This window comes from Allocellulophaga tsushimaensis (assembly GCF_055383085.1).
The window spans coordinates 865,073-922,743 of the sequence record NZ_AP039451.1 but is presented as its reverse complement, the minus strand read 5'-3'; the positions used below and the strand labels follow the sequence as shown (position 1 = coordinate 922,743).

The window sequence follows — 57,671 nt, the reverse complement described above, 5'->3', positions numbered from 1 at the left end:
TGCAACAAATAGTTTTATGTGTGCAATTGCATCGCCATATCAAATATGCTGTGTATTTTTTCTATGGGAATATCTTTTTCTGGGTCTATCATTAATAATTTCATATAAGTTCTATTGCCTTGTATTAAATCTGGATGTTCTATTTTAACACCCTTTGCAATGCCTATGTAGGGAAATTGCGTTTTTTTATCAATCCATAAATAACAGAAGATCTTCTGCTTGTACATAAAACACGGTAATCTATATTTCCATTCTGGAGTAATTTCTGAATTGTAATTACAAATAATACTTTTGAGTGCCAACAGACAAGCTTTAATAGGTTCTGGTTTGTCTGCATAAAAATTGTCTATTGGTCTCATCTGTATCTATTTTACGGCTATGTATATATCTGCTTCACCATTCTTAGGGTCTGCAGCTTTCTCACCGTACACTTCAAAATCTGTGGTGTAACTTCTGTCCAGATCAGTATTCCAAATTTTCATCCACTGATCAATAACAGCATTATTGGTTAAATCTCCTTTTGCAATAAATTTATGATAGCTGGTTTTCTCTATTTTTTTACCCATCATTCCTTCTGGAATTTCTTCTAAAGAGGCTACTTTATATCCTAAAATAGTGGTGTAGGGTTTAGTATGGTCGCTCTCATAATCAGTATACAAGGCATAAATAGTTTCATCTAATACATTCGGTATTTTTTCAATAATTTGCTCAGACATAAATTGTTGCCATAGCATTCCAATATCTTCTTTCGCTTGTCCGTTTTCGTTTGTTGTTCGTACGCCTATTCCAATAACGTAAAAGGCATCTAGTTGTATTTTATCCATTTTTTTATTTGTTTTTAAAAGTTTCTACAAAAATAAAATGGAGTTATGACAGCCTTGTGTCAGGGGTGTTTACATATTTTTGTTTACAGATTTCAAAATACTGTTCTAAAGTCATTTGATGCGCTTCAAAAAATTCATTTTTCACCTGTAAAGCTTGAATTTTATCAATTCTAAAAGCTCTAAACTCTTTACGCAATCTACAATATGCAATTAAAAGCCAATTCTCTTGCGTACTATATAAAGCAAAAGGTTCTATAATTCTTTTTGTCGTCTGGTTTTGTATGGACTTGTATGTTATTTCCAAGAGGTTAAATTTTGTAATAGTAGTCTGTATCGTCATTAAATAACTACTTGTAACCTGATTTTCGGTATTGGTTCTAAAAATAATGCGTTCAGCTAATAATGCCGTATTTTCTTTCTGAGAATATTTTAAAACTGACTTTATTTTTGCAATCGCATTTTTATAATTTTCAACTAGCGATTGGTCTTTATTTTTAAGCATAAGCTGCTCTGCAGTGATTAATGCATTGGCCTCATCTTCTGTAAACATTACTGGTGGTAGTTGGTAGCCTTCCATTAAAGAATATCCTTTTCCTTCTTCTGTTACTATTGGGATTCCAGATTGTTCTAAGGTTCTAATATCTCGGTAAATAGTACGTATACTAACCTTATGTTTTTCTGCAAGCTGAGGCGCAGTTACTAATCTTTTAGATTGTAGTTGAGTTAAGATGGCTGTTAATCTGGCAAGTCTTGGTTTATTTTTATCCATCTTTTATTAATTTCTTCAGTAATTTTATTTAATTAGCCGTACAGCTTCTTTTTTACTCAAATTACTTAATTTAGTTTTAGCTACAAAAGCAATGACCCAATCTGGGTTTGTTCTGCTGTATTCTCTAAGCACCCAACCAATAGCTTTATTAATGAAAAATTCTTTAGAACCTACTAGTTTATTAATGGCATAACTTAATAGTTCTGGGTCTAAGTCTTCTTTGTATTTTAATTGAAATAGTAAGGCAGCTCTTTGTAGCCAAAGATGATCCGAAGCAAGCCATTTGTCTATAGCTGCTTTTCTTTTTTCTGGGAACTTTTTAAAATAGGCTCCCATTAATTTAGTAGCAATAAAATCTACCGTATCCCACCAAGATTGATGTGTCACCATATATTCAAAAAGTTGAATATCTTTTTCTTCTAGCTGTTTTACATATTTAAAAGCAAGCTCTTGCCCAAAATAATGATACTCTCTTTCTGGTTTTTCCCAAAGTGCTTTTACAATAGGTACGAGTTGTTCTTTTTTTGGCAAAAATGTTTTTACAAAAAATGGATTTTGTAATACTCTCCTATCTGTGGTTTTGATGCCATAGCACGCAAACCGGTTTTTTAAATAAGCTTCTTGTTGCGCTGCAATTTCTGTATTTGCATTTCTTTTAAATTCATTTTCTAAAGCGGCTATATAATCTTGCATTATACTGTATTAACGATAGGCTTAAAATAATCATTAAATTCTATTGCTAATAATTTTTCTAAATTCTCCTTGTTTTCTTTTAAGGAGTAGATTCCAAAAACCAATTGATTTTTATAATCAAAAATAGCACTATGAAGTACTTCTGTGAATTTACTTTTTAATAAAGATAGATCGGGTTCCATTCTAGTTTTATCTATTCCAGTTCCATTATATGCAATAAAGAATGCAAATATGGTATCACCGTTTTTACTCCAAATACGTTCCCAATCTGGTCCTTTTCCATTTAAAAAGCAATGATATGGGTCTATCCCTAAGCTATGATATAACATATTACCTAAACCCATCCCTCCATAGCGCATGGCATTTATTTCTATAGGAAATAGTATGTCATCATATTTAAACTCGCTATGTAATGTAAAATTCTTGAGCTTTAAAATAGTATTTAATTTTTTAAAAAAAGCTATCGCTTCCTCATAAATAAGATCAAATACTTCTTTACTGCTGTAATAGATCATATGCAAATAAGAAGCTATTTTAGGCATAGGATGATGGTATATGTTTACAATATGTGGTATTCCGTCAGCATCATAAAACATATCTACAGCATATTCTTCTCCTGTAATATAATCTTCTAAGAGAAAATCGTTTTGAGACAATACACTTTCAGAAAGCACTCCACTATTTTTATCTAATTCTTCTTGTACTTCCTTTGCAATGCGTTTTAAATTAGTGTTTGGGTCTACTATTTTAACAGCAGTACCAAAACAACCTTTTAAAGGTTTTAGAACAGTTTTTTTTGTAATCTTTAAATTAGGAATATCAGCAAAGTCTACCTTTTTAAATTCATAGTTAGGATATATGGTACTGCAAATTTCTCTGAATTTAAATTTATCTTTTAAAACCTCTACTGCATTCTTTTTAGATTCATCTTGTAGTTTACTTGTAGCTATTTCTAACGAAGCTTCTGAGGCAACACAGACTTTATCATTTGGTTTAAATTGAATGTCTGAATTTAATAATTCATCATTTTTTATAATTTTTATTGCTGCGTTATGGGGTAGTGTTTCTAAAGTGCCAGACTCCGCATTGTTAGGTGCTACGAGGTATAAGGTATTTTGCATAGAAATAACAGTTTTAATATACTAGTACATGGTATTTGGGTTGGCAGATTTTTTTGGAATTTGTTGTATGGCATCCCAATGCTCGCAGATTTTTCCATTTTCATCAAACCGTAAAAAATCCATGGTTACATATTCATCATTTTCTGGCCATGTTTGGTGAGTGTGTAAGGCTACCAAATCACCTTCGGCAATACAACGTACAAATGCAATGGTCTTATTTGGATATTCCTTTTGCATTCGTTCAAAATAAGTTATAAAACCTTTAGTACCATCAGCCACATCTGGGTTATGCTGAATGTATTCTTTACCGATATATAATTCTACTGCTTTTTTTGGATTGCCTTCATAGGCCATTTTATAAAAGGCTATGGCATTTTTTTTGTTCTCTTCTAGGCTCATTCTTCTTCATTTATATTAGAAATCCTTAAATTAATGGTTTCTAAAGCAATATTTAAATACAATTCTTTTCCTTTTTGAAATTTTTTTCTTGAATTGAAAAGTACTTTCTTATTCGTATCATAAACTCCTTCGTTTAAGTAATATGCCCCTTTAAAATAACTCGTTTCTACAGTTACTTTAAGACCATTTTCTTTAGAGGTAAAAAATTCATGAGGATATATTAAAATTTCGGTGTCTATAGGGGCATAACTTTTTAATGCTTTTATTGGAATGCAATTTACCTCACCAAATAAAGAGGCGATATATTGGTTTTTAGGTTTTTTATATAGTGTTTGGGGAATGCCTTGCGCAAAAATTTCTTTGTCTTTTAATACAATAATTTCATCAGCAAAAGAAAGCATATCATTTGTATCATGAGAAACTACAATACAGGTAATTTCTTTTTCTTTTAGGTATTTGAAAAGCGTACGTCTTAGTTTATTTTTCTTAGCATTATCAATATTACTAAATGGTTCATCTAAAAGTAATACTTCTGGTTCTTGTGCTAAAACTCGTGCTAAGGCCACACGTTGCTGTTGCCCACCACTTAAATACTTCACTTTTACTTTAGCAAAATCTACCATTTCTATCATTTCTAATAGTTCTAAAGTACGTTCCGCCAGTGCCTCTGGATAAAAAACGGATAAAAACTGACTTATATTTTCTTCAACCGTAATAAAAGGCATTAGGTCAAAATCTTGGGCAAGGTATTTCATGTACGGCTCGCCTGGTACTAGGTTATAATCAGGCCCTAAAATTTGATTATCTTTCCAAAAAATAGTGCCATAATTTGCTTGTAAACTTCCATAAATTAGCTTTAATAAAGTGCTTTTTCCACAGCCACTTGTGCCTACAATAGAAACATGCGCTCCTTTATCTGCTTTAAAGCTGATATTTTTTAGAATTTCTTGGTCAGCATATGAAAAAGAAAGCTTGTTGATTTGGAGCATGTTATAAATAATATAATTAAATACCCGTCAGGTTTTTAAAACCTAACGGGTATTTTAACAACTAAAGTTACTTTTTAAATTCTTTTAAAACAGCTTGGTTAGGTAATTCGGTAAAGCCCATATTAAATAGCGTAAAACCATAAATATCTGCAAACTGTTCTATGGTTTTACTTACGGGTGTTCCTGCGCCATGCCCAGCATTGGTTTCAATTCTAATTAAAGTGGGGTTATCTCCTGCTTGCCCTTCTTGTAATGCAGCAGCAAATTTAAAACTATGGGCAGGTACTACACGGTCATCATGATCTCCTGTTGTAACTAATGTAGCAGGATATGCTGTTCCAGATTTTATATTGTGTACGGGCGAATATCCTTTTAAATAGTCGAACATTTCTTTGCTATCTTCAGCTGTACCATAATCATATGCCCAACCAGCACCTGCTGTAAAAGTATGGTAGCGTAACATATCTAAAACACCAACAGCTGGTAATGCTACTTTCATTAAATCTGGACGTTGCGTCATTGTAGCGCCAACCAAAAGACCACCATTACTACCACCTCTTATGGCAAGATAATCTGACGAGGTATAGTTCTTTTCAATAAGGTATTCTCCAGCGGCAATAAAATCATCAAATACATTTTGCTTTTGCATTTTAGTACCCGCATCATGCCATTTTTTACCATATTCGCCACCACCTCTTAAGTTAGGAACAGCATAGATGCCACCTTGTTCCATCCAAATAGCATTTGCGATACTAAATGATGGGGTTAGACTTATATTAAAACCGCCATAGCCGTATAAAATAGTTGGGTTTTTCCCATTTAATTCTAATCCTTTTTTATGGGTGATGATCATTGGTACTTTTGTACCATCTTTTGAGGTATAAAATACCTGAGTAGACTCATATGCAGCAGGGTTAAAATCTATTTCTGGTTTCCAATATTGCTTGTATTCTCCTGTTTCTACATTGTATTTATAAGAAGAACCTGGTGTATTGTAATTGGTGAATGAAAAGTAAAAGTCTTTATCTTCTTTTTTTCCTCCAAAACCGCCTGCACTACCAACACCTGGTAGTTTTACTTCGCGTACCATTTTACCATCATAATCGTATTGGTATACTTTAGAGATAGCATCTACCATATATTCTGCAAAAAAATAACCCCCACCAGTACTTGGTGATAATACATTTTCTGTTTCAGGAATAAAATCTACCCAATTTTCTGGTGTTGGGTTAGCTGCATCTACTGTGACTATTTTTTGATTAGGAGCATCCATATTCGTCATAATATATAACTTGGAACCTACTGTTTCTACAATACGACTATCCGTATTGGTATGGTCTAAAATAGTAACTAATTTACTATCTGGTTTTATTAAATCTTTAATGAATAATTTATTTCCACTGGTTGAATTTGCTGCAGTAATAATTAGATACCGATCATCTTCTGTAACGCTTGCGCCTATATAACGATGTTTTTCTTGAGGTGTACCACCATAAATGAGTTTGTCTTCTTTCTGTGGGGTACCTAATTTATGATAATATACTTTGTGCTGATCTGTTTTTGCAGAAAGCTCACTCCCTTTTGGTTTATCATAGCTAGAATAGTAGAATCCATCGTTCCCTTTCCAAGAAAGTCCACTAAATTTAATGTCTACTAAAGTGTCTTCTATAATCTCTTTGGTTTTCGCATTCATAATAATTGCTTTTCGCCAATCAGAGCCTCCTTCAGAAATTAAATAAGCGGCTATACTGCCATCTTTGGTAAAGTTAAGCCCTGCTAAAGAGGTGGTGCCATCTTCTGAAAACGTATTGGGATTTAAAAAGACTTCTTCTTCTCCATCTCCTTTTTTACGATATACAATATACTGATCTTGTAACCCATCATTCTTATAGAAATAGGTATAGTTTCCTTCTTTAAAAGGAGCGCTTATTTTTTCATAGTTCCATAATTTTTCTAAGCGATTTTTTAAATCTTCTCTAAAGGGTATGTTGTCTAAATATCCAAAAGTAGTGCTGTTTTGTGTTTTTACCCATTCTTCAGTTTCTGGACTTTTATCATCTTCTAACCAACGGTATGGATCTTTTACGGTTGTACCAAAATACGTATTGACAGTATCAACTTTTGCAGTAGTGGGGTAGTTCACAGTAATTACTTCTTTTTTAGGTTCTGTTTTACAGGCAACAAAAGCGAGTGTTGCACATGCAAGCAATGTTATTTTTTTCATTATTATGTATAATTAGTCGCTCTAAAAATACCATAAAAAAACCTTTAAATACGAGAGTACTTAAAGGTTTTAACACTATTTAAGATTTTAAACTAATCTAATAACTTTCAGGGTCTTACACTAATTCGTTTTCCACTAGATATTCACCTATTTGCACAGCATTTGTAGCGGCTCCTTTTCTAAGATTATCCGCAACAATCCACATGTTTAAGGTGTTTCTTTGTGTTTCATCTCTACGAAGACGACCTACAAAAACCTCATCTTTACCATTTGCATAAATAGGCATTGGATAGGTATTAGTATCCGTATTATCTTGTACTACTACGCCTGGCGTTTCACTTAAAATTTTGCGAACCTCAGCTAAATCAAAATCATTTTCAAATTCTACATTTACGGCTTCTGAGTGTCCGCCTGCGGTTGGAATACGAACAGCAGTTGCGGTTACTGAAAAAGTTCTGTCGTTAAATATTTTTTGTGGCTCACGTGCTAATTTCATTTCCTCTTTGGTGTATCCATTTTCCATAAAAACATCACAATGTGGTAATGCATTTCTACCGATAGGATAAGGGTACGCCATTTCGCCTTCTACACCTGCAATTTCATTTTCTAATTGTTGTACTGCTTTTACGCCAGTACCAGAAACAGATTGATAGGTAGAAACAACGACTCTCTTCATTTTATATTTGTCATGCAAAGGAGCCAATGCCAATACCATTTGTATGGTAGAGCAATTAGGGTTTGCTATAATTTTATCTGTAGCAGTCAATTCCGTTGCATTAATTTCTGGAACTACTAATTTTTTAGTAGGGTCCATACGCCATGCAGAAGAATTGTCAATAACCGTTGTACCCACTTCAGCAAATTTAGGAGCCCATTCTAATGAAGTATCTCCACCTGCAGAAAATATAGCAATATCTGGTTGTGCCGTAACTGCATCAGCTAAGCCAATAATAGTATAATCTGTTCCTTTATAGGCTAGTTTTTTACCTACTGAACGTTCTGAGGCGACTAATAATAATTCTGTTATCGGAAAATTACGTTCTGCTAATACTTTTAGCATTACTTCTCCTACCATTCCTGTTGCACCAACAACTGCTACTTTCATTTTTTGTTATTTTAAGAATACAAAAGTAGTTTAATGTGTATGATATGGCAAGAGAAAAAAAAGATATTAATATAAATATAACAATTTGTTATATTTATAACTTTATGTTTTTTAAACCTCAATTATTAGGGTCAAAAAAAAGAACCGTCAATCTCACAGCGATATGAAATTGACGGTTTTAAATTAAACTGCAGTGCAGCGGCATCTCAAAATATGTATTGAGATTGTATTTTAAATTACTTCTTTAAAGCATCTCTAATTTCCATAAGTAACTCTTCTTGAGTTGGTCCTTTTGGTGCTTCTGGAGCTGGCTCTTCTTTCTTTTTCATTTTATTAACGCCCTTAACTACTAAGAACATCACAAATGCTACAATAATAAAATCAAGAACATTTGTAATAAATTGGCCATGCTCTAAGTACACATCGCCTACTACTTTTCCTGTTTCATCAGCTACGCCATCTTTTAATTTCATTCTTAAATCTTTAAAGTCTGTATCGAATAGTAAGCCTATCAGTGGAGAAACAATTCCTCCTGTAAAGGAAGTGACAACTTCTTTAAAAGCAGCACCCATAACAAAACCTACGGCAATATCTACGAGATTGCCTTTCATTGCAAATTCTTTAAATTCTTTTAACATGATAATGGTGTTTTAGTTGATTAATTAAATTAATTTTTAGAAAGGTAATAAAAAAATAATGATGTAAAAATAACAGCTTATCTTTTTTTAATTATCGATGAAATACCTTTTTATCCGTTGAGATACACTAGTTATCAATTCATACGATATGGTTCCTGCTGTATTCGCAAATTCTTCGGCACTTAAGTCTTCACCAAAAATAATAACCTCATCACCTTCTTTACAGTCAATATCAGTTACATCAACCATAATCATATCCATACAAACATTACCTACAATAAACGCTTTTTTACCATTAACTAAAACATATGTTTTACCATTGCCATATATTCTGCCAATACCATCTGCATGACCTAAAGGTAATGTTGCCGTAATACATTTTTGAGTAGCGACAAATGCTCTATTGTAACCAACACTTTCGTTTGGTTCTAATTTGTGTAACTGAGAAATAGCTGTTTTTAAAGTAGCTATTGGTTTTAGCTTTTTATCTTCTTCAGCTTCGTTTCCAAAACCATACAAACCTATACCACTCCGTACCATCTGAAACTGTGCTTGTGGATAGTTAATAAGCCCAGAAGTATTGAGTAAGTGTTTCGCTGTTTTATATCCTAAAAGTAAGTCTATAGCATTCGCTATTCTAGAAAAAGTTTTAATTTGATTTTCTGTGAATTTTAATTCATTTTTATCTTCTGATGCTGCTAAATGAGATAAAATATAGCTTATTTTGATAGCATCTTGTTTCAAGACTTTTGACCTGATTTCTGTAATATCTTCTTCCTTAAAACCTAATCTATTTAAACCTGTATTAAATTTTAAATGAATAGGGTATGCTGTTTTATGGTTTGTTTTTACCACTTCTATAAACGCCTTTAAAATTCGAAAAGAATAAATTGCGGGTTCTAAATTATGTTCAATAAGTTCATGAAAATGTATGGGTTGCGGGTGTAATACAAGAATAGGAATTGTAATACCAGCCTTACGTAAGGTAACCCCTTCATTTGTATAAGCCACCGCTAAATAATCAATCCCAAGCGTTTCTAATTTTTTAGAAATTTTAATCGAGTCGCTCCCATAAGCAAAAGCTTTAACAACCCCCATAAATTTAGTTTTGGCTTGTAATTTTCCTCTTAAATAATGGTAATTGTGTTCTAAATTTTTTAGGTTGATTTCTAGAACAGTTTCTTGTGCTCTAGGCATTTTTTTTAGGTTTAATTTCTTCTGGGTTTACTTCTATATCTTTTACTCTTTCCTTTAACATAGCTTTATAATAGGCGGCCCTACTTAATGGCTCATACTCTTCTGTTTCTCCTAAAAGCACTAGATTTTCGCTATTTGCTTTTCTAAAACTATAATTGGCTAAATTTCCAGTACGGGTGCAAACTGCATGTACTTTAGTTACATATTCTGCGGTGGCCATTAGTGCTGGCATAGGGCCAAAGGGGTTTCCTTTAAAATCCATATCTAAACCTGCTACCACAACTCTAATCCCCTTATTTGCCAAATCATTACAAACGGTAACAATTTCATCATCAAAAAATTGTGCTTCATCAATACCCACAACCTCACAACCATCTGCTAAAAGCATAATGTTGGCTGCGGCGGGAACAGGTGTAGAACGAATTTCGTTTGCATCATGAGATACCACCATTTCTTCATTATATCGGGTATCTACTTGGGGTTTAAAAATCTCAACTTTTTGCTTTGCAAACTGGGCACGTTTTAATCTTCTAATCAGTTCCTCCGTTTTACCAGAAAACATAGAACCGCAGATAACTTCTATCCAGCCAAATTGTTCTTTAGGGTTAACGGTATTTTCGAGAAACATTTTGTAATTTTAGACGAAAATAATACGTTTTTAGTTTTAATCCCACATTGTTGGTGTATTTATACAAAGCTTTACCTTTAAAAATACATTTTAGGAATGTGCAAATTCTAAAACATAATGAATAGGTATAAAAAGAAATTACTTCTGTTTATAGCTTGAAAATAGTTGAGGTGAGATGAAAAAGAAATTAAAAGAAGAACTTAAAAAATTATCTACAGACATTCTTGTTTCTAGTGATTTAGAAAATATTTCGGAATTATACGAAGTTTCTAAAGCTTTGTACGAAAAATTAGCCATTTTAAAATTCATTGATGAGAAATTAGGCGATGTAGAAATTGATGTCTCTAATAATACCATTGCTGCTAAATTTGAGCAATTAGCGAATGCTGTAATGAGAGAGAATAAAGCAATACCAGAGAGTAATCCGCATCAAGAAGATATTATTACGCCAGGAATGGATACCATTAAAGGGATGGTTTCTGAAATGCCGGTATCTGATGAAGCAACAGATGCCTTTGCAGATTTTATGAATACGCCAAATCTTATGAAGAACGATCAAGAGATTTTTATGCCTGCAGAGACTACAGCAATCCATACCGAAAAAAAATCCTTGAATGACACCTATCAGAAAGAGATTAAAGTAGGATTAAATGATCGGTTAGCTTTTGTAAAACATCTTTTTAATGATAAAATGGAAGATTACAATAGGGTATTATCTCAACTAACCACTATTGATACAGAAGAGCGCTCTGTTTCTTTTATTACCAATATGGTAAAACCAGATTATAACAATTGGGAAGGAAAAGAGGAATATGAAGAACGTTTTATGAAGCTGATTACACAAAGGTTTCTTTAAAATATATAAGAATAACAAGAAAGCCTGAAAACAATATTCGTTTTCAGGCTTTTTTTTGAACTAGTCACAGTTTTTAACTACTCAACTTATAACTAATACACAATATCTATAGCTGGGTTTTGCCCTAATAACCTATTAAAATTTTTTTCTGTAAGATCATCAAATTTGCGTCGTAATATTTTAAAATTTCACGTCAGTATTAGGGTGCATTTCCATAAATTTTAAAATGTCTTCATCCGGTATTTTTTGATTGTCCTGTCTAAAAGAGAGTTTTTTTAAGCCTTTAACTTTGTAGAGCCAATCGGGCAATCTGTTAACGACACCATCTTCGTAATAAAACATATAATTGATTACTTCAATTGTTTCCAGATTTGGAAGGTCAAAAAAACTGTCTGGCACTTCCATTTCAAAAAAAGAAAACGCTAGTGTTTTTAGACTTTTAAGTTGTCCAAAGGACTCTGGTAAGCGTTTTAGTTTTTCACAAAATTTAATATCAAGAAATTCTAAGTTTTGTAATTGCCCAATGCTATCTGGAAGATGTTCTATAGGTAATTTAGTAAGATACAAGGTCTTTAAATTAACAAGATTGCCAATTTCTTCGGGTATAACTTCAAACTTATTACCTCTTAAAAGCAGCATTTCTAGATGTGTGTTTTTAAATACATTAGCTGGTATTTTTTTTAACTTTTTATCAGATAGGTCTAAACATGTAATGATTTCATCACTTTCAGGTTCTTTTTCTAGTGCTTCTGCGAGCAATTCACTCTTGGTTTTTCCATCGTTTTTAATAGGGTTTTTACCAGCTTTTACCAAATCAATAAAAACCTCTTGATCAAAATCCCCATCCACTAAAGCCTCAGCAACTAAAACATGCTCTAAATCTTCACTGTAGTAATGGTATTGAAAAAAATCATTCGTGTTATTATAATAATTGATTAGGATAGCTGATGCATCTGGGTTGATGTTTGAGCTATGATCAGAATTAAGCACGTAGGGCACATGGGTAGTGCCTTCTATGGTAATTTGGCCGTGGTTGTAATTTCCATCAAAAGCATATGTAATATGTGCGTTGCCTGTAACATGAATCAAATCATCAGAACTCCGCAATACATCACAATGTACATCTCCTAAAACCAATAGGCTGGGAAATTCATCATCACCAAGGTCAATTTCTCCTTTTACAGTTAAATTACCATTTACGATAATCAATTCTTCATAGGTTTCTCGGTTTCCATTAAAAATAATGTCATCTACAGTATCTGTTGTTAAATCTCTATCTAAAATAATATCGCCTTCTAGAACTAGAATGGTACCATAGCGTATAGATCCGAGAGGATCGTATTTTCTAATATCAAGTAGTGCTACAGCCTCTTCTTTGGTGATAAATTTGTGTGGATGTTTCAATTGTATCGTACTTTTAGTTTTCCCTTATAAATTTTTTAGGGTCTATACCTTCTTTGAAAGGTGATTTCCCCGATTCCACTATCTGCATGAATATGATGCGGTCAAATTCTAAATCTTCTTTGTCTTCTTCATATATTTCGTCAAATTCTTCTTGGTCTACATCAAAGCACTCTGGGATGCATACTTCTGGTAGATCATCTAGATAAAGATCGTATTTTAGACCATCATCTTCATAGCCATAATAGTTGATCACCACGGCAGATTCAGAAGGAGTAATATCACTCTGATGATCAGAATTTAGGATGTAAGGAGCATTGGTGATCCCTTCTATACGAATGGCACCGTGATTGTAATTACCATCAAAACAATAGGTAATATGTGCATCGCCTGTGATATGTATATAATCATCTACACTATTTAGCTCATCACAATATAAATCTCCTAAAACCAACAATGCTGGTAGAGGTGAACCTTCGCTGGTACCATAACCCATAGGTAATCCTGTGGCATTTAAATTACCATTAACAATAAATAGTACTTTTAAGTTCTGGCGTTGCTCTTCATTAAAAAGTAATTTTAACACTTCTTCATCATTAAAAGTTTTGTCAAAAACGGTATCACCTTCAAAAAGGATAATAACATCATGCGTTACATAATTTATAAGTTCGTATTGTTTTATGTTAAAAAGACTATTAGCCTCTTCATTGGTTATTATTTTGTAAGATTGTTGCATAAGGTTTGTTTTAATGAATAAGAACAAAATTATTATTTAAAAGAATGATTAATAATACGGAAAACAGTGAAAAATATAAACTTAAATCTTTTAAGTTTATATTTTTTCTTTTTTGAATAAAAATATAGCCATACTCATTTATTCTTATATTGTTTTCAAATGTTCTGAGCAATTTACTATCATCTTTTAAAGTTTCTTTGAGTACTATATATTCATGCTCTAATATCCTTTCCTCTTCTTCCTTATTGTTATTAATAAAGAGTATTAGTTATTATTAGTAGATTCTGTTATTCTAATTGATATTCTATATTGCTTATTATTTTTTTGCAAATAGTACTAATATGGATCTGCATGGTACTTTTGCTATTTTCATAAGGCTTTAGATTATCTTCTTTCATCATCCATTGCCAGTTAGATTGATTAAAATTAATGAGTGCTACCTCTCCAGTTTTAGGATTAAGGGTGTTATAATCAAAACAAATAAACCAGGTACCTTGTCTGGATTCTCCTCCATTAGAAAAATAAATTATATTGTCTGTGATTTCTTGTTGTCTAGGCGTAAAGTCATCCCAGTCTACTCTAAAATCTTTGGCTAAGGCATCAGATAGTCGCCCTATTTTTGCAGGGTGCAACAATCTGTAGGCAGCTTGGTTTTTAGAGCCAATTTTAAATAATCCATGTTCAAGTACAAAATCACAGTAACTTTTGGGGAGTATAATTCCAAGTCGTTTTTCTGCAATTTTTATGTCTTCTTTATCAATACGTTGTATAAAAACGGGTTTGCAAGTATCTTTTAGATTGGTATAGTTTTCACTTGTCTGTTTCACTACAGTATCAACAACTTTTTGTAGTTTTTCTAATGCTTGCATGGGGGGTAACAGATCATAACTATTGGTCATTTCTTCGGTTAATTTAAATCCGTTTATTTGTTTCCCATTTTGATCAAAAGTATCAAAAGAAACTGGAATACCTGATTTCTTAGAAGCTTTCCAAACAGCAGCATCATGTACAGGAAACAATTCTGAAGTTTCTGCAGTACTCCTTATATAAACATGCTCTACAATTTTCCCAGTATCATCTGCACTTCCATATTGAGAAATTTCTCCATTAGGATGATATCTTTTAAAAGATATTATTTTACCATCATTACTAAAAAAAGTATGACAAACTAAATGACCTTTAGGTGCAAGCCACCATTTCCATTCTCCAATATGCTTGCCTTTTGTATCTTTTTCTCCTAGTTCCCATTCTTTTTCTTGGCTATTCCATTGCGCTGCTACAGGAATATTTTCTGGTCTAATTGGTTCTAAATTGTTCATAATGATAATTTAAATAAAAGGAGGTAAAAAATTTAATGACTCTACAATGTATTGGTATTCAGTTGCAATCATATAATGAAAAAGCTGTTCAAAACCATCTCTTTCAGAGGGTGTATTTTCAACTCCATCATTAAAAGTCTTCCATTTTTCAGGTATAAAAAGCCAGGCTCCAGCAAATCCGTTAGTTTCATTGTAATCATTATAATTTAAGGCACAATAGCTATCTAATTCTTCGTTTCCACTAAAAATGAAACACATTTTTGATGAAAATTCTCGATCAAAATCTCCATTTTCACGGGTATTCCAATCCACAAAAAAATCATGCTCCAATATTTCACTTAAAGGCCTTATCTTATTAGGGTGTATTAATTTGCTTTTATATCCAGAAGTGCCCCCTAATTTTAAAAGCCCATTAGTTAGTACAAATTCTTTATAGCTTTCTGGTAAGCTAAAACCAAGTCTTTTCTCTGCGGCATCAATCTCTTTTTCTGAGGTTTGGCTGTAAAATGTGGGTCTAGAATTATTTTCTAATTCCTCTTTTTTTTCGGGTACAATTGCTATTACTGCATCAATTAGCGTATTTAATTTTTGTATTTGTGCTAAAAGAGATAGCTTACCAAACCTATAGTGTTTTTCAATAAAGGCTTCATCTAGTGCATTAAATTGCTCTTTTGATTCAACGATATTTCCATCTAAATCAAAATATTTTTGCACGAGTTTGGGTGGGTTACCTTCTTTGTTTTCTTCAATTCTAGAAACCCAAAGATTAGAAACGCTAAAGGGTTCTTCTGTATAAGTAGTAGCACGTGTACTATTAAAATATACCTGACTCCAAATACTAGAATTTTTTCTTTGGTATACTATTTCAGTCCCTAACTCACCATTATTATGATATCTTTTTACCTCTTTTATTTCTTTTTCTGGATAGGAGATAGAATGAAATTTTAAAGTTCCATTTTTATACCAATGTTTAGCAATTTCTTCTCCTAATTCATTAGTTTCTGTAAAGCGCCATATTTTCTTATTTCTGCGCCATTCTGCATCTTTATGAACTGTTGTTGGTTTTTTCATGTAAGTTGATGTTATGGATTTCTATTTTTTTACAAATAGAAAGATGATCTAAAACAAATATAGAACTCAAAAAAGAAGATAATAGTACGGAAAACAGTGAAATTTAAAAACCAAATTTTAGGGAGTTCTTTTCTAAAAGATAAAATTAGTTTAATGTCGGTTTTCTTGCTTTAAAACGACAAGTATATTACATTAACATTAAAATAGTGATATGGCTTTAAAAATCTTATACTGGGTAGGCACTTTATTACTAAGCATTGTAATGATTTTTTCGGCGCAAATGTATTTTAGGAATCCAGAAATGGTTGCTGGTTTTTTTGATGCTTTAGGCTATCCTAATTACTTGGTTTATCCGCTTGCAACAGCAAAAATATTAGGCTTAATTGCTATTTGGGGTAATTTCTCTAGGTCATTAAAAGAATGGGCTTATGCAGGTTTCTTTTTTGATGTAGTTTTGGCATTTACAGCGCATATGGTAGCTAAAGATGGTGGGGAACTATATTCGATACTGGCTTTTATTGGTTTAGTCATCTCTTATACAACAGGAAAAAAAGTAAGACCTTAATACTATTTTATATCCTTACATATTTATAATTTGGTATAACTTTGTATTATGGGGAAATTATACATTGTTCCAACACCTATTGGTAATTTAGAAGATATAACACTACGCGCTATTAGAGTGTTAAAAGAAGCTGACCTTATTTTGGCTGAAGATACCAGAACAAGTGGCAAACTTTTACAGCATTATGAGATTGGTACGCCTATGCAAAGTCATCATATGCATAATGAGCATAAAACGATTGACAGTTTGGTACAACGCATAAAAGGTGGTGCTACTATCGCTTTAATTTCTGATGCCGGTACTCCGGCCATTTCTGATCCTGGCTTTTTATTAACCCGTGCTTGTGTAGAACACGATATTGAAGTAGATTGCCTGCCTGGTGCTACTGCTTTTGTACCTGCTTTAGTGAATAGCGGACTCCCTAATGATAAATTTGTTTTTGAAGGTTTTCTTCCTGTAAAAAAAGGAAGGCAAACCAGATTAAAATTATTAGCTGAAGAAACGAGAACCATCATTTTTTATGAATCGCCTCATAAACTAGTAAAGACCTTAACACATTTTACTGAGTATTTTGGAGCAGACAGACCTGTTGCTGTTTCTCGTGAACTTACCAAGTTATACGAAGAAACCATAAGAGGTACAGCAAAAGAAGTCTTAGCACATTATACAGATAAACCTCCAAAAGGGGAAATTGTAATTGTAGTTGCAGGAAAAAAATAACTTATAATAGACACTTATTTTTTATCATATTAAAAGAGTACATCAAATGACATTAGAAGATTTTAAAAATAAATTAAAAAAGACACCTAAAGCTATAGATTTTGCAGATACGATGGCGGCAATAGAAGCTAACTATACATTTAACCCTACTGCTTTTACAAATGGCACCTTAAAAAATGAAGCAGGGCAAAATTCGGGTTCTTGTAAATTATTTGCTTTCGCACAAAAACAAGGTTTTAGTAAAGAAGAAACCTTAGCTTGTTTTGGGCAGTATTATTTTGATGAAGTTCTAAATGATATGGAGGGTACAGGGCACCAAAATATTCGAAATTTTATGAAAACTGGTTTTGAAGGTCTTTCTTTTGAAAGAGATGTTTTAAAGGAAAAGTAGTTTATTCATCAGATAGAATATTGGTTTCAAAGCCGTCAATACTTTTTGTGTTGCAGTCTGCCTAGCATCAAAAATGGTAGCTATTGATTTAATTTATTTCGCTGCACTTTATATTTAATTATAATAACCCATTGTATTTAAGAAATTTAATAGTGTGAAAACCGTAAATTCTATTTTTCACCTTAAAAATCATTTAAATTGATAGAATTTTGCTACAAATTCACAATGGGTTATAATATTATTTTTTAATTCTTAAGATGTCATTTAACATTTTTCTTGTTATTTTATTATACTCCTCTAAGCTTATTGCTTTATTGATATCAGGAAAAATTATTTCCTTCTTTGTAGTTCCTATGTTTATTTCTTCTGCTATATAACTAAAATCAGTATGGCCACCTTTTTTTTCAACTTCCAAAACAAGTCCAGGTAAGTTAAATTGACGAAATGGTCCAAAAGGGACTGAAATTTCTGGTGTATACCAAACTGTATAAATTACTATAAAACTATTTTTCCCAGAAAAACTAGTAATATTAACTTTTTGAGTAGCTTTTTTGCAAGAATACCCTAAGATCATCTTTTTTTCTTCTGTAATATCCCACTTTATGGTATCTATGTCTTCTATAATTAGAAAATTTTCTTTAGAGAGTATTTTATCGCTCAAATATGTATTGGTTTTTAGGTCAACATAACTGGTTCCTGAAATCTCTAGAGAGGCATCTTTATATTCTGCCCATTGATGGTCATCTTCACCATACCCTTTCATCTTGTAAGATATAGAGGTATTTTCATTAAATTCGAGAATTATTTTTCTATCAAAAAAATCATCATCCGTACCATATAATTTAGGTTCATCAATAATACTAGGTGGTTCAATTTCTTTACTGTAGTTTTTAGAACTAACGCCATAGATTACCTCACCAGAAATTTTTTCTTGCGAATTCATTCCATTGTATGAAAAAAAGAATGCTATTACAAATAAAACTCTACTCCGATATACATATCGGAACAGAGTTTGAGAATAAAACTTATCCATTACAACATATATATGAGTGTTAAATTAATTTATTATTTGCTAATTAGAAATACTACTATGATTTAAACTAGCAATATTTTTATTGCAATTTACTACAACCAACATAATCAATGTTAGTAAATACTCTTCTTGTTAGATTTTTTTAATCAGATAGAATATTGGTTTCAAAGCCGTCAATACTTTTTGTGTTATTATCTGCCCAGTATTGCTCTATTTTTTCAGGTCCTTTATTAATAGACCAACTATCTAGCGTAGTGCGTTCTTCTTTAAAATCCATAAAGGGAACTGCAAATCCGCATGAAGTTTGTACTAAATCAACATTCATTTCTATAATTTGCCTAGAACCGTTAACTTTAGGAAATAGTTTTAAATAATCATGAAAGGCGTCGTCCCTTGGATGATAGATATTGGCAGCACCGTAGAGTCTTAATATAAGAGGTTTTCCCTCAAAAGCGCAAAATAATATCGTCATCCGATTATTTTTAAGCAAATGCGCTGCTGTTTCGTTTCCACTACCCGTTAAGTTAAGCCAAACAATTTTATTTTCTCCTACTACTCTAAACGTATCTATTCCTTTGGGAGAGATATTAACACGCCCTTCATCGGCCGCTGTACCTACAAAAAATATTTTTTGCTTTTGGATAAAATCTTGTAACGCAGGAGTTATTTTATCTAATTTTTTACCCATTTATATTTTATAAAGTTCTTAGATACTCGGCAAGTGCTTTTATATCAGCGTCAGCAAGGTTTTGGTTAATCATAATAGCATTATCATATTCTACTAAAAGTGCTTTTGCTATAGGATCTTCTTTTAGCATTCCGTCTGGGTTTGCCATCATATTTAAAACCCAAGTTGCGTTTCTTCTTTCGTATACTCCAGCAAGTGGAGGACCAATAAGTCTTTTATTGGCAGCATGGCAAGAGTTGCATATTTTTGTAGCAAATAATATTTTTCCTTTATCTGCTAACGCTGTGTCGATTTCTTTGGTGAACGCAAAGTCTTTATAGGACCCAACACCTTGGTTATCCATATCTACAGGAACCGAAGAAGTAGTCTCTTTTTTCTCTTCCGTTTTGGTTCTGCTCATTTCAAAACCATCTTTTTTTTCTTCTTTTTTTTCGCCACAACTCGCTATTAAAAAACCAAATGCTAATGCGTAAACTATTTTTTTCATGTATGCTTAATGTATTTAGAGACCAATAGATTTTTAATTGAAGCCACTAAGATAATCAAACCCAATAGGTATTTAAACTTCATTGCAAAAATTTATTGCTCTTTTTTCGGTATAGGTACTGTCGTTTTTTCCATAAAACCCAACATGTCCACCATACTTAGGTAGCTCTAAAAACAGTTTGTTGTTCTTTTTAGCTGCAGTTATGGGGTAACATTCATCCCCTAAAAAAGAATCGTTTTTAGCATTAATTACTAATGTTGGGATGCTAATATGAGGAAGAAACTGTAGGCAGCTACATTTCTTATAATAGTCTAAAGCATCTGTAAAACCATGGGCTTTACTGGTATACACATCATCAAAGTCTTTTAATGTTCTGATGCTTTTTATAGCCGTATTTGAAATTTGATCAGGGAATCGTTTTTGCTTCACTTGTACTTTTGCAATTAAATGTTTTTTAAATCGCTTAGCATACACCAAATTTTTGGCTTGTAATAATTGTTGTAACGAACTATATAAATCACAAGGTACCGAAATAGCAACAGCCGATTTAATTTCTTTGGGAATAGGATTCCCTTCGCCTAAATATTTTAGGATTAAATTTCCGCCAAGACTAAAACCTTTAAGGTGAATAGTCTTATACTTTTTAGAATTTAAAATATGATCTATAACCGCAATGAGATCTTCTGTAGCACCAGAATGATACGAACGAAATAGCAAGTTGCTTTCTCCACTACAGCCTCTTAAGTTAATGGCACAAACATCATAGGCATTTGTATTAAATAGTTTGGCACTACCCGTTATATAAGGTCTTTGCGCATCACCTTCTAATCCATGAATTAGAATAACAAGTTTAGTAGTAGTTTGCGTTGAAAAACTCCAATCTAAATCTAAAAAATCCCCATCTGATAAATAGATACGTTCTCGCTCTTGTACAACACCAGTAACTTTACGAATAAGCCCTGCATAAATGGTAGCAAAATATCCGTTTTTAAATAAAATAGGCGGATTGTAGTGTGAGGGTATTATTGGCATTAATACAAAATATGGTCTTGTGCTTTACTTTTTTCAGGGAGGTTTTTTTCGTCTAACATATCACGTAAATCAATCTCAATAGTTCTACAAAGTGCTGTCATAGGTACATCGTTAATTCTACCTTCAAAAGGGTCTTCACTATTACTTCCTATTTTTTCCATGGTGGTAAAAATCCAAGAGATTAAAACAGAGAAGAAAATCAATAAAGGCAAAAACCACCACTGTGTAGTTTCTGTTATCTGTGCAAGTTCACTTTTAAAAACGCTTAATAAACCAAAAGGCAATAGCAATACAAAAATCCATGTAAATAGGGTGCTAAAATAAGCATATTGCCTTGGGAAAGGAGTATTTTTAATACGCTCACATTTCCCCTGTAAATTGTAAAGTTCTTCTAAATTATTATGAAACGTTTGCTTATCAAATTCAGTTATTTTATCGTTTGCTAGTAATTCTTTTAAGTGTTGCCCTTGGTTTTTAATGATATGTGTTGCAATATTTTTTCTATTTTGTAAATCAGCATCTTCTTCGGGGCTCAAAAAAGCATCTAGCCCAGCACAAACAGGATTGCGCTCACCATGGCGGTCAAACATTTTTTCTACAGCCCTATTTTCTTTAATAGAAAAACTAGAAGGTTGCCGTAATTGAATTCGTAAGGCATTTATCCAAGCAAGGTGTCTGTAGATTAAAATTCTTTTGGTCTCATGGTCGTCCTGTACAAAACTAAGCACATTATTTGCCCAGGTACGAGAATAGTTAACGATACCACCCCATATTTTTCTGCCTTCCCAAAAACGATCATAACTCTGGCTGTTTTTAAAACCAATATAGAAGGCTACGGCAATACCGATAACACTTAAAGGCTGAAAAGGAATACTAATATGCTTCCATTCTAAAAAATAATAAGCAGAAAAAATAGCGGTAGCCCACAAAGTGAAGAAAACAATATTTTTCCAGGCATACCTTAGAATAATCCCCCAACTAATATTTCTTTTTATATACATTTTACTTCAATTTTACTCGATAATCAAGAATTTAAAATGTTCCGGCGCTTGCGTCGAAATCAATGTGAATTTTTCCTTTTAATGCCTCGTAGGCTTGCCCCGAGGTATTTACTGATACTATTTAGGAAAAATGTCTAATACTTTTATTTGCTCTTCAATAGCTTGTTTAAACTCCGCTTTTAAATTACTAGTCAATTCTGTTACAGAAACGGTATTATCTATGGAAGCAACTCCTTGGCCAGCAGACCAAATGGTTTTCCAAGCTTTTGCTTCAGTGTCCATTTCTTTGCCAAAATCTATCTTAGTGTCTTTCTTTAAATCTTCTTCTGTAATTCCTGCCGCTTTTAAACTAGCTCCTAAAAAATTAGCATGTACTCCAGAAATGGATGCCGTATATACGACATCACTAGCCCCAGCATCAATAATCATTTTACGGTATTCTTCCGTAGCCTTACTTTCTTTAGTATTGATGAAGCGTGTTCCCATATAGGCCAAGTCGGCTCCCATTTGCAAGGCAGAAGCAATATCTCTACCAGTACTAATACAGCCAGATAAAATGATGGTTTTCTTATAGAATTTTTTAATTTCTGCAATTAAGGTCATTGGGTTAATTGTTCCTGCATGCCCACCAGCGCCAGCAGCAACTAAGATTAAACCATCTACACCAGCCTCAGCTGCTTTCTCTGCATGGCGTTTTTTAATAATATCATGAAACACCAATCCGCCATAACTATGTATGGCATCTACTACTTGAGAAACGGCACCTAAAGAAGTAATGATTAATGGCACTTTATGTTTAATGCATAGTTTGATATCTGCTTGTAACCTAGGGTTGGTTTGGTGTACAATTAAGTTTACACCAAACGGAGCAGCTTTTTTACCCGTTTCTTTTTCAAACTCTGCTAAAGCTGTTTTTATTTCGATGAGCCATTCTTCAAAACCTTCACTGGTACGTTGGTTTAATGCAGGGAAAGTACCAACAATTCCGTTTTTACAGCATTCTATAACTAGTTTAGGTCCAGAAATAAGAAACATAGGTGCTGCAATTGCAGGTAAGGAAAGATCATTGATAAACGAGGCTTTTTGACGCATAAGATTTTATTTTTTATGGATTTAAAGCTACTGTGTATTTTCTTAAAAAACAATATTTTATCCTAAAGGACTCATAAAGTGTATTACAAGCATAGATAATAAAGGTATATTTAACTCATATTATGTAATAGAAAATCTATTCCGCCTTGAAACTGCTGCAAAATATATCGCTACACTATTTACCCAGTCAAGCTGAGTACAAGTTTTAAGTTTTAGCATAGCATAGCTATGCTAAAACTTATAAAACATCATATTTTATTGCTGTTTCAACCCTCATTACGAAGTTCTATTGCATAATCCGAGTTGAATGTTTTTTTAAATAAAATAGATCAATAAAACAGACCATTATGCAAAAAAGAAGAACCTTCCTTAAAAAATCTGGATTATTAGTTGGCGGATTAGTCATTGCACCACACTATGCTTTGACATCACCTTCACAAAAAGATACCCTTGGTGTTTGCTTAGTAGGTTTAGGAAATTATAGTGAGAATTTGTTAGCGCCAGCATTACAATTAACCAAACATTGTAAACTTACTGGAATTGTAACAGGTACGCCATCAAAAATTACCAAGTGGCAAAAAAAGTATGGTATTCCTGATAAGAATGTATATGATTATGAAAATATGGATGGTATAGCCAACAATCCAGATATTGATGTTATTTATATTGTTTTACCCACAGGCTTACATGCAGAATATGCAATTAAGGCAGCTAATACAGGAAAGCATGTTTGGTGCGAAAAACCCATGGCAAAAACAGTAGCGGAATGCCAAGCTATTATAAAGGCATGTGCAAAAAATAAAGTGCAACTTACTATTGGGTATAGAATGCAGCATGAGCCTAATACGCAAAAAGTAATAGAATGGGCTAAGCAAAGACCTTTTGGAGCAATACAAAAGGTAAATGCAGAAGTTAGTTTTAATATCAACTCTCCACAAGGATGGCGTACAAGTAAAAAATTAGGAGGTGGGCTTATTTATGATTTAGGGGTCTATGCTATTAATGCCATACGCTACACTACAGGAGAAGAGCCTATTGCTGTAGTAGCCACACATAAAAATACACGCCCAGAGTTTTTTGTAGAAGTACCAGAAACGACTTCTTTTTCTTTTGAATTTGCCTCAGGGTTAAAAGCTACTGGAGAAACATCAGCTGCTAAATATATAAATGTATTGCGTGCAGATTGCAAAAAAGGCTGGTATGAGCTATCTCCTTTTCAGGCATATAGTGGTGTTAAAGGAAAAGCCAGTAATGGTATTTTATTAGACACCTATATAGAAAACCAACAAGCACGCCAAATGGATGATGATGCTTTAGCCATTATGAATCGTACTACGGTTTTAGTTTCAGGAGAAGAAGGAATGAAAGATATACGACTAGTAGAAGCAATTAATAAAGCTGCAGAAACAAAAGAAAGAATTAGGTTATAATTAACCAAAGCATTTTTAAGTCAGAATTTATCCTGCTGAAAAGCAAGGTCTTGCTTCAATACCTCTAGCCTTGAGTCTATTCCATTTATCGTCTTCAGGCTAGCCTTAGGGTTTTTGCTATTTATTAGAATTCACACTTTAAATAATTCCCTTTTAATGCTAAAATTTCCTCTTCAACCTATTTTATAGTTGAAAAACTTCATGTTGCGCATAACTTTGTGGTGTTGTTTGTTATGAACGTATAAAAAAAGAATTTGTGTTAAATCTGAATATTAATTTTTGTGGCTTTTTTTCTAAAATACTTCTGCTACTAAAAATAGATAGTATTACAGCTTTATTTGGAGAACAAAACACAACTAAATATAATTTTTTATCGCAAAATACAAATGTAGTCTCTAAATATAATAGCGTTAAAAGTATAGATGAGATTAAGGGAAAATGGCAAGTTGTAGAAGTAAATGAAGAAGTTAAAAATAGTTTTTGTCTTACAGATCATATAGATGTTGCAAAACTATTTAAATGTAAACATAGCTTAATAAATATAACAACAGTAGAAATAAAAGAGGAAAGTAGAGAAATTGTTTTTATTGATAAAAATGGTTTTGTGGCAAATTCATTTCCTACACGATATAGAAGAGGGGTATTAGATGTTTTAATTGATAAAGATGAATTATTCATTACATCTATTAAAATTGCCATAAAAAATAACGTTGCAATGTTTGTTCAAAAAGATGGACTTTGCAGATATAAATTTCAAAAAGTGAGTTAGCATAATATATGGTTTTTGTTTGTTTGGTTAGAGAAGGGTTGAAATCTATTTTGGTTTAAGCCCTTTTCTTATTTACAACAATTTTTAATTCTTTAATTTTGTTTACATAACTTATCATAAAGACAATGTATTTAAAAGATTTTGAAGTAAGATGGAGTGATGTTGATGCCAATAGACATTTGGCAAATTCTGCATATTTAAATTTTATGAGCCATACTAGAATGGCATACCTAATGGAACTAGGTTTTAATCATAAAACAATGGCAGAACATGAGATTGGACCGGTAGTATTTTATGAACATATTTATTATTTTAAAGAGATTTTTCCGGGTAAGCCAGTACAGGTCTCTATGGAAATTATGGGAATGAGTGAAGATGGTAAGTTTTTTGAATTTCATCATAATTTTTACGACTATAAGGGTAGAAATGTTGCACGTTGTGAGATGATGGGTGCATGGGTAGATTTAAAAACAAGAAACTTAACAGGACTTTCTAATGATTTCTTAAAAGTGTTTGATGCTACAGAAAAAGCAGAAGGTTTTAAAGTATTGACGAAAGAAGATACTAGGCGATTTGCAAAAAAACCTAAAAATTTAACATTATAGTTAGTATTCAGTAAAATATTTGGTCTAATTGTTGTGTTATATAATAATATAACGAACAACTTAAATATGAGAACATCTTTATTATCTCTATTTGCTTTTGTATTTCTATTGATGTTATATCATTATGTTGATAGTTCTACAGCCGTTACTTCAAAAAAAGAACAAAATAATAATCCAGTACAGGAAACCATTATTCCTGTTTTGGAGTTAACAAACAATTCTGATATACTTCGTAAAGAGGAAAATGAAAACATAGTAATTCTCCCAAGAAACTATTTTTTTGATGAAAAGGATCAACTGCCAACTAAAACCAAAAAAGTTAAATTAGCAGAGGTTTTAACTATAGATGAAGTGCAGTTTTCCAAATTAAAAACTGTACCTGATGAAAGTATGCAAGAGGTACAAGGGATGCTATTTTTAAATGCTATGGGGAATAGAAATAAATTAAGCTTTTATAGAGGTAAACCAATGTATATTAAAGCTAATACTAAATAAAAACCCAAAATTAAGATACCCACTTTTCTATCCATATCATAAACAATACATACTGGTGTAATCATCTACGATGTGTAGTATAACATGTTTTTTGTTTAATTTATCTGAAGATTTGCAGAACAACCTATTAATCTGACCTAAAAACTAATAATTTTTAAAATATGGCTTAGTTTTTGGTAATTCGCACTTGTAACTAAATACCACTTATTATGAGAAAATCTTTTTTATTCTTATTTGCATTTGTTCTGGCCATTATTTTATTTCAAAGTTTTGGAACAGATACTAGTAAAGAAACTGAATTGGTACTCAATAAAAGTATTGATAAAGAAGCTCCCGTTCAATAAAAATAGTTTACTTATTTACCCCTCCCCCCACCTTTACTTTTTTACTCGATAAATATACTCCTAAAATTACAAGAATAGCCGCAACAAGTTTCGTTGCCGTTAAAGTATCTGCACCAATGAGAATAGCAAATGCAATACCTATTAAAGGTTGCATATAAATAAAAGAACTAACCGTAGAAGCTTTTAATTGACTTAAGGCAAATACATTAAAAAGATAGGTTAAAAAGGTTGTGCCTACTACTACAAAAACAAAAGACCAAATAGCTTGCTGCGGTAAATTTGTCCATTCTACAGTTATAAACTCAGAATAAGCAATAGGGATATTAAATAAAACCCCAATAGTAAAAAGCCATTTCATTAAAGTAAATAAATGATATTTTTCTAGTAGTTTTTTTACCAAAATAAGATACGAGCCAAAAGTAATTCCATTTACTATAAATAATGCATTACCTAAGGGAATGTTTGGCGCATCACTTCTAATTTCCGAACCAAAAAGAATAAGCATTAGCGCACCTATAAATCCTAAGAAAATTCCAAACCCTTTTTGTACTGTAATTTTTTCTTTGATTAAGAAAGCTGATAAAATAACAACAATAATAGGAGTGGTAGTGACTAAAACCGAACTGTTTATAGGTGTAGAAAGCTGCAAACCTTTAAAGAAAGCTAGCATATTTACTGCCATTCCTAAAAAGGAACAAAATATAATTCTACCCCAATCTTCACGAGCTACTTTTTCTTTAGGCGCAAAAGGTGCAAAACACCAAAATAAAACGGAAGCACCTAATACTCGTAAAAGAATAAATCCAAAAGGTTTAATATAAGTAGGCATTACACTCTTTGCAATAGAATGGTTTAAACCATAAATAATAGCTGCACCAATGGCCGCTAAAATTGCTAAGGTTCTTTTGCTCACGAATGGATGGTTTCTTTAGCAGCACCAACTACTTTTTTGCTATTTCCAACAAAAATAGCATCATTACTTATAAGTACAGGTCGCTTTAAAAAAGTATAATGTTCTAAAATAAGATTTTTGTAATCTTCTTCAGAAAGTTGTTTTTCATGCAATCCTTTTTCTCTGTATAACCGAGCTCTTTTACTAAATAGCCCTTCATAACTCCCTGCTAAAGATTTCATTTCTTCTAGTTGTGTAGAAGTGATTGCAGTAGTTTTAATATCTTGAAGTTCAAAGCCTTCTAATGGGCGTAATTCTTTTAAAATTCTCTGACAGGTATCACAAGTACTTAAATGATATATCTTTTTCATCTTAGGCTCAAATTTTTTGTTGTAAATGTTAGTGCAAAGAAACCTAATTCTGAATTAATGTTCTACTTTTAGCCACCAAAAATAGAGCAGAAACCTAATTAAATTTAAATCTAATGGAAAAGCTATTTGATATCACCTTAAAAAATAGAAAAATACTATATAAACTTTTAAAAGAGCTTCTCAGAGAGCAACTTTTAGAGATCCCGGAAGGTTTTAGAAATAATATTTGGTGGAATATTGCTCATGTTGTTGTTACACAACAATTATTAGTGTATCAATTAAGTGGTACGCCTATGCGTATTTCAAACGAGCTTGTCGCTAAATTTAAAAAAGGAACGATGCCAGATGGCACTGTAACGGTCCAAGAAATTGAACAAATTCAGGAATTGTTATTTGCAACAATAACATGGACACAAGAAGATTATGAAAAAAAGGCTTTTAATGCATATCATGAATACACAACCACACCAAAAATAACGCTATCTAGTGTGGAAGATGCTATTGCTTTTAATATTTTTCATGAGGGAATACACCTAGGCACCATTCAGGCATTATTAAAGAAAGTAGGGAATAAATAAGATATCAATTCTTAACTTTTATATTCAAAAAGGTTTTAATTTCATTATAAGGGAGCACTACTACTACAGGGCCATCTGCATAAGAAGCCACTTCGTATTGGTTGTATAAAAGTTCCATGCCGCGATCTGTAAACCCTATGTTTTTTGGAAGGTAGAAAAGATCATTTTCAAACATAAAACCAGTACTATTAATTAATTTATCTTGGGGAATCTTTTCTTGAATTTTGAACTTTGTCTCGGCAAATTCCAAAAAAGATTCTTTATGTTTAAAGAGCTCCCAATTTTCTATAATTGTTCCTTTTTTCTTATTAAAATTTAAATATTGTTTAGCAGTATACCCATGCGCTCCACCAGTAAAAATATAGGTGTCTAACAGAATCGTAATAAGGTCCTTGTTTTCAAAAGTTATTTTGCTATCTACAGTTGCTTCCCAAACTACGGTTTCATCTGCATGCATTTTTTTTAGGGCAATATACCCTTCTTTAAAAGATTGTATCGCATCTTCTATAGTTATAGCTTTGATTTCTTCATCATAAAGCAATTCTTCAATAACAGTTTTTTGTAAAGTAGTATTAATGGTTTTACCTATTTTAGAATCAACCAAAAAATTTAAAAGATTAACTTCTACTTTGGGGCAATCATTACATTTTTCGCTCTTAAATACTATGGGTTCTGAAATTAGGTTGTTTTCATTGGCACAACTACAAGCAAGAATAACGAAAAGGACTAGTATTATTTTTAAATTCATAGTAATGTATTATTAGAACCACCTCTATAAAAGATAACGCAATGATCGCTTTTGAATTGCTTTTTTTCAATAGAAAAGTAAGTTAAACCCTTTAAAAAAGACTAGAAGGTTAATAATTTAATAATTTTTTATAAAATCAACATAAAATTATCATAATGTTATAATTTTGGCGTTGTATTCTGAATTTGATAACAGAAAATAACAAACAAAGATAAATCAACTGATACTACAGTTTATATGGAAGCAAAAATTAAAACCTTTATGGATGAGGTGAAGACCAGAAATGGTCATGAACCAGAATTTATCCAAGCAGTACAAGAAGTAGCAGAAACCGTTATTCCTTATATCGCGAAGCATAAAATATACAACGGTAAAAACATTTTACTGCGTATGGTAGAGCCAGAAAGATTAATTTCTTTTAGAGTGGCATGGGTAGATGATAAAGGAGAAATACATGTAAATAGGGGGTACCGTATACAAATGAACTCTGCTATTGGACCCTACAAAGGAGGGCTACGTTTTCATCCATCTGTAAATGCTAGTATTCTTAAATTTTTAGCTTTTGAACAGGTATTTAAAAATAGCTTAACAACACTACCTATGGGTGGCGGTAAAGGAGGATCAGATTTTGATCCTAAAGGAAAATCGGATGACGAGGTAATGCGTTTTTGCCATGCTTTTATGTTAGAGCTAAACAGACATATTGGTCCAAATACAGATGTGCCTGCAGGTGATATAGGTGTTGGAGCCAGAGAAATAGGATTCCTATTCGGAATGTATAAAAAAATAAGAAACGAATTTACTGGAGTTCTTACGGGTAAAGGAAGATCGTGGGGAGGTTCTTTAATTAGACCAGAAGCAACAGGCTACGGAACTGTTTATTTTGCACAAAGCATGATGCAAACTAGAGATATGTCTTTTGATGGTAAAGATGTTGTTATTTCTGGTTCTGGTAATGTAGCACAGTACGCTGCCGAAAAAGCATTGCAATTAGGCGCTAAAGTAATCACACTTTCAGATTCTCAAGGATATATCCATGATAAAGATGGTATTGATTTAGAGAAATTAGAATATGTAATGGACCTTAAGAATAACAAGAGAGGTCGTATTTCTGAGTATGCAGATAAGTATGCATCCGCTACTTTTCATAAAGGGGGAACTCCATGGGATGTTAAATGTGATATCGCTTTACCTTGCGCCACTCAAAACGAATTGGATGGAGAAGCCGCTAAAACATTAATTAAAAACGGATGTATTTGTGTGGTAGAAGGAGCCAATATGCCGTCTACCCCAGAGGCCATTCATGAGTTTCATACCGCAAAAATATTATTTGCACCAGGAAAAGCCTCTAATGCTGGGGGTGTTGCTACTTCTGGTTTAGAAATGTCTCAGAACTCCTTACGTATTAGCTGGACAAGAGAAGAGGTAGATGGTAGACTAAAAGATATTATGGAAGACATTCATGACTCTTGTATCGCTTATGGTAAAGAAGAAGATGGTTATTGCAATTACGTAAAAGGAGCCAATATTGCTGGCTTTGTAAAAGTTGCAGATGCTATGTTAGCACAAGGTGTTATTTAAATAATAACTATAATTGGGAATTTATAAACCTGTCTACTTTTAAAAGTGGGCAGGTTTTTTAGTTTTTAAAAATAAGACTACCAGCCTCTTTTATAACGAAATAAAACAATTAGTGCCGTACCAAGACTGGAAGAGAAGGCAATGTGTGTGGAATTGTATTTTGAGTATTATTTTATTTACTTTAGCCAAATACTTTAATAAAATCATTTTTTTATTTGGATAAAAAAATCCCATCTAGACAAAGCAAAGAAGCCAAATTCTCAAGTTTGTTTGATGCGCATTATAAAAAACTGTATAATTATTCTTTTAAGGTTCTGAAAGAAATCACATTGTCTGAAGAATTAGTTCAGGAAACATTTATAAAGCTTTGGGAAAATTTTGATACAATTAAGCAATCCGAACGTTCTATAGAAGCATTTTTAATTACAACACTCAAAAATAAAATTATTGATGCGTATAGAAAAAACCAAACCAGAGAAAAACATACCAATGTATTTGCTTTAAATGCAAGTATTGAAACTCAAATAGATAAAGAATGGGAGTTATTACAACAAATTGAACAAGTTTATGCAACTCTTGAAGAAAAAACAACAGCTATTTTTAAGTTATCAAGGGATAAAGGTTTGAGTTATAAAGAAATTGCTGATCAAAAAAATATTTCCATTAAAACGGTAGAGCTCCATGTTTCAAAGGCTTTAAAAGCTTTTCGGGAAGGTTTAAAAGAGTATTTATAAAAATAATTTCATTTTAAAATAGGGTAGTACTTTGTGGCAAACGTCTTATAAGTATTAATAGCCTTATTATGAAACATCCACAAATTACAGAAACCGAACTTTGGGCCTATATCTCCAAAACAGCAGATACAGAAACCATACAAAAAGTAGTGACATGGATGGAATCGGATGCGTTTGATAAAAAGTTACTTGACCAAACCAAAGCTATTTATACAAATTCTATTGAGCAAACCCCATCTATTGAAACAGCAAAAAAACAATTTTTTAATAGCGTAAAAACCACTGAAACGCAAAAAGCAAAACCTTGGAAAAATATAATGAAGTACGCTGCCGTAATTATACTTATAATTTCTGCAACATATACTTATCAATATATAGCATCAAATAACAATCTAATCATTGTACAGACCACTTTTGGGGAACAAAAGAGTATAGAATTATCAGACGGTTCTAAGGTTTGGTTAAATGCATCAAGTACATTATCCTATAATCCTGAAAGCCCTAGAACTTTGTACTTAGATGGAGAAGGCTTCTTTGAAGTTGCAAAAGATAAAGAACATCCATTTACGGTAACAACTCCAGATCAGATTACTGTAAAAGCTTTAGGAACTAGCTTTAACGTGAAATCGTATGTAACTGGTCCAATTACGGAAACAAAATTACTTACCGGTAAAGTTGAGGTTACTTCTGATACACAATTTAAAAATAGCATCATCATGATTCCTAATGATAAAGTGACTTTTTATAAGGATAGAAAAGAAGTGGTGAAGACTAAAATGGATCTTAACGACGCTAGGATTGCTTGGAAAGAAGGGAAAATACAATTTAATAACAAAACCTTTAAAGCAATAGCAATAGACCTAAAAACGCAATTTAATATACAAATCAATTTTAAAAATGAAGCTATAGCAAATTCTAAGTTTACAGGTTCTTTTGATGATACAACCCCTATAGATGAGATTTTTGAAATCCTAAAAATTTCAAGAGACTTTAATTACAAACTAAATACAGCAACCAATGAGTGGATCGTAAAATAAAAAAAGTGGGAAAACTGGCATTTTCCCACTATAAAAGTTAAAAAATTCTAATCGCGAAATCAGTATAAATTAACAGTATTCAAATTTATGAAATTAAACCCTTCTGAGGTCATGTTATGGCCAAAAAGTAGTTCAAGAAAAACCATTTTTTTAATGAAACTATCGTTCTTTTTTTATCTGTTTTTTTGTCTTCAACTCATGGCATTTAGTGGGTTTTCTCAAGACAGAATTACTTTAGAGGAAGAAAACAGTTCCTTAAAATCTATTATAAGTAAAATAGAAGCGCAAACATCCTATAGCTTTATTCTAAATAATGATGTTATAGATGTAAATCAAAATTTTAGCATTCAAGTTTTAGAAAAAGATATTATAGAAACAATTGCTTTGCTTTTTAAAAGTGCAGCCATTTCTTATAAAATCAAAAAAAATCATATTATTCTTTCTAAAGCCAAAAAAGAAAGTGATCGTTTTACGGTTAATGGCGTAGTCACAGATGCAGATACAGGAGAAACCTTGTTAGGGGCTAGTATTAGTGTAAAACCTATTAGTAAAGGAGTATATACTAATGCGTATGGTTTTTATGCTATAACACTACCTAAAGGAGATTATCTTTTTGAAGTGTCCTATTTAGGCTATGCAGCTAAAGAAGTAGAAGTTGATTTAAATAGCAATAGGAGTTTAAATATAGCACTTCAGCCGTCTTCAAGTGAGTTAGATGAAGTTATACTAACATCTAATCAGTATACTAAAAGTCAGGTAAAAGTAACCCAAGGCGGTACAACGAGTTTAACACCTGCAGAAATAAAAAAACTGCCAGCTTTTTTTGGTGAACCAGATATTACGCGAGCCATTTTAACACAACCCGGAATTAGTAGTGTTGGTGAAGGAACGAGTGGTTATAATGCTCGAGGCGGAAATGTAGATCAAAACCTAATTTTAGTAGATGAAGCTCCTTTATACAATACTTCTCATTTATTTGGATTATTCTCTATTTTCAATGCAGATGCTATTAAGGATGTAAAATTGTATAAAGGAGGAATTCCTGCACGTTTTGGAGGAAGAGCGTCATCAGTACTAGATATTCAACAGAAAAATGGTAACCTAAAAAAGATAGAAGGTGAAGGCGGTTTGGGTTTATTGTTTTCAAGACTTACGCTACAGGGGCCTATTCAAAAAGATAAAGTGAGTTTTTTGCTTTCAGGTAGGCGGTCTTACTTTGATTTGTTTTTTCCCTTAATAGAAGATATCCCTGCGAAAAAATTTCACTTTTATGATTTAAACACAAAGCTTACATGGAATATTAACGAAAAGAATAAGTTATATGCCTCAGGTTTTTTTGCTGCGGATGTCATAAAACTTGATCAAACAGAAGAAGGAGATGAAGGAGGGTCTGATGTTGATCTTGACCTTGGTTGGACAAATGCTACTGCCACCTTACGATGGAATCATATTTTTTCTAATAAATTATTTGCAAATATAACAGGGATTTATAGCACCTATAAGTTCGATTTAGGCATAGCACAGGAAAACGAAAATGCAGATTTTGAAATATTACTGGATAGATCTATTGAAAATTGGATTTTTAAACCCGATTTCACGTATTATTTGGATCCTACTACAAAAATGAGATTTGGTCTTTTTAGTAATTTATATCATTTTATTCCTGAAGTAAGAAGTAATGAAGTTGTGGAAACTCTTGACAATGAAAAAGCATTAGAATTAGCAGCCTATTATAGTATGGAGAAGCAATGGGATAAATTGTCATTAGATGCAGGTTTGCGGTTTTCTTGGTTTGGAAATTTAGGACCAGAGGATATTGCCATCTATGACCCTAATTTTCCTCAAACGCCAACTACAATTATTGGAAGTAGAAGTTTTAAAAAGAACGAAATATCTAAAAGCTATGCTGGTTTGGAACCGCGTATAGCATTAAAATATGATCTAAATGACCGAAAAGCCTTTAAAGTTGGGTACAATAGAATGTTTCAATACGTTCATTTAATTACCAATCAAACAGTAGTTTTACCTAATGATATATGGAAACCTGCTGGGGAGCATATAGCGCCATTAGAGGTGAATCAGTTTTCTGCAGGCTATGCATATGATTCTAAAGAACAGACATATAACTTTTCTTTTGAAGGCTATTATAAAACATTTGATAATATAGTTGAATATAAAAATGGAGCTCGGTTAGGAGTAGTCGATAACATAGAAACCGAATTAGTACCTGCAAAGGGTTTTTCGTATGGCTTAGAATTGGCAGCATATAAAAACAAAGGAAAAGTAACAGGGAATGCAAATTATACCTATTCGGTAACAAAACGAAAAACAAAAAGTAATTTCTCTTCAGAACAGATCAATAATGGCGATTATTTTTCTTCGGATTTTGATAGGCCACACATATTCAATTTCACAGCCAATTATAAATTGTCTAAAAAATGGGAAATAGGCGCTTTTTTCACCTATCAAACAGGAAGACCTACTACACAACCTAATGGTAGACTTCGTTTTAATGGAGAATCATTTCTTACCTATTCAAATAGAAATGCATTTAGACTTCCAGATACACATAGAGCAGATATTTCTTTTACCTACAGGCCAACAGCTAAGCCTGAAAGACGCTGGGTTGGAAGCTGGAATTTTGGTTTGTATAATATGTATGGCAATAAAAATGCATTTTCCATCAATTCCATTTTAAAGGATAACAAACTAGAAACAGGGCAGATTTCTTTAATCGGAGCCCCAATCCCATTTATTTCTTACAATTTTAAATTTTAGTATCATGAAAAAACGATATATATACACAACACTTGTTTTCTTAAGCGTATTAACAAGTTGTTTCGATACCATTTCTCCAGATTTTGAATTTGAAGAGCAAGTATTTATTTCTGGTTTACTTACCAGTGAAACTGATTTTGTATCGGTTCAAATACAAAAAACGGTTCCTGTAACCGATGAAAGTTTTAGTGCTGTAAATGATGCACAAGTTTCATTATTTACTAGAGATGTATCAAATACAGTCTCATTGGTTTCTGATTCGTTTACTGTAGTCGATGGGGAATATCAGACATCGGAAATGATCACCCCAATTATTGGAAACAGCTATTGGATCGAAGTCATTTTACAAGATCAAACGGTGCTTACATCAAAAGAGGAAATACTAAACCCTGTCCAGATTACAGATATCGTAAAAAATGAAGACAAAGTTCAAATTACCTTTACAGGTCCAGTAGAGCAGCAAAATTTCTACTTAATTCGCCTAGAAGTTTTTAAAGAAGGACTATTGGTTACTGATGATTGGGGCGTATTCAATGATAATGTTGTAAATGAAGGTTTAGAAAAAAAATTAGACATTACAAATACAATAGAAGATGATAGTACGGTAATCATAAGTCTTCATTCCATTAGCTTTAATACTTTTCAGTTTTATGTTAATGTACTGAGTACCCAAGATGACCAGTTTTTAGCAACTATCTTTTCACCCATAAATATTGTTGGCAATGTTACTAATACCACAACTAATACATTGGCACTTGGCAATTTTGGTATAGCTGGGTTTAGCACAATCACTATGGATTTCTAAACAATATCTACCACTTTTTATAAACTAGTTAGCGTATTAAAACACCCTGACCTATCAATTAATTTTTACCAAAAAGTATCTTTTAATGAAGTACAGTTCATTATGAGTAAGGGAGTTCCTTTGGTTTAGGTGTACCCCCTATTAAATTATTATAAACAAAATTAATATTTAAAACAGATTATTATGAAACAGTATCACAAGTACAAAACAACACTTATTTTAGTATTATTTGCAATTTTTATATGCTCTTGTTCTAAGAAAGAAGAACAGCCCCCTCTTGTAGCAGTTGATCTTGAAATATCGGAAGAAATTAAAGATATAATTTATTTTAAAGGAAACGAAAAAGCATCTACTGTGCTCATCACTATACCGGGTGGCCCTAGTACAGAATTTGGTACAGATTTAGTAGACGAAATTTCGGCAACTCTTAATCGTACAGATATTTTAACTGTAGCTGTGCACCAATTACAAACATTAGATTCTACTATAGTAAAAGACAATGATATTACATTAGATGAAGCTAATTCCTTTAATGCAGAAAGTATAGAAATGCTATATAAAACGGTTGCGTATTTTAAAAATCAAGACCGAACAGTGTATGTGTTTGGACTTTCATTTGGTGCATTTATAACACAAGAGTTGATTGCAAAAAAAGGAATCGATAGTGCTGATAAATATCTAATTATGACAGGTAGATTAGATATGAACGATGTAATATGGCAAGGGGCTGCTGAAGGAAGAGATGGATTTTTTGAAGATGGCATTACGCCCATTGTAAAAGCAGACCCAGATCCAGCTGCTAAAGAAAGAAATCTCAATAGAATTGGTGCTGGATTTTTAATGAATAGGTATACACAACTTTTTAGTACCATTGATGATTTATCTAACATAACCTATGTGTATGGAGCCACAGATGAAGCGGTTGGTAGCCTCACTCCAGAAGAAGTACAGTTTTTAAGGTCTAAAAATACGAATATACTTGCCGGAGGTGGCAACCACGAAGACACTATCGGAGAATTTCTTTTACAGGGTTTTAATGATGCCTTCGGGATTAAACTATAACCTTAAATAATAACTCCACAATTCAAAAAAAAACGATACAATAACATAAATAAAATAAAATGAGAAAATTAAAAGGAACAGTAATAGCAGTAGTATTTATATTGCTAACAATGAATGTTTTTGCACAAGAAACCGCAAAACAAGAATTTGAAGTAAAAGTAATTACAAGTGTAGAATCTATTATCCCTAGTGGCTTGGGTAGATCGCGTTTAATTTCAACAAATGAAGAAAGAGATTATAAACAGTTTACTTCTGTACAAACAAAAGAGGATAATACTAGAAATAAGTCTAAAAGAAAAGAGATTCGGTTAAAGGATTTTGAGGAAACAAAATTATTAAACTTTTATAGTATATCAGGGATCCGATTTCAAAATATAGCGGCAAATGACGCCTTAATTTCATCAAAATTAACAACAATGATTTCAGAAGGTTGGGATTTGCTATTTGTAACAAGCGGAGTAGAAAGTGATGCGGGTGATAAAGACGGAGCTGGTATTTTTATTACACGCTATATCTTTAAAAGAAAATTAAATTAAAAAGTGTTTTACAACAACCTGTCAGGTTTTTAAAACCTGATAGGTTTATATGTATTCAAAAACAGTATTGCAAATCTGGAGTGTTTTATAGTGTGAGATTTACGGGTGTTGTTTAAATGATAATTTTAATAAAACTCTAGAAATTCACAAGCAAATTTCTAGAGATACTTTCAAAACAATAAAAAATCAACTAGATTAGTAGCAATGCCAAAGCTAATATCTTTATTATAGGCTAAGTTTTGTAAAAAAAGTACTTTATATGATTTCAAAACCCTACAGATCTCGTTTTTAATAAAAAATAGTATTAAAGGTAAAAGGAACTTAATTATTAATAGGTCTTATAGGATCAATACATTTTGAATACATATGCGTTCATGGATTATTTTAGTTTTGTCAGTTCTCTTATCTGCCTGTACTACAACTTCTTCAAATGAAGTTATAGATGGAATTCTAGAAGTACCTGAAAACCGAAAAAAATCTAATTCTAGAACCCTTAGACTGGTATATAAGGTACTAAAGGCAAAAAAGGCCAATTCCCAAAAGGCACCTATTGTTTTTTTGCAAGGCGGTCCTGGCGCGGCAACCTTGACTATGGAAGAATTTTGGAAAAATCATTCTCTTAGAAACGATAGAGATATTATACTAATGGATCAGCGTGGAACAGGTGCATCAGAAGCAAACTGTACCGAAATGGGAGATTCGCTATTTGCTATTATTAGACAAGACCTTAACAAAGAGGGCGAAATAAGGGCCATTAACGCTATATTTTCCGAGTGCAAAGAAACTATGAAAAACGATGAGGTAGACCTTGCAGGATATACAAGTAAAGAAAATGCTGCTGATTTTGAGGATTTACGAAAAGCATTGGGTTATAAAAAATGGAATCTTTTTGGAGTCTCTTATGGTTCAAGGTTAGGCTTAACAATAATGCGTGATTTCCCAAAAAGTGTTCAAAGTGCTGTTATTGCAGGGGTCCTTGCCCCAGAAACAGATATTCTAAACGATAATATACAAAATCTTGAAAATTCTCTTTTTACCGTTCTTGAGCGTTGTGCGAAAAATGAAGACTGTAATAAACGATACCCAAATTTAAAAGAACGCTTGTTAATAGCAATAAATAAATTACAATCAGACCCTTTACATTTTGATTATGAAGGCAAGCCATTTATTCTAAATCCTCAAGATGCCTTAACAATACTTTTCTTAAATCTTTATGATCGTCGTTCTATAGGAGATATCCCTTTACTTATTGAGGCTCTAGAAAATGAAGAAAAAGAACCTCTTCTAAATGCTATAAAAGCTATTGAAAATACCTCTAATATAATTAATTGGCCCATGAACTATTCGGTAATGGTTTATGAAGAACTTCCTTTTTATGACGAAGTAGCTATGGTAGCAGCTATAAAACAATCTGAAATTGCATTTCATTTATTTATGTCTTCTAATCTAGCGATGGAGTCATTAAATAATTGGCATCCTTATAGAGCTTCAGAGATAGAAGACCAAGCAGTAGTTTCAGATATCCCAACCTTAGTAGTAAGTGGTGGTTTAGATCATGTTACTCCCGTTAGTAATGCTAAAGTAGCAATACAGCATTTGAAAAACGCTTATGAATTAATTTTTTTAGATGATAGCCATAATCTATTTAACCCTTGTTTTTTCCAAGTAGCTGAAGATTTTCTCAACAATCCTACCCAGAGACCTAATACAGATTGTAGTGTTGAAAAGAAGATCATTAGATGGAATTTGTCTAGGTCAGGGCTCTAAAAAAGGATTGAAATATTAGATGATTCTCTTTTGAGAAAAGTAAGTGTAATAATGAAAGTTTAAATAAACGATGAGAATAATTTTTTGGGTATTATACACTATAACAATTTTACTTTTAATCTTTTCGATTATTTTAATAATTATGGGTAATATGCCATGTTCAGGTGATGGTTGTTTGATTCATATATTATACATAATCGGTACTCCAATTTTGATTGTTTTTGGTATAATATTTATTTTAATGACAAGAATAATTTTAATACAAAAGAAAGGTAAAGTTTAAATACATAAACATACAGAATGAATTTAGAGGGTAATTGGGAAGGGTACTACGAATATGGAGAAGGCTATATTCTTCCATTTTTTGGGGAACGTATAAAATTTCAAGTGGTTATAACTAGTAAAAATAATTCCTTTACAGGGAGTAGTACTGAGGAAGAATCTGATCTTTCGGTACCATCTGGAGCAACAATAAAAGGGTTTAGAGAAGATGATATGATCTCTTTTGTGAAAACATATCCGATACACCCTCAAATTGACGAACTTACTAATCAAATAGAAATTCAGGAAGGTAAATTAGATATTGACCATATAGGCTTTTGTGATGATAAAAATCAAGCCATATATGGTAATTGGCAAATAGAACAAATTTTTAGCAATGAATTTGATCAAGATGTTGTTGAATATGTTGGAGGTATTTGGTTTCTAAAAAAAGTGCAATAAAAATATATACTACTTCTAGAGTAGGTAAAAGATTTTTCTTCAACCCAATTCAATCCTTACTATAATACCAAAAGGGGATTGTAACTAAAGTATCTTGTTTGGTTTCGCTTTTTCTATTTCGTTCATCTTTGGTGGGGCCAATAATGTATAATAAATGCTTGCCATCATGTAATTGTTTAAGGCCTATATAGTTTTCAAAACCCAAACGGTTTTTTTTATTTGTGCTAATCACAAAATCGCTAGGATATGCTACAGAATCAATTTGTAAGGTGTACAGTGTATTGATAACGTCTAAGTATTTTTTTGAGATTTTATTGTTTTTTAAGCCCTTAGCCTCAGCCCTAAATTCGTTTATTATTGAGGAATCATATCCGCGAATATCGGTATCTGGTTTTAGAGTACTATCCTTTTCAAAAACAAAATCTTCCATTTGTTTTTTATATACTAAAAATGTTTTGAGATATGGTGTTTCAATTACTTTAGACGGTATTGATGCTATAGCAACATATGTCTTCTCTGTTAGTAATTCATCATAATTAGCATTGTTACTTTGTATTTTAGAAGAAGAATTGTCTTTAGCTAAGTAATTAGACTTTATATTAATAATAGTAGATAATAGCCCTAATACAATATAGAAAGGCACAATCATTCTACTAATTCTCCTCGCAAATTTATTGTCTAAAAAATTATACAATAAGGGGCGGTAAATAACAGAAGCAGTAAGGATACTAAACAAGCGATAGATGGGAAAATAAATTTTAGAAGTCCATTTTTTTCTTTTTAAAAACCCTTGCCCAACAAAATCTATGAATACAATTATAATACAGAACCCTATGATTGGCAGAAAAATTAGGGCTATTACTTTCCCAATATTATCAGGTATAATTCCAGTGTCTTTAATTAACCAAATAAAAGCACCCAAAAATAGTAGTAATAAAAAATAACTAATTACATAAAATATGAGTAAAAATGATAATGCAAAAATGATACTACAATAATTTTCTAGATTAGAAATGTATTTATCAAAAGAGCCTACCTTTTTTTTAAGATGATTGGTAAATTTTTCTGAATAATTAAGGGAGTCAAAGTCAATATCACCAGAGATATAGCGCAGTCCAATAGCTCCTATCCATAAACCTCGTAAAACGACATGGATAACGAGGTTAATAATAAGTATAACTATTGCATTTATAATAAAACCCCAGAAAGACGTAGCAAATATATCTCCATCTTCTGCCGCTAGAGTAGTTTCGGCTAAAATAGCGTCCATTGAAGCGATAAGCCCATAAATGGCAAACCCAGAGATAAGTAATTCTAGTTGCCAGCTTTCTTGTTGTAGTTTATCTAACCACTTTTTAAAATTGGGACTGTTGTATTCCATTAAAACAATTTAAGTTTTAAATATAGTAATTTTAAGCAATTAAGGAGCAGTATTCTATTTCGCACCATTCAACTTTTTGTTTAAATCAACTTATCTTTGCCTAAACCTTTTTAATGTATGCAGGTCACTACTAAAGCTATTGTTTTATCTGCCTTAAAATATGGAGATACAAGCCTAATTGTAAAAGCTTTTACCGCATCTGATGGCTTAAAATCATACCTATTGCGTGGTATTCTTGCGTCTAAAAAAGGAAAACTTAAAACAGCCTATTTTCAGGTGTTAATGCAATTAGAAATTATTGCGACACACAAAAATAAAGGTGGCTTAGAACGGATTAAAGAGGCAAGACCAAGTTATCATTACCAAACCATACACAGTAACATTGCAAAAAATGCACTTAGCTTTTTTTTAGCGGAAATACTAGCCAATAGTATACATGAAGAAGAAGATAATACAGCATTGTTTCATTTTATGGAAGCGGCTTTACAATGGTTAGATACGCATGATGAAATTGCGAACTTTCACCTCTTTTTTTTACTTACTTTAACACGCTATTTTGGCTTTCAACCCGATACTACAGAAATCAACGCGCCATATTTTGATTTGCTAGAAGGAGAATTTGTGTATAAAGTATCTTTAAACCCTATGATAATGGGTGAAAATTTAAATTATTTTAAAAGGTTTTTGGGCATAAATTTTGATAGTATTCATACCATAAAGATGAATAAAGCCAATAGACAGCAGTTGTTAGAGGCTATAATTCTTTATTTTGAATTACATTTGCACGGATTTAGAAAGCCCAAATCTCTTGCTGTTTTGAACGAAGTTTTTAGTTGATATGAATAAAGTATTTTTTATCATATTTTTTCTTTTTTTAAAGTTAGTTTCTGCCCAAGAAATAACAATTCTGGACTTTGATACAAAAGAGCCTATCCTTAACGTAGCGGTTTATAATATAGATAAAAGCAAAACGACTTTATCTGATTTTGACGGAAAATGTGATCTTTCTGTTTTTTCTAATAATGAGCGAATTACCTTTAAACATGTAAGTTATGAGATTTTTAAAAGCACAAAAAACCAAGCTTTAAAAAAGAATAAGCGAATTTTTTTAGTGGCCAAAGCGCAACAACTAGATCCTGTTGTGGTATCTATCTCTAAATGGGAGCAACAACGAAAAGATATTCCACAAAAAATAGTAGCTATAGATGCTAGAAGCATCGCATTTAGCAATCCACTAACGGCTGCTGATCTCCTTAGAAATAGTGGTAAAGTTTTTGTTCAAAAAAGTCAATTAGGAGGTGGTAGTCCTTTAATTAGAGGATTTGCTACCAATAGGTTATTGTTATCTGTTGATGGGGTACGGATGAATAATGCTATTTTTAGAGGGGGTAATATCCAAAATGTAATTTCTATAGATCCTTTTTCTGTAAAAAACACAGAAGTTATTTTTGGTCCGGGCTCCGTAATATATGGTAGTGATGCCATAGGTGGTGTAATGAACTTTTTTACTAAAGAAGCAACCATGTCTTCTACTGAAGGAGGTAGCTTTTCTGGAAATGCTAATTATCGCTTTTCATCGGCAACTAATGAAAATACGGTGCATTTAGATTTTAATATCGGGAAAAAGAAATGGGCCTATCTCACCAGTATTTCCTATAATAGTTTTGGTGATTTAGTAACTGGAGCCAATGGCCCGGATGCTTTTTTACGAAATAATTTGGTGCAACGTATTAATGGAGAGGATGTTTTAGTAGCTAATGATAAGCCCAGAAGGCAAACGCCTACAGGTTATGATCAGATTAATTTGATGCAGAAAATTGCTTTTAAGCCCAATACAGATTGGGATTTAAGTTTGGGAACTTTTTACTCAGAAACCTCAGATTATTCTAGATACGATCGGTTAATTCGACCAAATAGCGACGGTACAGGTTTACGCTCTGCGGAATGGTTTTATGGCCCACAAAAATGGTTTATGAGCAACCTCCAATTTTCTAAAAACGGTAAAGGTAAATTTTACGATGGTTTAAAAATTACAACGGCTTATCAGCATTTTGAGGAAAGTAGAAACGATCGTGATTTTCAAAGCCTAGATCGGTTTACCACAAAAGAAAATGTAGATGCCATTTCGGCTAACATTGATTTTGAGAACAAGAGGATTGGAAATTTAAGGTTGTATTATGGAGGGGAATATATCTTTAATAAAGTAAACTCTGTTGGAAGTCAGGAAAATATTGAAACCAATGTGGTAGTACCCAATGTTTCGCGTCACCCAGATGATTCTACATGGCAAACTGCTGCAGGTTATATTAATGCAGAATACAAAGGAAGGCCTAATTTTACCTTATTATCTGGTTTGCGTTATAGTCATGTATGGGTAGATGCTACATTTGATGATACCTTTTTTCCGTTTCCTTTTGAAACTGCGGATTTAAGTACTGGAGCCTTAACTGGTAGTATTGGCTTTAGTTGGTTTCCTAAAAGAGATTTACAAATAACATTAAATGGCTCAACAGGTTTTAGAGCGCCTAATATAGATGATATTGGTAAAGTTTTTGACTCAGAACCTGGTTCTGTGGTGGTGCCTAATATAGATTTAGAACCAGAATATGCCTATAATGTTGAGTTGGGATTTAGCAAAAACTTTAATAATAAAGTGGTGTTTAAAGGCACCACTTTTTATACCTATTTAGTAGATGCACTTGTTCGTAGAGACTTTGAATTTAATGGGCTTAGAGAAATAGATTTTAATGGAGAATTGAGTAATGTACAGGCCATACAAAATGCAGCAAAAGCTTTTGTATATGGGTTTGAATTAGGTGCAGATGTTTTTTTAACCGAAAAACTATCTATTAATACAAACTTAACCATTACAGAGGGTTTGGAAGAAGAAGAAGACGGTACCGAAACTCCTGCGAGGCATGTAGCCCCTACTTTTGGAGATTTTCATTTGGTATGGAAAAATCAAAAAATAAAAGCAGATTTGTTTTTAAATTATAATGGAGAAATTCCTTTCGATGATTTAGCAACATCAGAAAGAAACAAAGAATTTTTATATGATCTGGATGCTAATGGAAACCCTTTTTCGCCCTCTTGGTATACTTTAAATTTCCGTTCTAATTATAATATTTCTAATGCCTTAAAAGCAACTTTTAGTCTAGAGAATCTTACCAACCAGAGATATAGAAGTTATTCTTCTGGAATTTCTGCTCCAGGACTTAATCTTATTTTAGGATTAGGGTATCAGTTTTAGCAATATATATAAAGAGGAGTAAGATCAGATTATATTTTTTGATATAAAAAAGCCTGAAAATATAATTTTCAGGCTTTCACTATTTTTTACAAAAATATGTATTACTGCTTTACTTTATTCATGGCCTTTTCACCTGCTTTTTTCATATCATCACCAGCAGTTTTAGCTTTATCTATAGCATCTTTACCCATTTCTTTGGCTTTATCCATAGTTTCTTCACCCGCCTTTTTCATGTCATCACCAGCAGCTTTTGCTTTATCCATGGCCTCTTTACCCATTTCTTTAGCTTTATCCATAGTTTCTTCACCAGCTTTTTTCATGTCATCGCCAGCCTCTTTTACTTTATCCATGGCCTCTTCACCCGCTTTTTTCATATCGTCGCCAGCTTCTTTCATTTTATCCACAGCTTCATCACCAGCTTTTGCTGCTGCCTCAGTAGTTTCTTTAGCTTTATCAGTAGCTTCTTTACACGATACAAACGATGCACTAAATGCTAACATTAATGCGGTACTCAAAATTACTTTTCTCATTTTTTTAATTTATTAGTTAATGATTAGTTGTTGTAATATACGTACAATAGTTGTATTTAGACTTTAAAATCCTTTACCATTAACTAATTCTTTAACTACTTATTGTATAACATTCTTAAAGTAGGCTGTTTTATTCAATCTAAATTTATAATTTTGCAGCCTTAAAATGAAGTACCAGAAGCAGTTATTATGAAGTTTGCGGAACATAAAGGATTAGATTTGCCTAAGGTAGCGGAAGAAATTCTAGCCTATTGGGAGGAGAATGCTATTTTTGAAAAAAGTGTATCATCAAAAGATGGTAAAAAAAGTTATGTCTTTTTTGAAGGCCCTCCCTCTGCAAATGGGATGCCAGGGATACACCATGTAATGGCACGTACTATCAAAGATATTTTTCCTAGATACAAAACCATGAAAGGTTTTCAGGTAAAACGCAAAGCAGGTTGGGATACACACGGACTACCTATTGAACTTGGTGTTGAGAAAGAACTTGGGATTACCAAAGAAGATATAGGGACTAAAATTTCTGTAGAAGAATATAACGCTGCTTGTAAAAAAGCTGTAATGCGCTATACAGATGTTTGGAATAAGATGACCCAGCAAGTTGGGTATTGGGTAGATATGGACGACCCTTATATCACCTACAAGTCTAAATATATGGAATCTGTATGGTGGTTGTTAAAACAGATTTATGATAAAGGTCTCATATACAAAGGATATACCATACAACCTTATTCTCCAAAAGCAGGAACCGGACTAAGCTCACATGAGCTAAACCAACCAGGAACCTACCAAGATGTTACAGATACTACGGTTACTGCACAGTTTCGAAGCCCCCTAACCCCCAAAGGGGGAGCCCAGAATGATATCTGTAAGGCGTTTGGAATCTCCCCTCCTTTGGAGGGGTCGGGGGAGGAATTCTTTTTTCTAGCTTGGACCACAACACCTTGGACATTACCCTCTAATACAGCTTTAACTGTAGGACCAAAGATTGATTATGTTTTAGTAAAAACCTTTAATCAATATACTTTTGAACCTACAACTGTTGTTTTGGCTAAGAATCTAGTTAGTAAACAGTTTAGCGGAAAATTTATAGCTGCTGAAGATGAAAATACTTTAGCAAAGTATACAAAATCAGATAAGAAAATTCCATACCTAATTATAGCTGAAGCTAAAGGAGCAGCTTTAGTAGGGATTAGATATGAACAATTAATAGATTATACACAACCCTACCAGAATGCAGAACATGCTTACCGAGTAATTGCAGGCGATTTTGTAACTACAGAAGACGGTACAGGAATAGTACATACATCACCAACTTTTGGTGCAGATGATGCTTTTGTAGCAAAACAAGCGGTTCCTGAAATTCCGCCAATGTTGGTTTTAGATGAGCATAACAATCCCGTTCCACTTGTAGATTTACAAGGGAAATTTCGCCCAGAATTAAAAGAATTTGGTGGCAAATATGTAAAAAACGAATACTATACCGATAGTGAAGCACCGGAACGTTCTATTGATGTTGAAATAGCCATTAAATTAAAGGAAGAGAATAAAGCTTTTAAGGTAGAAAAATATGTGCACAGTTATCCTAATTGTTGGCGTACCGATAAGCCTATTTTATATTACCCCTTAGATTCTTGGTTTATAAAAGTAACTGATGTAAAAGATAGAATGTTTGCCCTTAACCAGACCATAAATTGGAAGCCAAAAGCAACTGGAGAAGGCAGGTTTGGAAACTGGTTGGCTAATGCAAACGATTGGAACTTATCTCGTTCTCGTTATTGGGGCATACCATTGCCCATCTGGCGTACAGAAGATGGTAAGGAAGAACTTATGATAGGTTCTGTTGCAGAATTAAAGCAAGAAATGGAAAAGGCTTTAGCTGCAGGGGTTTTAGAAAAAGACATTTTTGAAGATTTTATAGTGGGTGATATGTCTGACGCTAATTATGATAAAATAGACCTACATAAAAATATAGTAGATCAGATTACCTTAGTTTCTGCATCTGGTAAACCCATGAAACGAGAGAGCGATTTAATAGATGTTTGGTTTGATAGTGGTTCTATGCCCTATGCACAATGGCATTATCCATTTGAAAATAAAAACCTTATTGACAATAACGAATCTTTTCCGGCAGATTTTATAGCAGAAGGAGTAGACCAAACACGCGGTTGGTTTTATACACTACATGCTATTGGAACTATGGTTTTTGATTCTGTTGCCTATAAAAATGTAGTTTCTAATGGTTTGGTTTTAGATAAAGAAGGAAAAAAGATGTCTAAGCGTTTAGGAAATGCTGCAGACCCTTTTGAAACTATGGATACCCACGGAGCAGATGCTACCCGTTGGTATATGATTTCTAACGCAAACCCATGGGATAACCTAAAGTTTGATATTGAAGGAATTGCTGAGGTAAAACGTAAATTCTTTGGAACACTTTATAATACATACTCCTTCTTTTCGCTTTATGCTAATTTAGATGAGTTTGCTTATAAAGAAGCAAATATTCCAGTTAACGAACGTGCAGAAATAGATCAGTGGATCCTTTCTGAACTGCATACGCTTATTAAAACTGTTGATGAAGCCTATGCCGCTTACGAACCAACCAAAGCAACAAGAGCAATTTCTGATTATGTACAGGAGAATCTTAGCAATTGGTATGTACGTTTGTGTAGAAGACGTTTTTGGAAAGGAGAGTACGAGAAAGATAAAATAGCAGCTTACCAAACTTTATATACTTGTTTGGTTACCGTAGCAAAATTAGCGGCCCCAGTAGCACCATTTTTTATGGACAGACTGTATACAGATTTAACAAAAACAACACAAAAAGAAACTTTTGAGAGTGTACATTTGGCAAACTTTCCTGAGTATGATGCTACTATCGTAAATAAGGAATTAGAAAGTAAAATGGCAAAAGCACAAACCATATCATCTTTGGTATTGTCTATCCGTCAAAAAGAAAAAATAAAAGTGCGTCAACCATTACAGCGTATCATGATTCCTGTTTTGGATGACAAACAGAAAGAAGAAATCGTAGCCGTATCCAATCTTATAAAATCTGAAGTAAACGTTAAAGAAATTGAACTTTTAGATGATGCTTCAGACATTTTAGTAAAGCAAATTAAGCCCAATTTTAAGACCTTAGGTCCTAAATATGGGAAGGATATGAAACAAATTGCGGGAAAAGTAGCAGGTTTTACTAAAGAAGACATCCTAAAAATTGAGCAGGAGGGCGAAATTTCTATTGAAATTGAAAATAAAAGTATTATTTTACAGTTACAAGATGTAGAGATCTCTTCTCAAGACATAGAAGGATGGTTAGTTGCGAGCTCTGGACTTTTAACGGTTGCTTTAGATGTTACCATAAGTAATAGCTTAAAAAAAGAGGGGATAGCTCGTGAATTGGTAAATAGAATTCAGAACTTAAGAAAGGAATCTGGTTTTGAAGTGACTGATAGAATAATAGTTAAAGTTTTAAAAGATGGTTTAGTTGAAGAAGCGGTGATGAGCAATATAGATTATATTAAAGCAGAAACGCTTACAGCTGAATTAAATTTTGAAGACAAATTAGAAAATGGTACAATCATTGCTTTTGATGAAGTAAATACAAAATTGTTTATCCAAAAAAGTTAAAATTATGGCAATAGACTTAAAAGTTAGATATTCTGATAAAGACTTAGCAGAATTTAAAGTTCTTATTGAAGAAAAAATAGAAAAAGCAAAAAGCCACTTAGAATTGCTTAAAAGTTCATATATGAACGATGGTAATAATGGTACTGATGATACTTCGCCAACCTTTAAAGCGTTTGAAGAAGGTTCGCAAACCATGAGTAAAGAGGCAAATACACAATTAGCAATTCGCCAAGAAAAGTTTATTAGAGATTTAAAGAATGCCGTGTTGCGTATAGAAAACAAAACATACGGAATTTGCCGTGTTACTGGTAAATTAATAAACAAAGAGCGTTTAAAATTAGTGCCACATGCAACACTTAGTATTGAGGCAAAGAATATGCAGAAATAAGCATCTTTATTTTCTGTAATTGTTATTGCGTGATATTTAAACTATGAAAAAGGGTTTATACATTTTAATGTTTTTATCCTTTAGTTCATTGTATGCGCAAAAACTAATCAGAAAAATACTTCCCGAATTAAAGAGTACTGCCATTCAAATAAATGCAGAGAAATGTTTTTCTGTGGTAGTTGAAACTATAAAAACAGATGAAATTATAGTTGAGGCAAAAATAGATGGGGAATACAAAAAAAATATAGTAGTTGAATTCATTGAAGAAGGTGCTACTTTAATTATAAACCCAACATTTCAGCCAAATTTTAAGACTCCTAATGACAAATTAAGTGCTCATAAAGTAATTTCAATAGCATTAACCGTAAAAGTTCCAGAGTATGCGGAACTTCAATTATATGGCACTTCATGTAATGTGGCGATAACGGGGCAATACAGCAATTTAGATATTGTTTTAAATGATGGAAGTTGTGTGCTTACAAAAGTTGGCGAGTATGCAAAAGTGAATACCCAGAGTGGTGCCATTACGGTTTATACTAATAAAGGACAGGTAGAAGCTACTTCTAGTTACGGGATTATAAAAAAAGACAGGATAGCGTATGGAGATTATGTTTTTTCTCTAAAATCAATAACTGGTAATATAGATATTAAAAATGTAAATTAATATGGCTACTTTTGCCAAATCGATTTGAAAAAAGAATGAATTTAAGGAAGTCTGTATTATTAGTTGCTATTATTCTTATTGTAGACCAATGGAGTAAAATATATGTAAAAACTCATTTTATTATCGGTAATAATGGAGCTGTTGAAGTTTTTAGTTGGTTTAAAATTCTTTTTATAGAGAATTCTGGTGCAGCTTGGGGCACAAAACTCAGTGATTTTCTTCCTGTTTCTGATGAGACAGGAAAATTAGTACTTACTATTTTTAGACTTTTTGCAGTGGCAGGTATTGGGTATTGGTTGTATGATACAATTATAAAAAAATTATCAAAAACATTAATAATTGCTGTTTCCTTAATTTTTGCTGGGGCATTAGGGAATATTTTAGATTCTGTTTTTTATGGCGTGCTATTTAATGAAAGCTCCTATCAATTAGAGAATATTGCAGTTTTATTTTCTGATGAACCGTATGGTTCTATTTTTCATGGTAAAGTGGTAGATATGCTTCATTTCCCTTTTATTGAAAATGCTATTTTACCTTCTTGGATCCCTTATTTTGGAGGGAAGACTTTTAGTTTTTTTGAACCAGTTTTTAATATCGCTGATATGGCAATTAGTACTGGTGTGGGGATATTAATTGTATTTAATAAAAAGGCCTTTCCTAAGAAAAAAGAAGAGATTCAAAACTCATAAACTTTACTAGGCGTTACACAAAAATTTAAAGGGATATCTTTTTGATATACATCAGTGATGTTCTCTTCTGTTGCTTCATAAAAAGATAAGCCTACTTTTATGACATCGTCTCTACAATCATCTAAAAAATTATCGTAATATCCTTTGCCATAACCAACTCTATTTCCTAAACTATCAAAGGCTAATAAAGGAATAAAAACAACATCTATTTTTTTTGATGCTATTTCTATACCATCAACTGGCTCAGGAACATTCCATTTATTATTTGTAAGAAGGGTATTATCAGTTAATAAAAAATGGGTGAGTTTAAAATTTTCTTCCATTTTAGGAACCACAATATTTTTATCTTTTCCTTGTAGAATAGAAAGTAGAAAGTTGGTATCAATTTCTTTCTTTTCAACTATAGGAAGGAATATATGGAAAAAAGAATTTCCCCAAATAGGCAAAGACAACGTCTTATTAGAAATATGAATACTTTCATCTAAGATTTGCTCTGGCGTGAGGAGTTTTCTTTTGGCGAGATATTTTTTCCTTAGGTCTTTTTTTAGCATTCGTGAAATCCTAATGAAACACGTGTTTGGGGGATTTTAAACAACAAAATTCTCGATGATTTATTTTTTTGCTGCCACAGCTACATATACCTTAAAAAAGAGCATTAAGATAAGATAGGTTCCCATTGTAATAATATAATTTTCCATAACAATGTTGTTTTTCTGATGCTTAAAAGTAAATAAAAAATGAAAGAAAACCATGAAGTGTTCGATTTTATCGATGAAATGCACAATTTTATACTATTTTAATGGTGTAAAAATCACAATAAAAATATAAGTTACTAAAAATCAGATATATAAAGTTTATTTCCCAATTAGGATACTACATTCGTAAAAAACACAAGAAACAGTCTATTCATTTAAAAAGATAACTTATTGCTAATTTATGAATAGAGAAGTATTACAAACACAATACATCAATTTTAGAGTTAAAATACTATAGAAAGGTAATTATTTTAAGAAAACATAGTAATTTGCATAGGATATTAAATTAGACCAGAACAGATGAAAGAGTCATCATTACAATTACAGATTAGTACACTCCCGAACAGCCCCGGAGTCTACCAATTTTATGATTCGGATGAAAAGATTCTTTATGTAGGAAAAGCAAAAAAATTAAAAAAGAGAGTAAGTTCTTATTTTACTAAAAATCATGAGTATGGTAAAACTAGAGTGCTTGTAAAAAAAATATGTTCTATAAAACATATTGTTGTACCCACGGAATCTGATGCATTATTGCTTGAAAATAATCTGATTAAAAAATACCAACCCAGATATAATGTATTATTAAAAGATGATAAATCTTATCCTTGGATCTGTATTAAAAATGAACGGTTTCCTAGAATTTTTCCAACCCGCAGACTTTTTAAAGATGGTTCTGAGTATTATGGTCCGTATACTAGTATGAAAACGGTACGCATTCTTTTAGATTTAATAAAAAGTGTATACCCATTACGAACCTGTAATTATGATTTGTCTCATGAAAAAATAACTGCTGGTAAATATAAAGTTTGTTTAGAATACCATTTAGGAAATTGTAAAGGACCTTGTGAAGCTAAGCAAGATGTAGAAGAATATCACAGGCAGATAGCAGATATTAGGCAAATTATAAAAGGTAATTTTAAATCATCTCTTCAGTATTTTAAGCATCAAATGAAAGCTTTAGCAGAAGAAATGAAATTTGAAGAAGCACAGCAAATAAAGGAAAAAATAGATGTTTTAGAAAATTACCAAGTAAAATCTACCATTGTAAATCCAAAAATTACCAATGTAGATGTATTTTCAATCATTTCTGATGATGTTTTTGCTTATGTAAATTTTTTACAAATTTCTCATGGGGCTATCATAAGGTCACATACTTTAGAAATTAAAAAGAAATTAGATGAGCCTAACGAGGCATTGCTACAGTTGGCTATTATAGAAATTAGAGAACGTTTTAAATCAGAATCAAAAGAATTATACCTTCCTTTTGAAATAGAATTGGTAGAAAACTTGAAAATTACAATCCCCAAATTAGGAGATAAAAAGAGAATTTTAGATTTATCAGAACGTAATGCAAAATTATACAGACAAGAACGTTTTAATCAAATAAAAATAGTAGACCCAGAAAGGCATACCAACCGATTAATGGCGCAAATGAAAAAAGATATTCGTTTGCAAGAAGAACCTAGGCATATAGAATGTTTTGATAATTCTAATATTCAGGGTACAAACCCAGTAGCGGCATGTGTTGTTTTTAAAAATGGAAAACCATCTAAAAAAGAGTATCGTCATTATAATATAAAAACGGTAGAAGGTCCAGATGATTTTGCTTCTATGGAAGAAGTTGTTTTTAGACGTTACAAAAGGTTGTTAGAAGAAGACCAACCTTTACCACAACTTATTGTAATAGATGGTGGTAAGGGACAGTTATCATCTGCTCTAAAAAGTTTAGATGTATTAGGCCTTAGAGGTAAAATTGCCATTATTGGTATTGCCAAGCGCCTAGAAGAAATTTACTTCCCGGGAGATGCTATACCACTTTATTTGGATAAGAAATCTGAAAGCCTAAAAATAATACAACAATTGCGTAATGAAGCGCACCGTTTTGGAATTACATTCCATAGAAATAAAAGAAGTAAAGCGGCTATAAATTCCGAATTAGAAAGTATTGAAGGAATTGGAGGAAAAACAGCAGAAGAATTATTGAAAAAATTTAAATCGGTAAAAAGAATTAAAGAAGCCAGTATAGATAGTTTAGCGAGTATCGTTGGAATTTCTAAAGCTAAAAAAATCTATCAAAAATTTAAAAGTTAAGATGTTTAAAAAAACCATTCTAATAATCAGTTTTTTGCTCTCTTTTTGTGTATTTGCACAAGAGGAAGAAGAATTAGATTTAAAAGTTGGTTTAGTATTAAGTGGCGGTGGTGCTAAAGGTTTTGCGCATATAGGTGCCTTAAAAGTTATAGAAGAGGCTGGTATTAAGATAGATTATATAGGAGGTTCAAGTATGGGCGCAATTGTAGGAGCATTGTATGCTTCTGGTTATTCTGCAAAACAACTCGATTCTATTTTTAGAAGTACAGATTTTAATGCCCTTATTCAGAATAATTTACCACGCGATGTAAAGACATTTTATGAAAAAGAAGATTCAGAACGATATACCTTAACATTGCCTTTTAATAAGTTTAAAGTTTCTTTTCCTTCGGCAATATCAAGTGGACAAAATATTTATAATGAATTGGTTCGTTTGCTGTATCATGTAAAACATATAGATGATTTTAATAAACTGTCTATTCCTTTTTTCTGCATAGCAACAAATGTAGAAACAGGAGAAGAGGTTGTACTTAAAAGTGGGTATTTACCTGAAGCAATTATGGCAAGTGGTACATTCCCGTCACTTTTTGAACCATCAGAAATTAATAATGAAATTTTAGTAGATGGTGGTGTTGTAAATAATTATCCTATTGATAAAGTAAAGGAAATGGGTGCCGATGTAATTATTGGTATTGATGTACAGGCTGAATTAGCAAACAGAGAATCATTAAACTCAGCCACAGATATATTTCAGCAAATTAATAATTATAGAACGGTTAATGATATGATTAAAAAATCTATTAAAACCGATATCTACCTTAAGCCAGATATTAAAAAATATTCGGTTGTAGATTTTGGTTTAGTAGATGAAATTATAGAAAAAGGTGAAATAGAAGCAAGAGCACAATTTTCAGCGTTAAAACAACTTGCATCATTACAAAACAGGACAGAAAAACCAATAATTCCTATTTCGCTAAATGATACCATACAAATAGATCATCTTATACTAAGCGGTAATCAGAATTATACGAGAGGTTATGTGAAAGGTAAATTACGTTATAATTTAGATAAACCAATTACATTTGAAAAATTACAGCAAGGCCTTAATAACTTATCCGCTACAGGGAATTTTAATACAATTCGATATAGATTGCTTCCCATGGGTAATAGTACAAACCTTGTTTTAAAACTTAAAGAAAATAAGGATAAAACCTTTTTAAGATTGGGTTTGCATTATGATAATTTATTGAAAAGCGCAGCAATTATAAATTTAACTCAGAAAAATTTATTGTCAAAAGATGATATTGTTTCTTTTGATTTTATTTTAGGAGATAATTTAAGGTATAATTTTCAGTATTATATTGATAAAGGAAGTTATTGGAGTTTTGGAATTAATTCAAGATTTATTGGTTTCGAAAGAGAAGTAGATTATAGTGTATTAGCTTCTAATTTTGATGCGCCCGAAGATCCTAATATAAACAGGATAAACTTAAGTTTTTCAGATTTTACCAATCAGTTATACCTCCAAACGGTTATTAATGAAGAGTTTGCTTTTACTATTGGAGCAGAACACAAGTTTATTAACTATAACACAAAAACACTTAATGGAATTAATAGTGTTGCAGATGAGATTAACGATGCCTTGATTTTTGATAAAAGTAATTTTTTTAGTGCTTATGGAAGACTCACATACGACACATACAATGATAAATATTTTCCTTCTAAAGGCCTGTTTTTTGATGGGGATTTTCATTTTTATGTAGCATCTTCCGACTTTACAAATACCTTTAAAGAATTTTCTATAGCACAAGGAAAAATCGGTGTAGCCTTTCCGTTTGCTAAAAACCTTTCGTTAAATATAGAAACAGAAGCAGGGTTTAAGTTAGGTACCTCAGCTGTAACTTCTTTTGATTTTATTTTAGGAGGTTATGGAACGACTCAAATAAATAATTTCATCCCTTTTTTAGGGTATGACTTTATCAGTTTACCGGGGAATAGTTATATAAAAACAAATGCGCAAATTGATTATAAAATAGCTCCAAAGCATCATCTTTTATTTGCAGCAAATTTTGCAAATGTAGATGATGATTTGTTTAGAACAGGAGAATGGTTTACAGAACCTTCATTTTTTGGGTATAGCATTGGGTACGGTTGGGAATCCTTTATGGGTCCCGTACAAATCAGATATACCAGAGCACCAGATATAAATAATAATAATGTATTTTTTAGTTTAGGATACTGGTTTTAATGACTTTAATGTTAGTTATAAACATTTATTCCGATATTTGTATTATGTTACAATTTAGAGTTGATATAACAGCCCATCTTAGGGCAATGTGGTAAAATAGTTACTTTTTCACCTCAGATAAGGTACTTTAATTTTACAATTATAAAGTACATACACAAATAATATCATATAGTTTTCAAGAATTGGTATTAATCATCTATTTAAAAAGAAAAAAATGACAACAGATAATACATCACTTAAATTAACAAAAGAAAATTTAGAAGCAGAAGATTTTCTTCCACTTTTAGGAACAGATTATATAGAATTTTACGTTGGTAATGCGAAACAAGCGGCACATTATTATATGTCTGCTTGGGGTTTTCAACCCATAGCGTATGCAGGCTTAGAAACAGGATTAAAAGATAAAGTTTCTTATGTGTTACAGCAAGGTAAAATAAGAATAGTACTTACTTCTCCTTTAAAACCGGGAGGAGAAATTAATAAACATATTGAGTCTCATGGAGATGGTGTAAAAGTAGTAGCGCTATGGGTAGATGATGCTACAAAAAGCTATAAAGAAACCGTACAGCGAGGTGCAAAAGGTTATTTAGAGCCTAAAACAATAACAGATGCGGATGGAGAAGTAGTGTTATCAGGAATTCATACCTATGGAGAAACGATCCATATTTTTGTAGAACGTTCTAATTACAAAGGTATTTTTATGCCTGGTTATAAAGCATGGAAACCATTGTATCAACCCGCTCCTGTTGGATTAAAATATGTAGATCATATTGTAGGTAATGTAGGTTGGAATGAGATGAATAAATGGTGTGAGTTTTATGCTAAAGTTATGGGCTTTGCACAATTAGTTTCTTTTGATGATAAGGATATTTCTACAGAATACACAGCACTTATGAGTAAAGTAATGAGTAATGGTAATGGTAGAATAAAATTTCCGATTAATGAACCTGCTGATGGCAGGAAAAAATCTCAAATAGAAGAATATATAGATTTTTATAATGGAGCAGGCGTTCAACATATGGCTTTAGCAACAGATAACATTATAGAAACAGTAACTGCATTACGGAATAGAGGAATAGAATTTTTAACTGTACCAAGTAGTTACTATGAAGATGTGTTGGATAGAGTTGGTAAAATAGATGAAGACCTACAACCTTTAAGTGAACTAGGTATTTTAATAGATAGAGATGATGAAGGGTATTTGTTACAAATATTTACCAAACCTATTTTAGATAGGCCCACATTGTTTATAGAAATTATTCAAAGAAAAGGCGCAAAATCATTTGGAAAAGGAAATTTTAAAGCATTATTCGAAGCCATAGAAAGGGAACAGGATGCAAGAGGGACACTCTAATAGTTCTTTACTATTTTTAATAAGCAGACCAGAAACATAAAATTGTGTTAATACCATAGTTAAAGAACGTTAAAAGCAATTTTAAACCAATTCTTATATTGTAATTTTATACTATTAAGGGGTGGTTCCCTTTTAAACTTTAACTAATGTTTTTTCATAAATTAAAGTTTGGTTGGTTATTTAGGGAAAGCCCTGACTTAATAGTCAGGGCTTTTTTTGTAAAAGTTGACGCTATTAATACATAATACATCAATGAAATAGATCAAAAAGTGATTTTATTTTTTGTTATTTATAGCTCCTAAGTACTACTAATTACATGTTTAAATAGTATTGTAACATAATTTCAATAAGAGCGTCTATTAAGTATGCAATACTTTGGAATAAAATTTGTTTAAGTAATTATAAAGTAATGTTTTTACAAACGTTTCTTGCTAATTTTACCTAGATTATCTAGATG

Annotated in this window: 56 protein-coding genes; 28 read left to right on the top strand and 28 right to left on the bottom strand. The window is 32.1% G+C overall.

The genetic code is table 11. The features are described 5' to 3' along the window. Nucleotides 1-14 precede the first annotated feature (14 nt). From ACZ451_RS04125 to ACZ451_RS04070, 12 genes are all read right to left on the bottom strand, one after another. Entirely contained in the window at nt 15-359 is a 345-nt protein-coding gene (locus tag ACZ451_RS04125) for a DUF1801 domain-containing protein (RefSeq protein WP_464215835.1), read from the bottom strand. 6 nt (nt 360-365) lie between these two features. Continuing rightward, nucleotides 366-824 (bottom strand): GyrI-like domain-containing protein, encoded by a 459-nt coding sequence (locus ACZ451_RS04120; RefSeq protein ID WP_464215834.1) that lies wholly within the window; start codon nt 822-824, stop codon nt 366-368. 43 nt (nt 825-867) lie between these two features. After that, nucleotides 868-1,593: a helix-turn-helix transcriptional regulator gene (locus ACZ451_RS04115; protein WP_464215833.1), complete on the bottom strand. Its 726-nt coding sequence runs from the start codon at nt 1,591-1,593 to the stop codon at nt 868-870. 24 nt (nt 1,594-1,617) lie between these two features. Beyond that, nucleotides 1,618-2,286, bottom strand: coding sequence for a DNA alkylation repair protein (locus tag ACZ451_RS04110; protein WP_464215832.1), 669 nt, complete (start codon nt 2,284-2,286; stop codon nt 1,618-1,620). Beyond that, entirely contained in the window at nt 2,286-3,407 is a 1,122-nt protein-coding gene (locus ACZ451_RS04105) for an ATP-grasp domain-containing protein (RefSeq protein ID WP_464215831.1), read from the bottom strand. Before ACZ451_RS04105 ends, ACZ451_RS04110 begins: the two co-directional genes overlap by 1 nt. A gap of 21 nt (nt 3,408-3,428) precedes the next feature. Continuing rightward, a complete protein-coding gene (locus ACZ451_RS04100; protein ID WP_464215830.1) occupies nt 3,429-3,806 on the bottom strand; it encodes a nuclear transport factor 2 family protein in 378 nt (125 codons plus the stop codon). After that, a complete protein-coding gene (locus ACZ451_RS04095) occupies nt 3,803-4,795 on the bottom strand; it encodes an ABC transporter ATP-binding protein (RefSeq protein ID WP_464215829.1) in 993 nt (330 codons plus the stop codon). The genes ACZ451_RS04100 and ACZ451_RS04095 overlap by 4 nt, the downstream gene beginning before the upstream one ends. Before the next feature lie 67 nt (nt 4,796-4,862). Next, the gene (locus tag ACZ451_RS04090; protein ID WP_464215828.1) at nt 4,863-7,019 is read right to left on the bottom strand and encodes a prolyl oligopeptidase family serine peptidase; all 2,157 of its coding nucleotides are present in this window, start codon (nt 7,017-7,019) and stop codon (nt 4,863-4,865) included. A 115-nt stretch (nt 7,020-7,134) separates the two neighbouring features. Next, entirely contained in the window at nt 7,135-8,124 is a 990-nt protein-coding gene (locus tag ACZ451_RS04085) for an aspartate-semialdehyde dehydrogenase (protein WP_464215827.1), read from the bottom strand. A gap of 236 nt (nt 8,125-8,360) precedes the next feature. Beyond that, nucleotides 8,361-8,762, bottom strand: coding sequence for a large-conductance mechanosensitive channel protein MscL (mscL, locus tag ACZ451_RS04080; RefSeq protein ID WP_464215826.1), 402 nt, complete (start codon nt 8,760-8,762; stop codon nt 8,361-8,363). 87 nt (nt 8,763-8,849) lie between these two features. After that, entirely contained in the window at nt 8,850-9,959 is a 1,110-nt protein-coding gene (gene alr / locus ACZ451_RS04075; RefSeq protein ID WP_464215825.1) for an alanine racemase, read from the bottom strand. Next, nucleotides 9,952-10,587: a thymidine kinase gene (locus ACZ451_RS04070; protein ID WP_464215824.1), complete on the bottom strand. Its 636-nt coding sequence runs from the start codon at nt 10,585-10,587 to the stop codon at nt 9,952-9,954. The genes alr and ACZ451_RS04070 overlap by 8 nt, the downstream gene beginning before the upstream one ends. A gap of 175 nt (nt 10,588-10,762) precedes the next feature. On the opposite strand from ACZ451_RS04070, the gene ACZ451_RS04065 reads away from it, so the two are divergent. Next, the gene (locus ACZ451_RS04065) at nt 10,763-11,443 is read left to right on the top strand and encodes a hypothetical protein (RefSeq protein WP_464215823.1); all 681 of its coding nucleotides are present in this window, start codon (nt 10,763-10,765) and stop codon (nt 11,441-11,443) included. A gap of 180 nt (nt 11,444-11,623) precedes the next feature. Here the strand turns inward: ACZ451_RS04065 and ACZ451_RS04060 are convergent, their stop codons facing one another. The 4 genes from ACZ451_RS04060 to ACZ451_RS04045 form a co-directional block, all read right to left on the bottom strand. Continuing rightward, on the bottom strand, nt 11,624-12,847 hold the full coding sequence (locus ACZ451_RS04060; RefSeq protein ID WP_464215822.1) for a leucine-rich repeat domain-containing protein: 1,224 nt from the start codon (nt 12,845-12,847) through the stop codon (nt 11,624-11,626). Between the two features lie 13 nt (nt 12,848-12,860). Then, the gene (locus ACZ451_RS04055; RefSeq protein ID WP_464215821.1) at nt 12,861-13,580 is read right to left on the bottom strand and encodes a hypothetical protein; all 720 of its coding nucleotides are present in this window, start codon (nt 13,578-13,580) and stop codon (nt 12,861-12,863) included. Between the two features lie 287 nt (nt 13,581-13,867). Further along, nucleotides 13,868-14,899: an SMI1/KNR4 family protein gene (locus ACZ451_RS04050; protein ID WP_464215820.1), complete on the bottom strand. Its 1,032-nt coding sequence runs from the start codon at nt 14,897-14,899 to the stop codon at nt 13,868-13,870. A gap of 9 nt (nt 14,900-14,908) precedes the next feature. Continuing rightward, nucleotides 14,909-15,970, bottom strand: coding sequence for an SMI1/KNR4 family protein (locus tag ACZ451_RS04045; protein ID WP_464215819.1), 1,062 nt, complete (start codon nt 15,968-15,970; stop codon nt 14,909-14,911). A gap of 211 nt (nt 15,971-16,181) precedes the next feature. Here ACZ451_RS04045 and ACZ451_RS04040 point away from each other — a divergent pair, with 211 nt between their 5' ends. Genes ACZ451_RS04040 through ACZ451_RS04030 form a run of 3 tightly spaced genes read left to right on the top strand, consistent with a single transcriptional unit; the run spans nt 16,182 to nt 17,646 of the window. Further along, complete coding sequence (locus ACZ451_RS04040; protein ID WP_464215818.1) at nt 16,182-16,535, top strand: DoxX family protein; 354 nt, start codon at nt 16,182-16,184, stop codon at nt 16,533-16,535. Nucleotides 16,536-16,583: 48 nt separating this feature from the next. Then, a complete protein-coding gene (gene rsmI / locus ACZ451_RS04035) occupies nt 16,584-17,255 on the top strand; it encodes a 16S rRNA (cytidine(1402)-2'-O)-methyltransferase (RefSeq protein ID WP_464215816.1) in 672 nt (223 codons plus the stop codon). A gap of 46 nt (nt 17,256-17,301) precedes the next feature. Further along, nucleotides 17,302-17,646, top strand: coding sequence for a HopJ type III effector protein (locus tag ACZ451_RS04030; RefSeq protein WP_464215815.1), 345 nt, complete (start codon nt 17,302-17,304; stop codon nt 17,644-17,646). Between the two features lie 238 nt (nt 17,647-17,884). Here ACZ451_RS04030 and ACZ451_RS04025 read toward each other — a convergent pair whose 3' ends face one another. The 6 genes from ACZ451_RS04025 to ACZ451_RS04000 form a co-directional block, all read right to left on the bottom strand. After that, nucleotides 17,885-18,679, bottom strand: a complete 795-nt coding sequence (locus ACZ451_RS04025) for a GLPGLI family protein (protein WP_464215814.1) — start codon at nt 18,677-18,679, stop codon at nt 17,885-17,887. 142 nt (nt 18,680-18,821) lie between these two features. After that, nucleotides 18,822-19,367 (bottom strand): pyridoxamine 5'-phosphate oxidase family protein, encoded by a 546-nt coding sequence (locus ACZ451_RS04020; protein WP_464215813.1) that lies wholly within the window; start codon nt 19,365-19,367, stop codon nt 18,822-18,824. Between the two features lie 7 nt (nt 19,368-19,374). After that, a complete protein-coding gene (locus ACZ451_RS04015; RefSeq protein WP_464215812.1) occupies nt 19,375-19,854 on the bottom strand; it encodes a c-type cytochrome in 480 nt (159 codons plus the stop codon). Nucleotides 19,855-19,926: 72 nt separating this feature from the next. Further along, nucleotides 19,927-20,886 (bottom strand): YheT family hydrolase, encoded by a 960-nt coding sequence (locus ACZ451_RS04010; protein WP_464215811.1) that lies wholly within the window; start codon nt 20,884-20,886, stop codon nt 19,927-19,929. Beyond that, nucleotides 20,886-21,887: a bestrophin family protein gene (locus ACZ451_RS04005; protein WP_464215810.1), complete on the bottom strand. Its 1,002-nt coding sequence runs from the start codon at nt 21,885-21,887 to the stop codon at nt 20,886-20,888. Before ACZ451_RS04005 ends, ACZ451_RS04010 begins: the two co-directional genes overlap by 1 nt. Before the next feature lie 117 nt (nt 21,888-22,004). Beyond that, nucleotides 22,005-22,979, bottom strand: coding sequence for an NAD(P)H-dependent flavin oxidoreductase (locus ACZ451_RS04000; protein ID WP_464215808.1), 975 nt, complete (start codon nt 22,977-22,979; stop codon nt 22,005-22,007). Nucleotides 22,980-23,326: 347 nt separating this feature from the next. On the opposite strand from ACZ451_RS04000, the gene ACZ451_RS03995 reads away from it, so the two are divergent. The 5 genes from ACZ451_RS03995 to ACZ451_RS03975 all read left to right on the top strand — a co-directional run bounded on the left by ACZ451_RS03995 (nt 23,327) and on the right by ACZ451_RS03975 (nt 26,622). Next, nucleotides 23,327-24,409 (top strand): Gfo/Idh/MocA family protein, encoded by a 1,083-nt coding sequence (locus ACZ451_RS03995; protein WP_464215807.1) that lies wholly within the window; start codon nt 23,327-23,329, stop codon nt 24,407-24,409. 256 nt (nt 24,410-24,665) lie between these two features. Continuing rightward, nucleotides 24,666-25,178: a hypothetical protein gene (locus ACZ451_RS03990; protein ID WP_464215806.1), complete on the top strand. Its 513-nt coding sequence runs from the start codon at nt 24,666-24,668 to the stop codon at nt 25,176-25,178. A gap of 125 nt (nt 25,179-25,303) precedes the next feature. After that, on the top strand, nt 25,304-25,783 hold the full coding sequence (locus ACZ451_RS03985; protein ID WP_464215805.1) for an acyl-CoA thioesterase: 480 nt from the start codon (nt 25,304-25,306) through the stop codon (nt 25,781-25,783). A gap of 66 nt (nt 25,784-25,849) precedes the next feature. Continuing rightward, nucleotides 25,850-26,278, top strand: coding sequence for a hypothetical protein (locus tag ACZ451_RS03980; protein ID WP_464215804.1), 429 nt, complete (start codon nt 25,850-25,852; stop codon nt 26,276-26,278). Nucleotides 26,279-26,487: 209 nt separating this feature from the next. Next, the gene (locus tag ACZ451_RS03975) at nt 26,488-26,622 is read left to right on the top strand and encodes a hypothetical protein (RefSeq protein ID WP_464215803.1); all 135 of its coding nucleotides are present in this window, start codon (nt 26,488-26,490) and stop codon (nt 26,620-26,622) included. A gap of 7 nt (nt 26,623-26,629) precedes the next feature. Here ACZ451_RS03975 and ACZ451_RS03970 read toward each other — a convergent pair whose 3' ends face one another. Further along, nucleotides 26,630-27,535 (bottom strand): DMT family transporter, encoded by a 906-nt coding sequence (locus ACZ451_RS03970; protein ID WP_464215802.1) that lies wholly within the window; start codon nt 27,533-27,535, stop codon nt 26,630-26,632. Then, on the bottom strand, nt 27,532-27,885 hold the full coding sequence (locus ACZ451_RS03965; protein WP_464215801.1) for an arsenate reductase family protein: 354 nt from the start codon (nt 27,883-27,885) through the stop codon (nt 27,532-27,534). The genes ACZ451_RS03970 and ACZ451_RS03965 overlap by 4 nt, the downstream gene beginning before the upstream one ends. Before the next feature lie 113 nt (nt 27,886-27,998). Here ACZ451_RS03965 and ACZ451_RS03960 point away from each other — a divergent pair, with 113 nt between their 5' ends. Further along, nucleotides 27,999-28,463 carry a DinB family protein gene (locus ACZ451_RS03960; RefSeq protein WP_464215800.1) on the top strand — a complete coding sequence of 155 codons (465 nt, stop codon included), beginning with the start codon at nt 27,999-28,001 and terminating at the stop codon, nt 28,461-28,463. A gap of 4 nt (nt 28,464-28,467) precedes the next feature. Here ACZ451_RS03960 and ACZ451_RS03955 read toward each other — a convergent pair whose 3' ends face one another. Then, nucleotides 28,468-29,211 carry a DUF3298 and DUF4163 domain-containing protein gene (locus ACZ451_RS03955; protein ID WP_464215799.1) on the bottom strand — a complete coding sequence of 248 codons (744 nt, stop codon included), beginning with the start codon at nt 29,209-29,211 and terminating at the stop codon, nt 28,468-28,470. A 237-nt stretch (nt 29,212-29,448) separates the two neighbouring features. Between ACZ451_RS03955 and gdhA the strand changes: the two genes are divergently transcribed. From gdhA to ACZ451_RS03910, 9 genes are all read left to right on the top strand, one after another. Further along, complete coding sequence (gene gdhA, locus ACZ451_RS03950) at nt 29,449-30,792, top strand: NADP-specific glutamate dehydrogenase (protein ID WP_464215798.1); 1,344 nt, start codon at nt 29,449-29,451, stop codon at nt 30,790-30,792. A gap of 215 nt (nt 30,793-31,007) precedes the next feature. Next, nucleotides 31,008-31,526, top strand: coding sequence for an RNA polymerase sigma factor (locus ACZ451_RS03945; RefSeq protein ID WP_464215797.1), 519 nt, complete (start codon nt 31,008-31,010; stop codon nt 31,524-31,526). Nucleotides 31,527-31,594: 68 nt separating this feature from the next. After that, a complete protein-coding gene (locus ACZ451_RS03940; RefSeq protein ID WP_464215796.1) occupies nt 31,595-32,563 on the top strand; it encodes a FecR family protein in 969 nt (322 codons plus the stop codon). Nucleotides 32,564-32,650: 87 nt separating this feature from the next. Then, complete coding sequence (locus tag ACZ451_RS03935; protein WP_464215795.1) at nt 32,651-35,341, top strand: carboxypeptidase-like regulatory domain-containing protein; 2,691 nt, start codon at nt 32,651-32,653, stop codon at nt 35,339-35,341. Between the two features lie 4 nt (nt 35,342-35,345). Continuing rightward, on the top strand, nt 35,346-36,146 hold the full coding sequence (locus ACZ451_RS03930; RefSeq protein ID WP_464215794.1) for a DUF4249 family protein: 801 nt from the start codon (nt 35,346-35,348) through the stop codon (nt 36,144-36,146). Between the two features lie 183 nt (nt 36,147-36,329). After that, nucleotides 36,330-37,208, top strand: coding sequence for a hypothetical protein (locus ACZ451_RS03925; RefSeq protein ID WP_464215793.1), 879 nt, complete (start codon nt 36,330-36,332; stop codon nt 37,206-37,208). Between the two features lie 110 nt (nt 37,209-37,318). Then, nucleotides 37,319-37,744, top strand: coding sequence for a hypothetical protein (locus tag ACZ451_RS03920; protein WP_464216889.1), 426 nt, complete (start codon nt 37,319-37,321; stop codon nt 37,742-37,744). Between the two features lie 366 nt (nt 37,745-38,110). Then, nucleotides 38,111-39,511 carry an alpha/beta fold hydrolase gene (locus ACZ451_RS03915; RefSeq protein WP_464215792.1) on the top strand — a complete coding sequence of 467 codons (1,401 nt, stop codon included), beginning with the start codon at nt 38,111-38,113 and terminating at the stop codon, nt 39,509-39,511. Between the two features lie 300 nt (nt 39,512-39,811). Then, nucleotides 39,812-40,234 (top strand): hypothetical protein, encoded by a 423-nt coding sequence (locus ACZ451_RS03910; RefSeq protein WP_464215791.1) that lies wholly within the window; start codon nt 39,812-39,814, stop codon nt 40,232-40,234. A 49-nt stretch (nt 40,235-40,283) separates the two neighbouring features. On the opposite strand, the gene ACZ451_RS03905 is transcribed toward ACZ451_RS03910, so the two are convergent. Continuing rightward, nucleotides 40,284-41,615, bottom strand: coding sequence for a hypothetical protein (locus tag ACZ451_RS03905; RefSeq protein WP_464215790.1), 1,332 nt, complete (start codon nt 41,613-41,615; stop codon nt 40,284-40,286). A 117-nt stretch (nt 41,616-41,732) separates the two neighbouring features. Here ACZ451_RS03905 and recO point away from each other — a divergent pair, with 117 nt between their 5' ends. Continuing rightward, on the top strand, nt 41,733-42,452 hold the full coding sequence (recO, locus tag ACZ451_RS03900) for a DNA repair protein RecO (protein WP_464215789.1): 720 nt from the start codon (nt 41,733-41,735) through the stop codon (nt 42,450-42,452). A gap of 1 nt (nt 42,453) precedes the next feature. Further along, entirely contained in the window at nt 42,454-44,865 is a 2,412-nt protein-coding gene (locus ACZ451_RS03895; RefSeq protein ID WP_464215788.1) for a TonB-dependent receptor, read from the top strand. 101 nt (nt 44,866-44,966) lie between these two features. On the opposite strand, the gene ACZ451_RS03890 is transcribed toward ACZ451_RS03895, so the two are convergent. Then, nucleotides 44,967-45,395, bottom strand: a complete 429-nt coding sequence (locus ACZ451_RS03890; protein ID WP_464215787.1) for a hypothetical protein — start codon at nt 45,393-45,395, stop codon at nt 44,967-44,969. A 189-nt stretch (nt 45,396-45,584) separates the two neighbouring features. Between ACZ451_RS03890 and ileS the strand changes: the two genes are divergently transcribed. The 4 genes from ileS to ACZ451_RS03870 are packed head-to-tail and all read left to right on the top strand — an operon-like array spanning nt 45,585 to nt 50,766. Further along, complete coding sequence (gene ileS / locus ACZ451_RS03885) at nt 45,585-49,025, top strand: isoleucine--tRNA ligase (protein WP_464215786.1); 3,441 nt, start codon at nt 45,585-45,587, stop codon at nt 49,023-49,025. A gap of 4 nt (nt 49,026-49,029) precedes the next feature. Then, entirely contained in the window at nt 49,030-49,413 is a 384-nt protein-coding gene (locus tag ACZ451_RS03880) for a TraR/DksA family transcriptional regulator (RefSeq protein WP_464215785.1), read from the top strand. Nucleotides 49,414-49,456: 43 nt separating this feature from the next. Next, nucleotides 49,457-50,077 (top strand): hypothetical protein, encoded by a 621-nt coding sequence (locus ACZ451_RS03875; protein WP_464215784.1) that lies wholly within the window; start codon nt 49,457-49,459, stop codon nt 50,075-50,077. Nucleotides 50,078-50,112: 35 nt separating this feature from the next. Next, nucleotides 50,113-50,766, top strand: coding sequence for a lipoprotein signal peptidase (locus ACZ451_RS03870; protein ID WP_464215783.1), 654 nt, complete (start codon nt 50,113-50,115; stop codon nt 50,764-50,766). Here ACZ451_RS03870 and ACZ451_RS03865 read toward each other — a convergent pair. After that, on the bottom strand, nt 50,754-51,317 hold the full coding sequence (locus ACZ451_RS03865; RefSeq protein ID WP_464215781.1) for a 5-formyltetrahydrofolate cyclo-ligase: 564 nt from the start codon (nt 51,315-51,317) through the stop codon (nt 50,754-50,756). The genes ACZ451_RS03870 and ACZ451_RS03865 overlap by 13 nt on opposite strands. Nucleotides 51,318-51,821: 504 nt before the next feature. On the opposite strand from ACZ451_RS03865, the gene uvrC reads away from it, so the two are divergent. The 3 genes from uvrC to hppD all read left to right on the top strand — a co-directional run bounded on the left by uvrC (nt 51,822) and on the right by hppD (nt 57,214). Then, nucleotides 51,822-53,612 (top strand): excinuclease ABC subunit UvrC, encoded by a 1,791-nt coding sequence (gene uvrC, locus ACZ451_RS03860; RefSeq protein WP_464215780.1) that lies wholly within the window; start codon nt 51,822-51,824, stop codon nt 53,610-53,612. 1 nt (nt 53,613) lies between these two features. Next, nucleotides 53,614-55,860, top strand: coding sequence for a patatin-like phospholipase family protein (locus ACZ451_RS03855; protein ID WP_464215779.1), 2,247 nt, complete (start codon nt 53,614-53,616; stop codon nt 55,858-55,860). Between the two features lie 214 nt (nt 55,861-56,074). After that, the gene (gene hppD / locus ACZ451_RS03850; RefSeq protein WP_464215778.1) at nt 56,075-57,214 is read left to right on the top strand and encodes a 4-hydroxyphenylpyruvate dioxygenase; all 1,140 of its coding nucleotides are present in this window, start codon (nt 56,075-56,077) and stop codon (nt 57,212-57,214) included. The last annotated feature ends 457 nt before the right edge of the window (nt 57,215-57,671 follow it).

Coding starts and splice junctions, on each gene's coding strand:
- ACZ451_RS04115 (WP_464215833.1), bottom strand. CDS start 1,593: ATGGATAAAAATAAACCAAGACTTGCCAGATTAACAGCCATCTTAACT.
- recO (WP_464215789.1), top strand. CDS start 41,733: ATGCAGGTCACTACTAAAGCTATTGTTTTATCTGCCTTAAAATATGGA.
- ACZ451_RS03855 (WP_464215779.1), top strand. CDS start 53,614: ATGTTTAAAAAAACCATTCTAATAATCAGTTTTTTGCTCTCTTTTTGT.
- ACZ451_RS04020 (WP_464215813.1), bottom strand. CDS start 19,367: ATGGGTAAAAAATTAGATAAAATAACTCCTGCGTTACAAGATTTTATC.
- ACZ451_RS04050 (WP_464215820.1), bottom strand. CDS start 14,899: ATGAACAATTTAGAACCAATTAGACCAGAAAATATTCCTGTAGCAGCG.
- ACZ451_RS03915 (WP_464215792.1), top strand. CDS start 38,111: ATGCGTTCATGGATTATTTTAGTTTTGTCAGTTCTCTTATCTGCCTGT.
- ACZ451_RS04005 (WP_464215810.1), bottom strand. CDS start 21,887: ATGTATATAAAAAGAAATATTAGTTGGGGGATTATTCTAAGGTATGCC.
- ACZ451_RS03875 (WP_464215784.1), top strand. CDS start 49,457: ATGAAAAAGGGTTTATACATTTTAATGTTTTTATCCTTTAGTTCATTG.
- ACZ451_RS03925 (WP_464215793.1), top strand. CDS start 36,330: ATGAAACAGTATCACAAGTACAAAACAACACTTATTTTAGTATTATTT.
- ACZ451_RS03980 (WP_464215804.1), top strand. CDS start 25,850: ATGAGAACATCTTTATTATCTCTATTTGCTTTTGTATTTCTATTGATG.
- hppD (WP_464215778.1), top strand. CDS start 56,075: ATGACAACAGATAATACATCACTTAAATTAACAAAAGAAAATTTAGAA.
- ACZ451_RS04010 (WP_464215811.1), bottom strand. CDS start 20,886: ATGCCAATAATACCCTCACACTACAATCCGCCTATTTTATTTAAAAAC.
- ACZ451_RS04045 (WP_464215819.1), bottom strand. CDS start 15,970: ATGAAAAAACCAACAACAGTTCATAAAGATGCAGAATGGCGCAGAAAT.
- ACZ451_RS03910 (WP_464215791.1), top strand. CDS start 39,812: ATGAATTTAGAGGGTAATTGGGAAGGGTACTACGAATATGGAGAAGGC.
- ileS (WP_464215786.1), top strand. CDS start 45,585: ATGAAGTTTGCGGAACATAAAGGATTAGATTTGCCTAAGGTAGCGGAA.
- mscL (WP_464215826.1), bottom strand. CDS start 8,762: ATGTTAAAAGAATTTAAAGAATTTGCAATGAAAGGCAATCTCGTAGAT.
- uvrC (WP_464215780.1), top strand. CDS start 51,822: ATGAAAGAGTCATCATTACAATTACAGATTAGTACACTCCCGAACAGC.
- gdhA (WP_464215798.1), top strand. CDS start 29,449: ATGGAAGCAAAAATTAAAACCTTTATGGATGAGGTGAAGACCAGAAAT.
- ACZ451_RS03865 (WP_464215781.1), bottom strand. CDS start 51,317: ATGCTAAAAAAAGACCTAAGGAAAAAATATCTCGCCAAAAGAAAACTC.
- ACZ451_RS04090 (WP_464215828.1), bottom strand. CDS start 7,019: ATGAAAAAAATAACATTGCTTGCATGTGCAACACTCGCTTTTGTTGCC.
- ACZ451_RS03960 (WP_464215800.1), top strand. CDS start 27,999: ATGGAAAAGCTATTTGATATCACCTTAAAAAATAGAAAAATACTATAT.
- ACZ451_RS03935 (WP_464215795.1), top strand. CDS start 32,651: ATGAAATTAAACCCTTCTGAGGTCATGTTATGGCCAAAAAGTAGTTCA.
- ACZ451_RS04120 (WP_464215834.1), bottom strand. CDS start 824: ATGGATAAAATACAACTAGATGCCTTTTACGTTATTGGAATAGGCGTA.
- ACZ451_RS03940 (WP_464215796.1), top strand. CDS start 31,595: ATGAAACATCCACAAATTACAGAAACCGAACTTTGGGCCTATATCTCC.
- alr (WP_464215825.1), bottom strand. CDS start 9,959: ATGCCTAGAGCACAAGAAACTGTTCTAGAAATCAACCTAAAAAATTTA.
- ACZ451_RS04055 (WP_464215821.1), bottom strand. CDS start 13,580: ATGCAACAATCTTACAAAATAATAACCAATGAAGAGGCTAATAGTCTT.
- ACZ451_RS04105 (WP_464215831.1), bottom strand. CDS start 3,407: ATGCAAAATACCTTATACCTCGTAGCACCTAACAATGCGGAGTCTGGC.
- ACZ451_RS03920 (WP_464216889.1), top strand. CDS start 37,319: ATGAATGTTTTTGCACAAGAAACCGCAAAACAAGAATTTGAAGTAAAA.
- ACZ451_RS04070 (WP_464215824.1), bottom strand. CDS start 10,587: ATGTTTCTCGAAAATACCGTTAACCCTAAAGAACAATTTGGCTGGATA.
- ACZ451_RS04125 (WP_464215835.1), bottom strand. CDS start 359: ATGAGACCAATAGACAATTTTTATGCAGACAAACCAGAACCTATTAAA.
- ACZ451_RS04015 (WP_464215812.1), bottom strand. CDS start 19,854: ATGAAAAAAATAGTTTACGCATTAGCATTTGGTTTTTTAATAGCGAGT.
- ACZ451_RS04085 (WP_464215827.1), bottom strand. CDS start 8,124: ATGAAAGTAGCAGTTGTTGGTGCAACAGGAATGGTAGGAGAAGTAATG.
- rsmI (WP_464215816.1), top strand. CDS start 16,584: ATGGGGAAATTATACATTGTTCCAACACCTATTGGTAATTTAGAAGAT.
- ACZ451_RS03985 (WP_464215805.1), top strand. CDS start 25,304: ATGTATTTAAAAGATTTTGAAGTAAGATGGAGTGATGTTGATGCCAAT.
- ACZ451_RS04110 (WP_464215832.1), bottom strand. CDS start 2,286: ATGCAAGATTATATAGCCGCTTTAGAAAATGAATTTAAAAGAAATGCA.
- ACZ451_RS04025 (WP_464215814.1), bottom strand. CDS start 18,679: ATGGATAAGTTTTATTCTCAAACTCTGTTCCGATATGTATATCGGAGT.
- ACZ451_RS04095 (WP_464215829.1), bottom strand. CDS start 4,795: ATGCTCCAAATCAACAAGCTTTCTTTTTCATATGCTGACCAAGAAATT.
- ACZ451_RS03880 (WP_464215785.1), top strand. CDS start 49,030: ATGGCAATAGACTTAAAAGTTAGATATTCTGATAAAGACTTAGCAGAA.
- ACZ451_RS03955 (WP_464215799.1), bottom strand. CDS start 29,211: ATGAATTTAAAAATAATACTAGTCCTTTTCGTTATTCTTGCTTGTAGT.
- ACZ451_RS04030 (WP_464215815.1), top strand. CDS start 17,302: ATGACATTAGAAGATTTTAAAAATAAATTAAAAAAGACACCTAAAGCT.
- ACZ451_RS04000 (WP_464215808.1), bottom strand. CDS start 22,979: ATGCGTCAAAAAGCCTCGTTTATCAATGATCTTTCCTTACCTGCAATT.
- ACZ451_RS03965 (WP_464215801.1), bottom strand. CDS start 27,885: ATGAAAAAGATATATCATTTAAGTACTTGTGATACCTGTCAGAGAATT.
- ACZ451_RS03930 (WP_464215794.1), top strand. CDS start 35,346: ATGAAAAAACGATATATATACACAACACTTGTTTTCTTAAGCGTATTA.
- ACZ451_RS03905 (WP_464215790.1), bottom strand. CDS start 41,615: ATGGAATACAACAGTCCCAATTTTAAAAAGTGGTTAGATAAACTACAA.
- ACZ451_RS04040 (WP_464215818.1), top strand. CDS start 16,182: ATGGCTTTAAAAATCTTATACTGGGTAGGCACTTTATTACTAAGCATT.
- ACZ451_RS03890 (WP_464215787.1), bottom strand. CDS start 45,395: ATGAGAAAAGTAATTTTGAGTACCGCATTAATGTTAGCATTTAGTGCA.
- ACZ451_RS04065 (WP_464215823.1), top strand. CDS start 10,763: ATGAAAAAGAAATTAAAAGAAGAACTTAAAAAATTATCTACAGACATT.
- ACZ451_RS03870 (WP_464215783.1), top strand. CDS start 50,113: ATGAATTTAAGGAAGTCTGTATTATTAGTTGCTATTATTCTTATTGTA.
- ACZ451_RS03895 (WP_464215788.1), top strand. CDS start 42,454: ATGAATAAAGTATTTTTTATCATATTTTTTCTTTTTTTAAAGTTAGTT.
- ACZ451_RS03975 (WP_464215803.1), top strand. CDS start 26,488: ATGAGAAAATCTTTTTTATTCTTATTTGCATTTGTTCTGGCCATTATT.
- ACZ451_RS03995 (WP_464215807.1), top strand. CDS start 23,327: ATGCAAAAAAGAAGAACCTTCCTTAAAAAATCTGGATTATTAGTTGGC.
- ACZ451_RS04100 (WP_464215830.1), bottom strand. CDS start 3,806: ATGAGCCTAGAAGAGAACAAAAAAAATGCCATAGCCTTTTATAAAATG.